Annotated in this window: 46 protein-coding genes and 1 riboswitch; of the genes, 27 read left to right on the plus strand and 19 right to left on the minus strand. The window is 61.8% G+C overall.

The annotated features are described in order from the left end of the window. Nucleotides 1-272 precede the first annotated feature (272 nt). Both panC and panB read right to left on the minus strand, forming a co-directional pair. Nucleotides 273-1,097 (minus strand): pantoate--beta-alanine ligase, encoded by an 825-nt coding sequence (panC, locus tag AC097N_RS19310; RefSeq protein WP_479583697.1) that lies wholly within the window; start codon nt 1,095-1,097, stop codon nt 273-275. A 10-nt stretch (nt 1,098-1,107) separates the two neighbouring features. After that, the gene (panB, locus tag AC097N_RS19315) at nt 1,108-1,989 is read right to left on the minus strand and encodes a 3-methyl-2-oxobutanoate hydroxymethyltransferase (protein ID WP_479583698.1); all 882 of its coding nucleotides are present in this window, start codon (nt 1,987-1,989) and stop codon (nt 1,108-1,110) included. Nucleotides 1,990-2,156: 167 nt separating this feature from the next. Between panB and pabB the strand changes: the two genes are divergently transcribed. Continuing rightward, nucleotides 2,157-3,887 carry an aminodeoxychorismate synthase component I gene (gene pabB, locus AC097N_RS19320; RefSeq protein WP_479583699.1) on the plus strand — a complete coding sequence of 577 codons (1,731 nt, stop codon included), beginning with the start codon at nt 2,157-2,159 and terminating at the stop codon, nt 3,885-3,887. A 25-nt stretch (nt 3,888-3,912) separates the two neighbouring features. Here pabB and AC097N_RS19325 read toward each other — a convergent pair whose 3' ends face one another. The 9 genes from AC097N_RS19325 to AC097N_RS19365 all read right to left on the minus strand — a co-directional run bounded on the left by AC097N_RS19325 (nt 3,913) and on the right by AC097N_RS19365 (nt 13,744). Beyond that, nucleotides 3,913-4,281, minus strand: coding sequence for a 6-carboxytetrahydropterin synthase (locus AC097N_RS19325; RefSeq protein WP_479583700.1), 369 nt, complete (start codon nt 4,279-4,281; stop codon nt 3,913-3,915). A gap of 23 nt (nt 4,282-4,304) precedes the next feature. Next, nucleotides 4,305-4,943 carry a 7-carboxy-7-deazaguanine synthase gene (gene queE, locus AC097N_RS19330; protein WP_479583701.1) on the minus strand — a complete coding sequence of 213 codons (639 nt, stop codon included), beginning with the start codon at nt 4,941-4,943 and terminating at the stop codon, nt 4,305-4,307. A gap of 19 nt (nt 4,944-4,962) precedes the next feature. After that, nucleotides 4,963-6,564, minus strand: a complete 1,602-nt coding sequence (gene nadB, locus AC097N_RS19335; protein WP_479583702.1) for an L-aspartate oxidase — start codon at nt 6,562-6,564, stop codon at nt 4,963-4,965. Nucleotides 6,565-6,597: 33 nt separating this feature from the next. Beyond that, nucleotides 6,598-7,395 (minus strand): segregation and condensation protein A, encoded by a 798-nt coding sequence (locus AC097N_RS19340; RefSeq protein ID WP_479583740.1) that lies wholly within the window; start codon nt 7,393-7,395, stop codon nt 6,598-6,600. A 133-nt stretch (nt 7,396-7,528) separates the two neighbouring features. Continuing rightward, complete coding sequence (locus AC097N_RS19345) at nt 7,529-7,735, minus strand: DUF3460 family protein (protein ID WP_479583703.1); 207 nt, start codon at nt 7,733-7,735, stop codon at nt 7,529-7,531. Further along, nucleotides 7,732-9,474 (minus strand): SulP family inorganic anion transporter, encoded by a 1,743-nt coding sequence (locus AC097N_RS19350; protein WP_479583704.1) that lies wholly within the window; start codon nt 9,472-9,474, stop codon nt 7,732-7,734. The genes AC097N_RS19345 and AC097N_RS19350 overlap by 4 nt, the downstream gene beginning before the upstream one ends. 50 nt (nt 9,475-9,524) lie before the next feature. Continuing rightward, nucleotides 9,525-10,268, minus strand: coding sequence for a YoaK family protein (locus AC097N_RS19355; RefSeq protein WP_479583705.1), 744 nt, complete (start codon nt 10,266-10,268; stop codon nt 9,525-9,527). Between the two features lie 29 nt (nt 10,269-10,297). Further along, nucleotides 10,298-12,376 carry a methionine--tRNA ligase gene (gene metG, locus AC097N_RS19360; protein ID WP_479583706.1) on the minus strand — a complete coding sequence of 693 codons (2,079 nt, stop codon included), beginning with the start codon at nt 12,374-12,376 and terminating at the stop codon, nt 10,298-10,300. Between the two features lie 84 nt (nt 12,377-12,460). After that, nucleotides 12,461-13,744 (minus strand): patatin-like phospholipase family protein, encoded by a 1,284-nt coding sequence (locus AC097N_RS19365; RefSeq protein ID WP_479583707.1) that lies wholly within the window; start codon nt 13,742-13,744, stop codon nt 12,461-12,463. 141 nt (nt 13,745-13,885) lie between these two features. On the opposite strand from AC097N_RS19365, the gene apbC reads away from it, so the two are divergent. Next, the gene (apbC, locus tag AC097N_RS19370; RefSeq protein WP_479583708.1) at nt 13,886-14,977 is read left to right on the plus strand and encodes an iron-sulfur cluster carrier protein ApbC; all 1,092 of its coding nucleotides are present in this window, start codon (nt 13,886-13,888) and stop codon (nt 14,975-14,977) included. Between the two features lie 148 nt (nt 14,978-15,125). On the opposite strand, the gene AC097N_RS19375 is transcribed toward apbC, so the two are convergent. Beyond that, nucleotides 15,126-15,611, minus strand: a complete 486-nt coding sequence (locus AC097N_RS19375) for a hypothetical protein (protein WP_479583709.1) — start codon at nt 15,609-15,611, stop codon at nt 15,126-15,128. Between the two features lie 176 nt (nt 15,612-15,787). On the opposite strand from AC097N_RS19375, the gene AC097N_RS19380 reads away from it, so the two are divergent. The 9 genes from AC097N_RS19380 to AC097N_RS19420 all read left to right on the plus strand — a co-directional run bounded on the left by AC097N_RS19380 (nt 15,788) and on the right by AC097N_RS19420 (nt 27,508). After that, nucleotides 15,788-16,045, plus strand: a complete 258-nt coding sequence (locus tag AC097N_RS19380) for a hypothetical protein (RefSeq protein ID WP_479583710.1) — start codon at nt 15,788-15,790, stop codon at nt 16,043-16,045. A 109-nt stretch (nt 16,046-16,154) separates the two neighbouring features. After that, on the plus strand, nt 16,155-16,577 hold the full coding sequence (locus AC097N_RS19385) for a DUF302 domain-containing protein (RefSeq protein WP_479583711.1): 423 nt from the start codon (nt 16,155-16,157) through the stop codon (nt 16,575-16,577). Between the two features lie 31 nt (nt 16,578-16,608). Beyond that, nucleotides 16,609-18,735 (plus strand): copper-transporting P-type ATPase, encoded by a 2,127-nt coding sequence (locus AC097N_RS19390; RefSeq protein WP_479583741.1) that lies wholly within the window; start codon nt 16,609-16,611, stop codon nt 18,733-18,735. Between the two features lie 240 nt (nt 18,736-18,975). Further along, entirely contained in the window at nt 18,976-20,772 is a 1,797-nt protein-coding gene (locus AC097N_RS19395) for an NADH-ubiquinone oxidoreductase-F iron-sulfur binding region domain-containing protein (protein WP_479583712.1), read from the plus strand. Further along, complete coding sequence (gene fdhF / locus AC097N_RS19400; protein WP_479583713.1) at nt 20,773-23,637, plus strand: formate dehydrogenase subunit alpha; 2,865 nt, start codon at nt 20,773-20,775, stop codon at nt 23,635-23,637. 57 nt (nt 23,638-23,694) lie between these two features. Further along, entirely contained in the window at nt 23,695-24,252 is a 558-nt protein-coding gene (locus AC097N_RS19405; protein WP_479583714.1) for a DUF3305 domain-containing protein, read from the plus strand. After that, on the plus strand, nt 24,197-24,859 hold the full coding sequence (locus tag AC097N_RS19410) for a DUF3306 domain-containing protein (protein WP_479583715.1): 663 nt from the start codon (nt 24,197-24,199) through the stop codon (nt 24,857-24,859). The genes AC097N_RS19405 and AC097N_RS19410 overlap by 56 nt, the downstream gene beginning before the upstream one ends. Further along, entirely contained in the window at nt 24,786-26,882 is a 2,097-nt protein-coding gene (locus tag AC097N_RS19415; protein WP_479583716.1) for a 4Fe-4S binding protein, read from the plus strand. Before AC097N_RS19410 ends, AC097N_RS19415 begins: the two co-directional genes overlap by 74 nt. 2 nt (nt 26,883-26,884) lie before the next feature. Further along, the gene (locus tag AC097N_RS19420; RefSeq protein ID WP_479583717.1) at nt 26,885-27,508 is read left to right on the plus strand and encodes a TorD/DmsD family molecular chaperone; all 624 of its coding nucleotides are present in this window, start codon (nt 26,885-26,887) and stop codon (nt 27,506-27,508) included. A gap of 24 nt (nt 27,509-27,532) precedes the next feature. Here the strand turns inward: AC097N_RS19420 and AC097N_RS19425 are convergent, their stop codons facing one another. Both AC097N_RS19425 and AC097N_RS19430 read right to left on the minus strand, forming a co-directional pair. Further along, on the minus strand, nt 27,533-29,623 hold the full coding sequence (locus tag AC097N_RS19425) for a sensor histidine kinase (RefSeq protein WP_479583718.1): 2,091 nt from the start codon (nt 29,621-29,623) through the stop codon (nt 27,533-27,535). Further along, entirely contained in the window at nt 29,620-31,023 is a 1,404-nt protein-coding gene (locus AC097N_RS19430) for a sigma-54-dependent transcriptional regulator (protein WP_479583719.1), read from the minus strand. Before AC097N_RS19430 ends, AC097N_RS19425 begins: the two co-directional genes overlap by 4 nt. Before the next feature lie 441 nt (nt 31,024-31,464). Here AC097N_RS19430 and AC097N_RS19435 point away from each other — a divergent pair, with 441 nt between their 5' ends. Genes AC097N_RS19435 through AC097N_RS19465 form a run of 7 tightly spaced genes read left to right on the plus strand, consistent with a single transcriptional unit; the run spans nt 31,465 to nt 37,929 of the window. Further along, nucleotides 31,465-31,674, plus strand: coding sequence for a formate dehydrogenase (locus AC097N_RS19435; protein ID WP_479583720.1), 210 nt, complete (start codon nt 31,465-31,467; stop codon nt 31,672-31,674). A 33-nt stretch (nt 31,675-31,707) separates the two neighbouring features. Then, nucleotides 31,708-34,668, plus strand: coding sequence for a formate dehydrogenase subunit alpha (locus AC097N_RS19440; RefSeq protein ID WP_479583721.1), 2,961 nt, complete (start codon nt 31,708-31,710; stop codon nt 34,666-34,668). Nucleotides 34,669-34,678: 10 nt separating this feature from the next. Beyond that, nucleotides 34,679-35,311, plus strand: a complete 633-nt coding sequence (gene fdh3B, locus AC097N_RS19445; RefSeq protein WP_479583722.1) for a formate dehydrogenase FDH3 subunit beta — start codon at nt 34,679-34,681, stop codon at nt 35,309-35,311. Then, entirely contained in the window at nt 35,308-35,529 is a 222-nt protein-coding gene (locus AC097N_RS19450; RefSeq protein WP_479583723.1) for a hypothetical protein, read from the plus strand. The genes fdh3B and AC097N_RS19450 overlap by 4 nt, the downstream gene beginning before the upstream one ends. A gap of 12 nt (nt 35,530-35,541) precedes the next feature. Continuing rightward, complete coding sequence (locus tag AC097N_RS19455; RefSeq protein WP_479583724.1) at nt 35,542-36,711, plus strand: formate dehydrogenase subunit gamma; 1,170 nt, start codon at nt 35,542-35,544, stop codon at nt 36,709-36,711. Nucleotides 36,712-36,721: 10 nt separating this feature from the next. Beyond that, nucleotides 36,722-37,063: a hypothetical protein gene (locus tag AC097N_RS19460; RefSeq protein WP_479583725.1), complete on the plus strand. Its 342-nt coding sequence runs from the start codon at nt 36,722-36,724 to the stop codon at nt 37,061-37,063. A gap of 2 nt (nt 37,064-37,065) precedes the next feature. Further along, a complete protein-coding gene (locus AC097N_RS19465; RefSeq protein WP_479583742.1) occupies nt 37,066-37,929 on the plus strand; it encodes a formate dehydrogenase accessory sulfurtransferase FdhD in 864 nt (287 codons plus the stop codon). Here the strand turns inward: AC097N_RS19465 and AC097N_RS19470 are convergent. Further along, the gene (locus tag AC097N_RS19470) at nt 37,912-38,352 is read right to left on the minus strand and encodes an RcnB family protein (RefSeq protein ID WP_479583726.1); all 441 of its coding nucleotides are present in this window, start codon (nt 38,350-38,352) and stop codon (nt 37,912-37,914) included. The genes AC097N_RS19465 and AC097N_RS19470 overlap by 18 nt on opposite strands. A 212-nt stretch (nt 38,353-38,564) precedes the next feature. On the opposite strand from AC097N_RS19470, the gene AC097N_RS19475 reads away from it, so the two are divergent. The 3 genes from AC097N_RS19475 to AC097N_RS19485 all read left to right on the plus strand — a co-directional run bounded on the left by AC097N_RS19475 (nt 38,565) and on the right by AC097N_RS19485 (nt 42,524). Beyond that, entirely contained in the window at nt 38,565-41,084 is a 2,520-nt protein-coding gene (locus AC097N_RS19475; RefSeq protein ID WP_479583727.1) for an ABC transporter permease, read from the plus strand. Nucleotides 41,085-41,169: 85 nt separating this feature from the next. Next, on the plus strand, nt 41,170-41,574 hold the full coding sequence (locus AC097N_RS19480) for a group II truncated hemoglobin (protein ID WP_479583728.1): 405 nt from the start codon (nt 41,170-41,172) through the stop codon (nt 41,572-41,574). A 77-nt stretch (nt 41,575-41,651) separates the two neighbouring features. Next, on the plus strand, nt 41,652-42,524 hold the full coding sequence (locus tag AC097N_RS19485; protein WP_479583729.1) for a dioxygenase family protein: 873 nt from the start codon (nt 41,652-41,654) through the stop codon (nt 42,522-42,524). 36 nt (nt 42,525-42,560) lie between these two features. Here the strand turns inward: AC097N_RS19485 and AC097N_RS19490 are convergent, their stop codons facing one another. Further along, a complete protein-coding gene (locus AC097N_RS19490) occupies nt 42,561-43,226 on the minus strand; it encodes a Smr/MutS family protein (RefSeq protein WP_479583730.1) in 666 nt (221 codons plus the stop codon). Next, nucleotides 43,223-43,924 (minus strand): RadC family protein, encoded by a 702-nt coding sequence (gene radC, locus AC097N_RS19495; protein ID WP_479583731.1) that lies wholly within the window; start codon nt 43,922-43,924, stop codon nt 43,223-43,225. The genes AC097N_RS19490 and radC overlap by 4 nt, the downstream gene beginning before the upstream one ends. 88 nt (nt 43,925-44,012) lie before the next feature. Here radC and AC097N_RS19500 point away from each other — a divergent pair, with 88 nt between their 5' ends. The 6 genes from AC097N_RS19500 to AC097N_RS19525 all read left to right on the plus strand — a co-directional run bounded on the left by AC097N_RS19500 (nt 44,013) and on the right by AC097N_RS19525 (nt 50,445). Next, complete coding sequence (locus AC097N_RS19500; protein ID WP_479583732.1) at nt 44,013-44,477, plus strand: FKBP-type peptidyl-prolyl cis-trans isomerase; 465 nt, start codon at nt 44,013-44,015, stop codon at nt 44,475-44,477. Beyond that, on the plus strand, nt 44,474-45,481 hold the full coding sequence (gene ispH / locus AC097N_RS19505) for a 4-hydroxy-3-methylbut-2-enyl diphosphate reductase (RefSeq protein ID WP_479583733.1): 1,008 nt from the start codon (nt 44,474-44,476) through the stop codon (nt 45,479-45,481). Before AC097N_RS19500 ends, ispH begins: the two co-directional genes overlap by 4 nt. A 138-nt stretch (nt 45,482-45,619) precedes the next feature. Then, a complete protein-coding gene (serS, locus tag AC097N_RS19510) occupies nt 45,620-46,948 on the plus strand; it encodes a serine--tRNA ligase (protein ID WP_479583734.1) in 1,329 nt (442 codons plus the stop codon). A 20-nt stretch (nt 46,949-46,968) separates the two neighbouring features. Further along, a riboswitch (TPP riboswitch) is annotated at nt 46,969-47,066 on the plus strand. A 65-nt stretch (nt 47,067-47,131) separates the two neighbouring features. After that, the gene (locus tag AC097N_RS19515) at nt 47,132-48,169 is read left to right on the plus strand and encodes a thiamine ABC transporter substrate-binding protein (RefSeq protein WP_479583735.1); all 1,038 of its coding nucleotides are present in this window, start codon (nt 47,132-47,134) and stop codon (nt 48,167-48,169) included. Between the two features lie 4 nt (nt 48,170-48,173). After that, the gene (locus AC097N_RS19520; RefSeq protein ID WP_479583736.1) at nt 48,174-49,808 is read left to right on the plus strand and encodes an ABC transporter permease; all 1,635 of its coding nucleotides are present in this window, start codon (nt 48,174-48,176) and stop codon (nt 49,806-49,808) included. Further along, nucleotides 49,801-50,445, plus strand: a complete 645-nt coding sequence (locus tag AC097N_RS19525) for an ABC transporter ATP-binding protein (protein ID WP_479583737.1) — start codon at nt 49,801-49,803, stop codon at nt 50,443-50,445. The genes AC097N_RS19520 and AC097N_RS19525 overlap by 8 nt, the downstream gene beginning before the upstream one ends. Here AC097N_RS19525 and AC097N_RS19530 read toward each other — a convergent pair whose 3' ends face one another. Further along, entirely contained in the window at nt 50,446-51,222 is a 777-nt protein-coding gene (locus AC097N_RS19530) for an ABC transporter ATP-binding protein (RefSeq protein WP_479583738.1), read from the minus strand. A 38-nt stretch (nt 51,223-51,260) separates the two neighbouring features. Continuing rightward, the gene (locus AC097N_RS19535; RefSeq protein ID WP_479583739.1) at nt 51,261-52,391 is read right to left on the minus strand and encodes a succinylglutamate desuccinylase/aspartoacylase family protein; all 1,131 of its coding nucleotides are present in this window, start codon (nt 52,389-52,391) and stop codon (nt 51,261-51,263) included. Nucleotides 52,392-52,485: the final 94 nt, after the last annotated feature.

A 52,485-nucleotide genomic window follows, 5' to 3' on the forward strand; every position in this document is an offset into this window, starting at 1 on the left:
TGCTCCTGTTGTGAACGAGGCCAATTGCCTCAATTCACAACATAGGCACGCACATCCCCCTGTGCAAAACACACACGCCGGCTCGGAGACTACCGCGACAGCGGTTTCGTCCCCCGCCGCATTGCAGACGTTCAACTCATGAGAGTTGATAACCAAGACTGGGTTGTTTCTGGACCATCACCAGCTCCATTTCTTCGGCAAGGGCATTTCAGGGACTTTATTGGGCTGCACCTGGCGCCTGAAATTCTGGGTAAAACCGGGGGTAAATTAGCTCAAATTTCGAAGTTGTCGATCAAACGCGTATTGCCAATTTTGGCGGCGCCCAGCACCACCAAGGCATCCCCCGCGGTCGGGGCCTGCAAATCGCTGCGGCGCCGTGCCACCAGGTAGTCCGGGTTCCAGCCGCGTGCCGTCAGGGTCGCCATGGCCTGGGCTTCCAGGGCGGCGATGTCGCTTGCGCCAGTTTGCAGGCCGGCGGCGATGCCCTTGAGCGCGAGCGACAGTTGCACCGCCTCGGCGCGTTCGCCTTCACTCAGGTAACCATTGCGTGATGACAGGGCCAGACCGTCTGGTGCACGCTCGGTCTCGCCGCCGATGATCTCGATGGGCAGGGCAAACTGTTGCACCATGCGCCGGATGATCATGAGTTGCTGGTAATCTTTTTGGCCAAACACGGCCACGCGCGGTTGCACGCAGGCAAATAGCTTCATCACCACGGTACAGACGCCGATGAAAAACCCGGGGCGAAAGAAGCCTTCCAGGATGTCAGCCAGCTCGGCTGGTGGATGCACCTTGAAAGTCTGGGGCTCGGGATACAGCTCTTTCTCGCTGGGGGCAAAGACCACATCGCAGCCTGCGGTTTCAAGTCGGGTGCAATCCGACTCCCAGGTTCTCGGGTACGTGTCAAAGTCCTCGTGCGGCAAAAACTGCAGGCGGTTGACAAAGATACTGACCACGGTGACATCACCCAAGGGCTTGGCCTGCCGCACCAGGGCCAGATGACCGTCGTGCAGGTTGCCCATGGTGGGAACAAAAGCGGGGTGTTTGAACGGTGCCAGGTGCGCGCGCAGTTCAGCAATGGTGTGGACGATTTTCATGGGGGAGCGCTTACCAGGCGTGTTTGGCGTTGTCGGGGAAGGTGCCGCCTTTGACGGCACTCACGTAAGCTTGCATGGCTTCCTTGATGCCGGGGGCATCGGCCATGAAGTTGTGGACGAATTTGGCCATCTTGCCCAGGTTCATGCCCAGCATGTCGTGCAGGACCAGTACCTGGCCCGCCGTGTCTTTGCCGGCGCCAATACCGATGGTCGGGCAATGCAGCAATTCGGCCGTCAATTCTGCTGCGAGTGCGGCAGGCACCATCTCCAGTACCAACAAGGTGGCGCCGGCGTCCTGCAGGGCGTGCGCTTGCTGTTTCAGCAAGGCTGCAGATTCGAGCGTCTTGCCTTGTACCCGGTAGCCGCCCAGGGCGTGCACGGTTTGCGGCGTCAGGCCCAGATGCGCGCACACGGGAATGCCGCGTTCGACCAGAAAACGCACGGTGTCCGTCGTCCAGCCGCCACCTTCTAGCTTGACCATGTGGGCCCCGGCCTGCATCAGCACGGCCGCGCTGTGCAGTGCCTGTTCTTTTGACTCATGGTAGGTGCCAAACGGCAGGTCCCCGACCAGCCAGGCCGTGGCCTGCGAGCGGCGCAAACCGCGCGCCACGCTTTCCACGTGGTAGCGCATGGTTTCCAACGAAACACCCACGGTGCTGCTCAGGCCCTGGCACACCATGCCCAAGGAGTCACCCACCAGAATGCACTCCACGCCCGCCGCGTCGGCGACAGCCGAAAACGTGGCGTCATAGGCGGTCAGCATGGTGATTTTTTCGCCCCTCGCATGCATCTCCAGCAAACGGGGCAAGCTGATGGGTTTGCGCAAGGCTGGCGCAGCGCTGGGGGGCAGGGTGCCGTAGGGGGACGCCGGGGCTGTGGTGGAGGCTGTCATGGTCGATTTTGGGCCAATTCAAACAAGGTGGGGCGAGTCTAGTCGATCCGGCTATGCTTCACGTCCATGAAAAATTTCACCACGACAGTGCCCAAAACCACGCGCCTATCTGACGTAAAGCCACAGGGCCGCCGCCTGCTGCGCTGTGCGCAAGGAGCACGCTCCTGATGCAAACGCTGATTGACTTTGCATCGCCTCACGCGGACGGAACGACGACAGCCCTGCATTGCGCCTTTGGTGTCCCGCGCCAGACTTTGATCGCCCGCACCGCGGCAGAGGTTGTGCCCTTGCTGGCGTCTGTTCAGACCCTGAGTCGGCAAGGCTTTTGGTGTGTCGGATACCTGCGCTACGAAGCCGCCCGGGCCTTTGACCCCGCGCTGGCGGTGCATGAGGCGCAGGGTCCGCTGGCCTGGTTTGGTGTTTTTGATGCCGCTTTGCCCTGGCCCGAGGCCGCGCCGGGTGTTGCCACCGTGGCGCAGTGGGAAGAGGGGCTGACCCGCCAAGCTTTTGATCAGGGTATGGCCGACATTCACCAAGGTATTGCGGCCGGCGAGTTTTACCAGCTCAACTACACCGCGCCCCTGACGGGCGAGCTGCAGGGCAGCCCGCGTGACCTCTTCATGGCCATGCGCCGGGCCCAACCGGGAGGCTATGGGGCCTTCATTGACACGGGCAGCGAACAGGTGCTGTCGGTTTCACCCGAACTGTTTTTTGACTGGGATGGCGAGCGCATTCTGATGCGCCCGATGAAGGGCACCGCGCCCCGCGGCGCCACGCCAGAAGACGATGCCGAACGGGCAGCCCAACTCCGGGCTTCAGCCAAGGAGTGTGCTGAAAACGTGATGATCGTGGATTTGATCCGCAACGACGTCTCCCGTATCGCCCAACCGTTTTCGGTGAAGGTGCCGCAGCTGTTCCAGCTGGAGGCCTTGCCCAGCGTGTGGCAAATGACCTCGGATGTGCAGGCCCTGACGAAACCCGGCACCACGCTGGCGGACGTGTTCACGGCCCTGTTTCCGTGTGGCTCCATCACCGGGGCGCCCAAGGTGCAGGCCATGCAGACGATTCGCCGTCTGGAGAGCGAGCCACGCGGCGTTTACTGCGGTGCCATTGGCGTGGTGCGCCCTGGCGGCGCGGCCACCTTCAATGTGGCCATTCGCACCGTGACCGTGCAGGGCCGTGCCGCCCGCTGCGGCATTGGCAGCGGCATCACGGCCGATGCCACGGCCGAGGGCGAGTGGCAGGAATGGCGCCACAAGCGCGCTTTTCTGACGCGCGCCAGCCAGTCCTTTGAACTGCTGGAGACGCTGGCGCTGGAGAACGGCGTCTTTCGCCACCTGACACGTCACCTGGCCCGGATGGCCGGTGCCGCCACCCATTTCGGCTACGTCTGGAACCCGGCGCAGGTCGAGGGCTGCCTGCAAGACCTGGCCGGCATGCATCCAGGGGGGCTGTGGCGGGTGCGCTTGTTGCTGGGGGTGGCGGGGCAGCCTGTGGCCCAGGCACATGCCATGGCGCCGTCGCCACCTCGCGTGCGCCTGGCGCTGGCCACCAGCCCACTGGCGGAGACCGACAGTGAGTTTGTGCGCTTCAAAACCACCCGGCGGGCTCACTACGACGCTTTTGCACCCACCTTGCCGGACGTGTTTGACACCTTGCTGTGGAACCCGCGCGGCGAGTTGACTGAATGCACGCGGGGCAATATAGCGGTGCAACTGGATGGGAGCTGGGTCACCCCCCCCTTGACCTCCGGGCTGCTGGCCGGTGTGGGCCGCGCGCGTTACCTTGACGAGGGCCTGCTGGTCGAATCCGTGGTGCGGGTGGACGATTTATCACGCGCCAGCGGCCTGGCTTTTATCAACAGCCTGCGCGGCTGGATGGCTGCCGACCTGATCTGAGCCGCCTGCGGGCGCGGGTGCCGCTTCAGGCTTTGAAGTTGAGCACGCAGCCGTCACCCAATGCTTCGCGCCAGACACGTACCTGCGCCAGGTTGTCGCGCAGGTCGGGCAGGGCATTGGCGATGAAGAGGCAGAGGTTTTCCAGTGTTGGTGCACCCAGGTGGGGCACCTCGTCGAGCAGGTGGTGGTCCAGCAGTTCGCGCACATCGCCCAGCCGGCGGCGCAGATGACCCAGGTCCAGCACCATGCCGCTGACGGGGTCCCGCTCACCGCCCAGGCTGACTTCTGCGTGGTAGGTGTGACCGTGGATGCGGCGGCTGCCTTCGGTTTCGATCTCCCGGTTCAAGGTGTGGGCGGCATCGAAAAAGAAGCGTTGGCTGATGGTGAATTGCATGGTGGTGAGTTTGGCCGTGGGACTCAGCGTATGCCGCTGATCTTGTGGGTTTGCAGGCTCAGGCGCCAGAGGGGCTGGGCCAGGCAGGCGCTGATGCAGGTGGCGGTGTTGGCCGCCTGGTCGGGTCCGTCCATGGGTTGCAGGTAGCGGTGTTGGAAGTTGCCCGTGCTGGCCATGGTTTGCAAGTCCAGTTCGGGTTGCGGCCAGACCAGTTTGAGTTCCTGTCCCTGCTGCTGCACCCACGGCGCGCCAGCCTTGGGGCTTACGCACAGCCAGTCAATGCCTTCAGGCGCGGGCAAGGAGCCATTGGTTTCCACCGCAATGCGAAAACTGCGTGCGTGCAAGGCATCAATCAGGTCGGTGTCGATCTGCAGCAGCGGCTCACCGCCGGTCAACACGACCAAGCGGTGGGCGGTATCGCCCGCGGGCCATTGCGCTTCAATCACCGCAGCGAGTTCGTCGGCCTGCACGAATTTTCCGCCCAGTGTGCCGTCGGTGCCGACAAAATCGGTGTCGCAAAAGCGGCAAATGGCGCTGGCGCGATCACTCTCGCGGCCGGTCCACAGGTTGCAGCCGGCAAAGCGGCAAAATACCGCCGGTGAACCCGCTTGTGCCCCTTCACCCTGCAGGGTGTAGAAAATTTCTTTGACGCTGTAATTCATGGGGTGAGCAAGAGCCCGTTCACGGCGTCAGGATGGTGGGCAGCGCCACCGGGGCGAGTTCCGGGTAGTCCCGGCTGAAGTGCAGGCCCCGGCTCTCGTGGCGGGCCTGGGCACTGCGCACGATCAGGTCCGCGACCTGGACCAGGTTGCGCAGCTCCAGCAGGTCCCGCGTCACATGGAAGCGGGCGTAAAACTCCTGAATTTCACCCTGCAGCAAGGCCACGCGGTGAGATGCACGCTCCAGCCGCTTGTTGGTGCGCACGATGCCCACGTAGTCCCACATGAAGCGGCGCAGTTCGTCCCAGTTGTGGGAGATCACCACGGTTTCATCGGCATCGGTCACACGGCTTTCGTCCCAGTCCGGCAGCACCGGCTCGGCGGCGACCGGGGCATGGTCAATCGCTTTGGCGGTGGCCTGGGCAAACACCATGCATTCCACCAGCGAGTTGCTCGCCAGGCGGTTGGCGCCGTGCAGGCCGGTGCAGGCGGTCTCGCCAATGGCATACAGACCGGCCACGTCGGTGCGTCCGGCCAGATCGGTCAATACCCCGCCACAGGTGTAATGGGCCGCAGGCACCACGGGAATGGGCTGCTTGGAGATGTCAATGCCCAGCTCCAGGCAGCGCGCATAGATGTTGGGAAAATGCTCTTGCAGGAAGCTCAGCGGTTGGTGCGAGATGTCGAGGTAGACGCAGTCAAAGCCGCCTTTTTTCATCTCGAAGTCGATGGCGCGTGCCACCACATCACGGGGTGCCAGCTCGGCGCGTTCGTCGTGCTGCGGCATAAAGCGGGTGCCGTCGGGCAGCAGCAGGCGGCCGCCTTCACCGCGAACCGCTTCGCTGATCAAAAAAGACTTGGCGTGGGGGTGGTAGAGGCAGGTGGGGTGGAACTGGATGAACTCCATGTTCTGCACTTTGCATCCCGCGCGCCATGCGGCGGCAATGCCATCGCCGGTGGCGGTGTCGGGGTTGGTGGTGTAGAGGTAGACCTTGCCTGCCCCGCCCGTGGCCAGGATCGTGTGCGGTGCCTGAAAGGTGAGCACTTCGTCGGTCACTTCGTCCAGCGCATACAAGCCCAGGCAATGGACGGGTTCGTCGCCCGGCTTGGCGTCGCTGCCCTGGAGCGACGCGAGTTTGGCGTCGGTGATCAGGTCCACCAGTGTGTGGTTCTCGAACAGGCTGATGTTGGGGGTCTGGCGCACGCGCTCGATCAGCGTGCGCTGCACGGCTGCGCCCGTGGCATCGGTCACATGCACAATGCGCCGCGCGCTGTGGCCGCCTTCGCGGGTCAGGTGCAGCTGGCCAGCTTCTTCAGAGAAGGGCACGCCCATGCTTTGCAGCCAGGCAATGGCTTGCGGGGCTTGTTCGACCACAAAGCGGGTGGCGTCCAGGTCGCACAGGCCTGCGCCGGCAATCAGGGTGTCGTCGACGTGGGCTTCAAAGCTGTCGTCTTTGCTCCAGACGGCGGCAATACCGCCCTGGGCCCAGCCGCTGGAGCCTTCGTGAACCGCGCGCTTGGTGATGACGGCAACGCGCCGGGTGGTGCTCAGCAGCAGGGCGGCGCTCAGTCCGGCCAGGCCGCTGCCGACAATCAGCACGTCAAAATGGTGGGTAGTAGACATGTCAGGGGTGACGGAGTGTCACGGTTCGTGCATTCAAGCAGGTGAGTAGGCCAGGCGGACGTAAATGGGGGCAAATACTTCGGCCTGGGTGATTTCAATCAGGGTTTCTTTGGCCAGTTCCAGCATCGCGATGAAGGTCACGACCAGCACGGGCGTGCCTTGGGTCGCGTCAAACAGTTCCTCAAATTCGACAAAACGGCGGCCCTGGAGTTTCTTGAGCATCATGCTCATGTGCTCCCGCACCGACAGTTCTTCGCGGGTGATCTTGTGATGCTGCACCAGTTTGGCACGCTTCAGAATGTCGCGCCAGGCTTCCTGCAGATCAACCACGCTCACGTCGGGGAAACGCGGTTGCATGGACTGCTCGATAAAGACCTGTGCCTTGAGAAAGTCGCGACCAAATTGCGGCACGGCGTTCAGCTTGGCCCCGGCCAGCTTCATCTGTTCGTATTCCAGCAGGCGGCGCACCAGCTCGGCGCGCGGGTCTTCGACCTCTTCGCCCTCGGCCACCTTTTTGGGCGGCAGCAGCATGCGTGACTTGATCTCGATCAGCATGGCGGCCATCAGCAGGTATTCGGCAGCCAGTTCCAGGTTGCGGCCACGAATCTCGTCCACGTAGACCAGGTATTGGCGCGTCACGCCCGCCATGGGGATGTCCAGAATATTGAAATTCTGCTTGCGGATCAGATAGAGCAGCAGGTCCAGCGGACCTTCAAAGGCTTCAAGAAAGACCTCCAGCGCGTCCGGCGGGATGTACAAATCCTGCGGCATGGCGAACAGCGGCTCGCCATACAGGCGTGCAACGGCCACATGGTCAACCACATCCGGCATGGCGGCCAGTACAGGCGCATGGGCGGCGGCCAGCGCGCTGCGGTCAACTTTGACGCTCATTGATTAGCTATTAAATATGTAGCTGCTTGCGCAATGAATACGAGGGCTAGAGGCTGATTTGACTAAAAATAGCTTACTTGGCGTCGGTTTGGTAGACGTAGGGCTTTTGCTCTACCTCGGCTTCACGGTATTCGCTCCAGGCGCTGCGGTCTACTTCCTTGTCCCACAGCAGGTCACGGCCCTGGCGCTGCTTGGCTTCCAGCGCCGGGTCTTTGGCTTTGAGCTGGTCAATGAACTGCGTGGCTTCGGATTGGTATTTGGGGCGGTAGAAAATATTCATGCGAGGTCCTCTTTGCTGCATTTTACCGGGGCACTGGCGGCGGGCTGGGCAGGCGCCAGTACCGCTGCCATGCCGGCGGAAAGGTGGGGGTAAAAGTGTTGGATGCCCAGGCCGGACACAAAGCCGCAGCGCTGGGCGATGTCCAGCGGCTGATGGCTCAGCCCGCAGACCACCAGGCGAACCCCCGCCTTGGCACAGGCGCGGGCCAGGTCGTTCAGCGTGTCGGCGCCTGACGAATCTATATAGATGACATTTTTCAGATCCAGCACCAGCGCCTCGCGCGGCAAATGGTCCTGCAGGTCTTCGATCAGTTTTACCGCACCAAAAAACAGGGCGCCGTAAAGCCGGTAGCCCGCCACTTGTCCCGGGAGGGCCGCCAGGGCGGGGAAGTCTGCCTCCTGGACGGACTCGCAGCGGGACAGGCTGGAGATGCGGTAGATGAAGGTGACGCAGGCAGCGACCAGCCCCACTTCGACCGCGACGGTCAGATCAAATACCACGGTCAGCAAAAAGACCGAGAGCAGCGTGATGCGGTAGGGCAGGCGGAACTGGCGCAAATGCACAAACTCGCGCCATTCACCCATGTTCCAGGCGACAAACATGAGGATGGCTGCCATGGCAGCCAGCGGAATGTCCTGCGCCAGTGGGGCTGCCAGCACCATCACCAGCAGCAAGGTGAGGGCGTGGACGATGCCGGCCACCGGGCTGGTGGCACCGCTTTTGACGTTGGTCACCGTGCGTGCGATGGTGCCGGTGGCGGGCATGCCACCAAAGAAGGGCGTGACGAAGTTGGCAATGCCTTGGGCCATCAACTCCTGGTTGGGGTTGTGGCGGTCGTCAATCATGCCGTCGGCCACCCGCGCGCACAGCAAGGACTCGATGGCGCCGAGCAAGGCCAGGGTAACGGCCGGAATGAACAGGAAGCGCGCGGACTCCCAGGAGAAGTCCGGCCACTGCAGCCCCGGCAGCCCCGAGGGAATGCCGCCAAACCGGCTGCCAATGGTCTCTACCGGCAATTTCAGCAGCGAGACGCACAGCGTCGCCAGGACCAGCGCCACCACCGAGCCAGGCAGCAGGGCCAGGCGTGCCGCCCAGAGGCGTGTCCGGCCCAGTTGCGGCATGCCAAATTGCCAAAAAAGAATAATGCCCAGGCACGCGATGGCCACGGCCGTGGCGCTGGGGTTGTAGGTCGGCAGCGCGTCTTTCAGCGTCGACAGCATGCCAAAAAAGTTGGCGGGCATGGCAGTCACACGCAGGCCCAGAAATTCCTTGACCTGTGACAGCGCAATCAGTACCGCAATGCCGTTGGTGAAGCCGATGACCACGGCTACTGGAATGAACCGGATCAGCGTGCCGAGCTTGAAAAACCCCATCGCAAACAGCATCACGCCTGACATGGCGGTGGCAATGATCAGGTTGGCCAGGCCGTAGCGGTCCACGATGCCATACACAATGACAATGAACGCCCCGGCCGGTCCGCCAATTTGCACCCGGCTGCCCCCCAGGATCGAGATCAGCAGGCCCGCAATGATGGCGGTGAACAGACCCGCCTCGGGCTTGAGGCCGCTGGCAATGGCAAAGGCCATGGCCAGTGGCAGGGCCACGACGCCCACCGTCAGCCCTGCACCAAGGTCCTTGACGAATCGTTGCTGGTTGTAGCCCTGCAGCGCATCCACCAAACGGGGCCTGAAAAAAGACAGGGCTGAGAGCAGGGGGCGTTGACCGGGTGGATGGGACATTGACAAAGTAGGGAGTCAGTGATCAGGAAAGGGCTGGTTTTTTTGCGAGCTTAGCGGGGGGCCAGACGCTGCTGGGCGTCCGTCCACAGCGGGCGCAGCACCACCAACAGCAACAAAATAGCCAGCGGTACGGTGCTGATGAAGCCGGCGTATTTGAACCCGGCGGCGCCCATGAGGCCGCCCCCCAGAAAACCGGCAATCAGCTTGCCCTGCAAACGCAGCTTGTCACGGTTGGCGAGCACCCGGGTCGTGCCCTCGCCAGCGTTGATGTAGACCAGCTTGCCCAGCTCAATGCCCATGTCGGTGACCAACCCGGTCACGTGGGTGGTGCGGATTTCCGCCCGGGAAATTTTGGTAATGACCGCGTTTTGCAGTCCCATGATGAAGCACAGCAACACCACGGTCAACGGCGCAAACAGCTGGGCCGCCACATTCATGGCGCTGCCAAACAGCCCGAAGATCAGCAGCAAAAAGGCTTCCAGCAACAGCGGCAGGCCATAGGCGCTGTGCAATTCGCGTCGCAGTCCCCAGTTGACCAGAATGGCGGTGCACATGGCACCCCCCACAAACGCCAGCAGCATCACCACGCCAACCAGCGCCACGGTGATGTTGCCCAGCACGACGGAGTCTGCAATCGATGACACCACGCCCGTCATGTGGGAGGTGTATTGCCCCACGGCCAAAAAACCTCCGGCGTTGGCGGCCCCGGCCACAAAGGCCAGGGTGACGCCCAGACGCGTATTGGTCTGGACGGTGCGCTGGGCGTCCGTCCAGCCGCGTATCAGGGGAATCATGGGTGCGCCAACATCGGGCTTGCAGGGACTTAGCGCACGCGCATGCCGGGCGTGGCACCTGGCCAGGGGGTCAGGATGTGGATGCCGGGGTGGGCTTTTTCATTGGCATGGCTGGCGGCCAGCACCATGCCTTCGCTGATGCCGAATTTCATCTTGCGCGGCGCCAGGTTGGCGACCATCAGGGTGAACTGGCCCACCAGATCGGCCGGTTGGTAGACGCTGGCGATGCCGCTGAACACATTGCGGGTGTTGGCTTCGCCCACGTCCAGCGTCAGGCGCAGGAGCTTGGTGGAGCCCTCCACCGTCTCGCAGTTCACGATCCTGGCGATGCGCAGGTCAATCTTGCTGAAGTCGTCAATGCCGATGACGGGGGCAATGTCCTCACCACCAGGTGCTACTGTTTCAATAGCTTCCTCCGCAGGTTCCACGGGGGCTGCAGCCTCAAACAATGCTTCAAGCTGCTTGATGTCAACGCGTTGCATCAGGTGTTGGTACGGCGCAATGGCCACCACGTCGGTGGCGACGTCCCAGTCGTCCATGGGGCAATTCACAAAACCTTGCACCGCATGCGCCAGCGAGGGCAGCACGGGCACCAGGTAACGGGTGAGCACGGCAAAGGTGTTGATCAGCACCGAGCACACCTGGTGCAGGGCCTCGTTGTTGGCGGCGTCCTTGGCCAGGTCCCAGGGCTTGTTCTGGTCCACATAGGCGTTGACCTTGTCGGCCAGCAGCATGATCTCGCGGGTGGCCTTGCCAAATTCACGCGTCTCGTAGAACTGGGCAATCGTGTCGCTGGCGCCCCGCACCTCGGCCAGCAGGGCGCTGCCGGTGGTGCCAAACTGCTGGGTGAGTTGGCCGTCAAAACGCTTGGTCAAAAATCCCGCAGCGCGCGAGGCGATGTTGACAAACTTGCCAATCAGGTCGCTGTTGACCCGGGCCATGAAGTCGTCGGCATTAAAGTCGATGTCTTCGTTGCGGGCGGACAGTTTGGCCGCCAGGTAGTAACGCAGCCACTCGGGGTTCATGCCCAGGCCCAGGTACTTGAGCGGGTCCAGCCCCGTGCCGCGGCTCTTGCTCATTTTTTCGCCGTTGTGCACGGTCAAAAAGCCGTGCACAAAGATATTGTCAGGCGTCTTGCGGCCGCTGAAATGCAGCATGGCTGGCCAGAACAGGGTGTGGAAGGTGACGATGTCCTTGCCAATGAAGTGGTACTGCTCCAGCGCCGGATCGGCCATGTAGGCCGCATAGTCCTGCCCGCGCTTGTCCAGCAGGTTCTTCAATGAGGCCAGGTAGCCCACCGGCGCGTCCAGCCACACATAAAAATACTTGCCCGGTGCATCGGGAATTTCAATGCCAAAGTAAGGCGCGTCGCGGGAAATATCCCAGTCGCCCAGGCCTTCGCTGGTGCTGCCGTCCGGGTTGGTGCGCACCGTGAACCACTCCTTGACCTTGTTGGCCACCTCCGGCTGCAGCTTGCCGTCTTGCGTCCATTGCTCCAGAAAGGCAACGCAGCGCTCGTCAGACAGCTTGAAGAAGAAGTGCTCCGAGCTTTTGAGTACGGGCGTGGCGCCTGACAGGGCGGAGTAGGGTTTGATCAGGTCGGTGGGGGCGTAGACCGCGCCACACACCTCGCAGTTGTCGCCGTACTGGTCCTTGGCGTGGCATTTGGGACACTCGCCCTTGATGAAGCGGTCCGGCAGAAACATGTTCTTGTCGGCATCAAAGAACTGCTCGATGGTTTTGGTCTCGATCAGCGAGCCCTGCGGGTTGTCACGCAGGTCGCGGTAGATCTGGCGGGCCAGTTCGTGGTTCTCGGGCGCGTCGGTGCTGTGCCAGTTGTCAAAGCTGATGTGAAAGCCGTCCAGGTAAGGTTTGCGCCCGGCGGCAATGTCGGCCACAAACTGCTGCGGCGTCTTGCCCGCTTTTTCGGCTGCAATCATGATGGGGGCGCCATGTGCGTCGTCGGCACCCACAAAATTGACCGCATGCCCCTGCATGCGTTGGAAGCGCACCCAGATATCAGCCTGGATGTATTCCATGATGTGGCCGATGTGGAAGTTTCCGTTGGCGTAGGGCAGGGCGGTGGTGACAAAGAGTTTGCGTGACATCGGGGAATAACTTTCTAGAGACTGGCCCGATTTTAGTCGGCGGGTTTGACGCCGCTGGGCCCCCGCCCCTGCAAAACCGCCACCTTAGCGCAAACGCAGGGGGTCGCGCCGCCGTTCGATCAGGGGTTTGTTGCCAGGCAGCAGGCCAGCGGGTTCCGGGTTGGGGTTTGTCCAGCCAAAAAACGCACACACCTCGCTTTGCTGGCGTTGTGTGTCGGCATAGCCCAGCGCCATCAGCTCCTGTGTGTACGCACTCTCAAACAACAGGTAGCTGGCCAGTGCGGCACCTTTGACATCGGATTTGTCGCCAGAAACCCCGACGCCACCCAGCATGGTGCGCACGGCGGCTGGCAAATCACCCACATGGCGGGCCGCGATGGCATCCACCCGCTGGGAAGGCGCGATGACCAGCAACTCCACCGGCCGCAGGGCGCTCGCACCGCGGGCCTCGGGCGGCACCAGGGAAAGGGTCTGGTTGATACGGCGCACCCGCTCCACGTCCACCGCCAGCGAGTCCAGAAAGATGCTGGACAGGGCATGCCCGGCAATGTGCGCCAAAGAAGGGTAGGTGTTGTTGGTTTTGACGTCAGTTTCCGCCTTGGGCTCGTGCATGCGTCCGGCACCCACCACCAGCACCTTGGTTGCGCCCAAATGGATGGCGGCCGCCACGGGGGCCGACTGGCGCATGGAGCCGTCGCCAAAGTATTCGGTCTGCCCCTCAATGTCCAGGGCAGTGGCTGGAAAAACAAACGGAATGGCTGATGAAGCCAGCAGGTGGGCATGCGTAATGCGGCTGCGCACGGCACGGCGCTGTGATCGCAACCAGCTCATCAGCCGTTTGTCGCCCTCAAAAAAGGTGATGTGGTCACCCGAACTGTAGCTGGAGGCTGTGACGGCCAGTGCCTGTACATGGCCCTGGCGGATGAGTTCGGGCAGGCGATCCAGTGGTACCAGGCTGTTCAGCAGTTCTTCCAGCGGGCTGTTGTCCAGCAGCGAGCGTGGTTTCATCCGCCGCCACTTGGCCACCAGCCAGCCCAGCGACAGGAGCGTCATCCACGTGGCACCCGAGCGCAGCATGCTCAAGGAGTCGGCCCGGTAGACCTGATGCGCCTTGAAGTTCTTCCATACGTCAACAATGCGGCGAACTGCGTTGTCGAAATCGTCTGCCCCGCAGGCCAGCGCGGCGGCATTGATGGCACCGGCCGATGTCCCTGTGATCACGGGAAACAGGTTGGACTGCGTTGGCGCCCCGGTGGCCTTGCGGAGATCGGCAATGGCTTCCAGCACGCCCACCTGGTAGGCAGCGCGCGCGCCGCCGCCGGTCAGCAGCAGGCCGGTAACGGGAGGTGTGGGCGCATCGGTGGACATGATTTTGATTATGGGCCGCTGGTCAGCGCGAAAGCCCGAAAAACAGCGGTTTTAACCCGACATTTGGGGTAAACCCCGATTTGCCTGCCTTCCTGAAGGCCAAACAGTCTTCGCTAGACTACATGCCTTCAGGAGTAATCAATGGCCGTGACAGAACAGATACTGATGGACGCACTCAAGAGTGTGGTCGATCCCAATACCGGACGAGACTTCGTGTCGTCCAAATCCATCAAGAATTTCACGATCACCGAGGGTGATGTGGCTTTTGACGTTGAACTGGGCTATCCCGCCAAGAGTCAGATCCCCGGCTTTCGCAAGGCGCTGATTGCCGCAGCCAAGAGCGTGGCGGGCGTGGACAACGTCTCGGTCAATGTCAACATGAAGATCGTGCCGCACTCGGTGCAGCGTGGCGTGCAGTTGTTGCCCAAGGTGAAGAACATTGTGGCGGTGGCCTCGGGCAAAGGCGGCGTCGGCAAGAGCACCACCGCCGTCAACCTGGCCCTGGCCCTGGCCGCTGAAGGCGCCAGCGTGGGTCTGCTCGATGCCGATATTTACGGCCCCAGCGTGCCCATGATGATGGGCATCACCGGCAAGCCCGAGAGCGAAGACGGGCAGACCATGGAGCCGCTGGAGAACTACGGCGTGCAGGTCATGTCGATCGGTTTTCTGGTCGCGCAGGACGAAGCCATGATCTGGCGCGGCCCCATGGCCACCCAGGCGCTGGAGCAGTTGCTGCGCCAGACCAACTGGCGTGATCTGGACTACCTCATTGTGGACATGCCCCCCGGCACCGGTGACATTCAGCTCACCCTCTCGCAGCGCGTGCCCATGACGGGCGCTGTGGTGGTCACCACCCCGCAGGACATTGCGCTGCTGGATGCCAAAAAAGGCATCAAGATGTTTGAAAAAGTCGGCGTACCGATTCTGGGCATCGTGGAAAACATGGCGGTGCACGTGTGCACGAACTGCGGCCACGTAGAGCATATTTTTGGCGCGGACGGCGGCAGACGAATGGCCGCCGACTACGGCATGGACTACCTGGGTGCACTGCCTTTGAACATGCAGATTCGCCTGCAGGCCGACAACGGCAAGCCGACTGTGGTGTCGGATCCTGACAGCGATGTGGCCGTGATCTACAAAGCCGTGGCACGCAAGGTGGCGGTGTCGATCGCGGCCAAGAACAAGGACTTCTCGTCCAAGTTCCCATCCATCAAAATCTCGAAAGACACCTGATCGGCGCTGCACGAGCACCGGCATTTTGGCCGCGCTGGCGTTGGCAAAAGACGCCGCCCGGCTGAGCCATGCTGCTGCGCACAGCGGTCTGCTGGTGGGGTAGTGCATCCCTCTGGGGTATTCGAAATCAGCACACTGGCTGTTCGTCTCATTCAGGGTGGGCAGTCACGCCCTCTGAACCCCGGCACAGTAGCCAGAACGACAAGACTGGAACAACGACCCATTGCGCCACCGGTGACAGGCCAATGCCCCACAGCTGGGGCATGGCCGATGCGTAAGCCCAACTGCGGGTCACAACCGTGTTGTTCCATTCGCTGAATACGGTGTACCCAATGCCCAGAAAAATCGTGACGATGGCCACGGCCCGAAAATTCCGCGCAGGCCACGCCTGATTCCCGGCCAAGACCACAGCGGCCAGCAGGCTGAAAAACGCAATCAACACATCGCCTGCGGTGCAATGCACGACGGCGAACACGATGTCACGCGTGCTGCCTTGCGCCCAAATTGTGTAGAGGGGCAGTTGCCCGATTTCCCAAAAAAGATGCCACAGACCCGTCCACATGAGATAGCGCTTCATGGCATGGCCCTGCGTCCGCCAGATGCTTTGGGTTGTTCGTGGTGTGAAGCGATTCATGGTGGGCTGGCGTGAAAATTTCAATGTACCCCAAACAAGATTTGATCGGTTTCTTGCAGGACTGTTGCCTGGCGCACTGACGGCCTGGCGGTAGACCTGTATCTTTCTCTGGACTCCCCGATGGGAGCTTTCTGGTGCATTTGGTATTTCCCCTTGTTTTTTGTGTGGAGTTCACGATGTCCTCTCTGTATAGAAATCTCCTGGGTTGCGCCCTTGTTATCGCCGGCATCGGCGCCTGGCCCCATGCTCTGGCGCAGAGTGCGCAGCCCTCTGTCCTGGGTGATGGAACCTACGCTGCCACTGTCACCGTTGATGTGCCCACTTTTCAGCGTGAATTGAAAGACAAGGATCTTTGGTCCAAGCTGGTGAGCGCCACGTTTCATTTCAAACTGCTGGATGGAAAACTGACAGAGGTCTCCACGGTGGGTCAATAAAGTAAAGGTCTGCCGCTGTGACGTGCCGAAAACGCTGCCTTCGCCTCTTTGACGCTGGCGCTTGCGCCGTCAGCACTTCAATTTTTTAACTCTCTTTCAAGGAGTCACCATGAGCTCAACGAACATAACCCCCAAACCTGCCGCCTACGGCTTTCACGCTGACCTGGGCAAGGCCGACTTCGCCGCTTGTGTCGAGCAAGTAAGCGCAGCGCTCAAGGATGAAGGCTTTGGCATCTTGACCGAGATTGACGTGCAGGCCACGATGAAAAACAAACTGGGCATCGATCTGCCTGCACACCGCATTCTGGGTGCTTGCAACCCCACACTGGCTCACCGTGCGCTGATGGCGGAGCCCGACATTGGCTTGCTTCTTCCTTGTAATGTGGTGGTGCGCCAGGCACTTGATGGCAAGGTGACCGTCGGCATCATCGACCCGATTGCCATGCTGCAGATGACCAACAACCCGGACGTGTCAACAGTGGCGCAGGAGGCCCGCGAGCGCCTGCAGCGTGTTTGCGCTGCATTGGTGTGAGGGGCGTCAGACCATGAAAACCGAACATGTCATGCCATCCGGCGAGAGGCAAGCGTCCGCTGGCAAGGTGTACACCTGCCCCATGCACCCTGAGGTGCGTCAGGATCATCCGGGTAGCTGCCCGAAGTGCGGGATGACACTTGAGCCTGTATTGCCGCAGCTGGACGACGACAACTCCGAATTGCGGGACTTTCAGCGTCGATTTTGGTGGACGTTGCCGCTGACTGCCATTGTTTTTGTATTGGCCATGCTGGGCCATCGCCTGGGTTGGATGGACATGTCCATGCAGAGCTGGCTCGAATTGGGATTGAGTACGCCTATTGTTATGTGGGGAGGCTGGCCTTTTTTTGTTCGAGGTGTGAAGTCCATCGTCAACGCCAGCCCCAACATGTGGACCCTGATTGGGCTGGGAACGGGGGCCGCCTATCTCTATAGCGTGGTGGCGACGGTGGTGCCCGGTGTATTTCCGACTTCTTTCATGTCGATGGGGCGTGTGGCCGTGTATTTCGAGGCGGCTGCGGTCATCATTTCACTCACCCTTCTGGGCCAGATGCTGGAACTGAAAGCACGTTCGCAGACCTCGGCCGCGATCAAATCCCTTCTTGGCCTGGCACCGAAGACGGCGCGACGACTGAAGCCGGATGGATCCGAAGAGGACATTGAACTCACCCACGTCCACCTCGGAGATCTATTGCGGGTTCGGCCAGGGGAGAAAGTACCGGTTGATGGCGTGGTGACCGAGGGCCATAGCGCCGTTGACGAGTCCATGCTGACCGGCGAGCCTCTGCCCGTGACCAAGCGGGTGGGTGACAAGGTCATTGGGGCAACGCTCAACACCAGTGGTGCCTTGGTGGTCAAGTCTGAAAAAGTGGGTTCTGACACCGTTCTTTCTCAAATCGTGCAAATGGTGGCCCAGGCCCAGCGATCAAGAGCGCCGATGCAGCGCATGGCCGATGTGGTGGCGGGCTATTTTGTGGTGGCGGTGGTCAGTATTTCCGTGCTCACATTTTTGGGGTGGGGCTTGTTCGGACCGGCGCCAAGCTGGGTGTATGGCCTGATCAACGCGGTCGCCGTGCTGATCATTGCTTGCCCCTGTGCGCTGGGCCTGGCAACACCGATGTCGATCATGGTGGCGACGGGCAAGGGCGCAACACAAGGGGTGTTGTTTCGCGACGCAGCTGCCATCGAGAATCTGCGCAAGGTCGACACCCTGCTCATCGACAAGACCGGCACCCTGACCGAAGGACGTCCGACGTTTGAGCGAACGGTGCCTGGTGATGGGTTTGATGCCGATGAGGTGTTGCGCCTGGCAGCCAGCCTGGACCAGGGCAGCGAGCACCCTTTGGCGACGGCCATTGTGGCTGCGGCGCGTGAACGCAAGTTGCTATTGGACAAACCGGAGGACTTTGAGTCAGGCTCTGGCATTGGCGTGCAGGGTCAAGTGGCAGGTCGTCATATCGCGCTGGGCAACACCACCCTGATGCAGCAGATGGGCGTTTCCGTCATTGCATTACAGACCCAGGCCGAAGCACTGCGCACCGGGGGCGCCAGTGTGATGCACCTGGCCGTCGATGGACAACTGGCCGGGCTGCTGGCCGTGTCTGACCCGATCAAGGCCAGCACGATGGAGGTCTTGACCACGCTCAAGGCAGCCGGGTTGCGCATGGTGATGGCCACCGGTGACGGTATCACCACCGCTAAAGCGGTCGGCGCAAAACTCGGAATCGAAGAGGTCCACGGCGAGGTCAAACCCCAGGACAAGCTGGCGCTGGTCGAGCAGTTGCAAAGAGAAGGGCGCGTGGTGGCCATGGCTGGCGACGGTATCAATGATGCCCCCGCATTGGCAAGAGCCAATGTTGGCATTGCCATGGGAACGGGCACCGACGTGGCCATGAACAGCGCGCAGGTGACCTTGGTGAAGGGCGATTTGCGTGGCATATCGATTGCCTTGGCCCTGTCAGAGGCGACCGTGGGAAACATGAAGCAAAACCTGTTGTTTGCCTTTCTCTACAACGCCCTGGGCATTCCAATTGCCGCAGGTGTTCTCTACCCGTTGACCGGCTGGTTGTTGTCGCCCATGGTGGCGGCTTTGGCCATGAGTTTCAGCTCTGCATCGGTGATTGGTAACGCGCTGCGTTTACGCGGCAAGGCGCTTTAGTTTTCTGTTTTCAAGAAAAAATTCACATGAACCTGCGTCTTTCAGGCTGATGGGGCATTCGGTGGGTTGGCGGTGGGTTGGTTTGGCAAAAATGCTGCTTTGCAGCATTTATTTTTTGAATCGCACGATGCCTTGATGCAATTGGACGCTTGCTGAGGTAGCGCAGACAATCCAGAAATACCAGACCAACAGTGGCAAAAGTCCGGGCATGTTGTGTTGCCTGACTGCCTGTGAGACACCATGAATCGACCCTCCCCCCCGAGTTCCATCCTTGCCACCGTCTCGGTGGACGACCTGCGTGAGCGCATCCGTCGCAAAAGCAAGTTGAAGGGGCGCCAGGCCGATGATGTGTCGCTCAAGGAGGTGCGCGCACTGGTGGGCTCGGCGCCGCACCGGCGCGACTTGCTGATCGAATTGCTGCACAAGCTCAACGACGCCTGCCGCGGCTTGCATGAGCGGCATCTGGTGGCGCTGGCCAGGGAGATGAACATTCCGATGGCCGAGGTTTATGAGGTGGCCACGTTCTATCACCACTTTGAGGTGCTCCGAGGTGATGAAAAAGCCCCCGGCCTGACCGTGCGGGTGTGTGATGGCTTGAGCTGCGAGCTGGCTGGCGCCAAAGACCTGCTGGCGCGCCTGCCAGCCTTGCTGGGGAACGCCGATGTGCGCGTCATTCCCGCGCCCTGCGTGGGGCGCTGCGAGCAGGCCCCGGTGGCGGTGGTTCACCAACACCCTGTGCCGTTGGCTACCGCTGAGGCAGTTGTTTCAGTGGTTAATTCGGCTGTAGCCCAGCATCCACGTGCACAAGCAGCTATCAAATTTATAGTATCCGACCATGTGGAAAAAAGCGTGTCACCCGTGCCGCACGCCATCACCGTCTCGCCGGGATATACCGGGTTGGAGACGTACCGTGCCCACGGCGGTTACGCACTGGCCGCCGCGCTGGTCAACGGGGAAGAAGATGCTGAGCGTGTGCTCAATAGCATGGAGGGCTCGGGCCTGCGTGGTCTGGGTGGCGCGGGTTTTCCGGCGGGGCGCAAGTGGCGCATCGTGCGTGAGCAACCGTCCCCACGTCTCATGGCAGTGAACATTGACGAGGGCGAGCCCGGCACCTTCAAGGACCGCACTTACCTGGAGCGCGACCCGCACCGTTTTCTGGAAGGGCTGGTAATTGCGGCGCAAGTTGTCGGTATTGAGACCTGCTATATCTACCTGCGCGATGAATACCATGGCTGCCGCGCCATTCTGGAAGTCGAGCTGGCCAAGCTGCGCGCCAACCCGCCTTGCGAGCTGCCCACCATCGAACTGCGTCGTGGCGCGGGCGCCTACATCTGCGGTGAGGAGTCCGCCATGATCGAGAGCATTGAAGGCAAACGCGGTGAGCCGCGCATGCGCCCGCCTTATATCGCGCAGGTGGGCCTGTTCGGCCGCCCCACGCTGGAGCACAACTTCGAGACCCTGTATTGGGTGCGCGACATTGTGGAGAAGGGCCCCGACTGGTTCAGCGGTTTTGGCCGCAACGGCCGCAAAGGCTTGCGCAGCTACAGCGTCAGCGGACGGGTCAAGCTGCCGGGTGTCAAGCTGGCACCCGCGGGCATCACTTTGCTGGAGCTGGTTGACGAGTACTGCGGCGGCATGCTGGAGGGACACACCCTGTATGCGTACCTGCCGGGTGGCGCGTCGGGCGGCATCTTTCCGGCCAGCCATGCCAACGTGCCGCTGGACTTTGACACGCTGCAACCCCATGGCGGCTTCATTGGTTCTGCCGCCGTCATCGTGCTGGGCCATCACGACAAGGCACGCGACGCGGCCTTGAACATGATGCGGTTTTTTGCGCATGAGAGCTGCGGCCAATGCACCCCTTGCCGCGTTGGCACCGCCAAGGCGGCCACGCTGATGGAGGTGCCCGTCTGGGACAACACCACGCTGGAAGACCTCAATATCGTGATGACCGATGCCTCTATCTGCGGTCTGGGCCAGGCCGCGCCCAACCCGGTGCGCTGTGTCCAGAAATACTTTCCCCAGGAGATCGTTTAAATGAACGCACCTGCCCAACTTGCGGAAATTACATTGCAAACCGTGGAGTTCAAACTCGACAACCAAACCCTTCACGCGTATGAGGGCGAGTCCATCCTCAACGCGGCCGAGCGTCATGGTGTTTGTATTCCCCGCCTTTGCTACAAGGACGGCCTGCGCGCCGACGGCAACTGCCGCGTCTGTGTTGTCGAGATCAAGGGCGAGCGCACGCTGGCGCCCAGCTGCTGCCGCAGCGTGACGGCGGGCATGGAGGTGCAGGCCACGAGCGAGCGCGCCGTGAAGAGCCAGAAGATGGTGCTGGAGATGCTGCTCTCCGACATGCCCGACACCGGCTACAAGTGGAATGAAAAAGACGAGACGCAACAGCATGGCGAACTCAGCGACTGGGCCGCGCGCATGGATGTGAAAGTGCGTCCGGAACTGAAAGCCCTGCGCCGCGAGCAGCCCAAAGCGGACGTGTCGCACCCCGCCATGGCCGTCAACCTGGATGCCTGCATCCAGTGCAACCGCTGTGTGCGGGCCTGTCGCGAAGAGCAGGTCAATGACGTCATCGGTTACGCCCTGCGCGGCGCGCACAGCGAGATTGTGTTTGACCTGAACGACCCCATGGGCGACAGCACCTGTGTGGCCTGTGGTGAATGTGTGCAGGCGTGCCCCACCGGCGCACTGATGCCCAAGACGCACATCGGCTCGCAGGTGGTGGACAAAAAGGTGGACTCGGTTTGTCCGTTTTGCGGCGTGGGTTGCCTGCTGACCTACAACGTCAAAGACAACCAAATTGTGAGCGTGGACGGGCGCGATGGCCCGGCCAACCACAACCGGCTGTGTGTCAAAGGCCGTTTTGGTTTTGACTATGCGGCCAGCCCGCAGCGCCTGACGGTGCCGCTGATTCGCAAGGCAGGCGTGCCCAAAGACCCCGCAGCACTGCAAAGCCTCAACCGCAATTCGGCGGATTGGTCTGAAGTGTTCCGTGAAACCACCTGGGAAGAGGCACTTGACCACAGTGCAGGCACGCTCAAAAGTTTGCGCGATACACACGGCAAGAAATCACTGGCGGGCTTTGGCTCGGCCAAGGGTAGCAACGAAGAGGCTTATCTGTTCCAGAAACTGGTGCGCACCGGCTTTGGCTCTAACAACGTCGACCATTGCACCCGCCTGTGTCATGCCTCCAGCGTGGCAGCGCTGCTGGAGGGCGTGGGCTCGGCGGCGGTGAGCAACCAGGTCAACGACGTGGCACACGCCGGACTGATTTTTGTGATCGGCTCCAACCCCACCAGCAACCACCCGGTCGCCGCCACGTGGATGAAGAATGCGGTCAAAAAGGGCGCCAAAATTGTGGTGGCCGACCCGCGTGGCACTGACATCAGCAAGCACGCGTGGCGAAGCCTGCAGTTCAAACCCGACACCGATGTGGCCATGCTCAACGCGCTGATCCACACCGTCATTGAAGAAGGGCTGACGGATGAGGCGTTCATCCGCAACCGGGTCAACAACTTTGAGGCCCTGCGCGAGAACGTCAAGGGCTACAGCCCGGAGGCGATGGCACCTATCTGCGGCATTCCTGCGCAGACGCTACGTGAAGTGGCGCGCGAGTTTGCCAAGGCCAAAAGCGCCATGGTGCTGTGGGGCATGGGTGTGAGCCAGCATGTGCACGGCACCGACAACGCCCGCTGCCTGATTGCCCTGGTATCGGTCACCGGCCAGATTGGCAAACCCGGCTCCGGCCTGCACCCACTGCGCGGGCAAAACAACGTGCAGGGCGCCAGCGACGCGGGCCTGATCCCCATGATGTACCCCAACTACCAGCGTGTCACCAACAAAGCGGCGCACGACTGGTTCGAGAATTTCTGGGGCACGCCCCTGGACGACCAGCCCGGCTACACCGTGGTGGAAATCATGCACAAGGCCCTCGCGCCCGACACGGACCCGCACAAGGTGCGCGGCATGTACATCATGGGCGAAAACCCGGCCATGAGCGACCCCGACCTGAACCACGCCCGCCATGCGCTGGCGAGTCTGGAGCACCTGGTGGTGCAGGATATTTTCATGACCGAGACCGCGTGGCTGGCCGATGTGGTGCTGCCCGCCACTGCGTGGCCCGAGAAGACCGGTACCGTGAGCAACACCGACCGCATGGTGCAACTCGGCAAACAGGCTATTGACCCGCCGGGTCAGGCCAAGCCCGACCTGTGGATCATCCAGCAGATCGCCACGCGCATGGGTCTGGCGTGGAACTACGAAGGTGAGCACGAGGGCGTGGCCGCGGTTTATGACGAAATGCGCCAGGCCATGCACACCGCTATTTCGGGCATCACCTGGGAGCGGTTGCAGCGCGAGTCGAGCGTGACTTACCCGTGCCTGAGTGAGGACGATCCCGGGGAACCCACCGTGTTCATCGACCACTTTGCCACCGACGATGGCCGCGTGCATCTGGTGCCCGCCGACATCATCCCCGCCAATGAACGGCCCGACGCTGATTACCCGTTTGTGCTCATCACCGGGCGACAACTGGAGCACTGGCACACCGGCAGCATGACGCGCCGCGCCACCGTGCTGGATGCGCTGGAGCCGATGGCCACGGCCTCCTTGTGCGGTGACGACTTGCAGGCGCTGGGGCTGGCGCCGGGTGAGGTGATCACCGTGCAGTCGCGTCGGGGACAGGTCGCCATCCATGTGCGCCGGGACGACGGCACACCACGAGGTGCCGTGTTCATGCCCTTCGCCTATTACGAGGCGGCGGCCAACCTGATGACCAATGCTGCGCTGGACCCGGTCGGAAAAATTCCCGAGTTCAAATACTGTGCAGTGGCCGTTCGCGCCGGGGGTGCGTTGAGTGCGGTGGTCGGTTACGGGCGGGCGGCCTGATCTGAAAAAACTGGGGGCGTGCGGGGCTGTTGGCAATCCGTTACATTGCGGGTTCCCATGAATACCTCACGCCCTGAATTACAAGTTGCCGTCGTCATGCGCCGCGAGCGTATCGACGGTCCCATGAGCCGCTGGCAGACCTGGCGCTGGGTGCTGGCTGACGTGGTACCGCATGAAGATGGCTTTGGCAGCGTGCCACGGCTCCTCTATCAAAATGATATCGAGGAGCGCTGGCTGCATCCGGGCTACAGCGTCAAATTGTTCAAAGATGATGCCGAGGGCTACTACCTCAACGCCACCACGCAGGCCCCTTGCTGGTTTGTCATGTGGCGCATGGAAGAGGATGCCGGCATCGCCGCCGAACCCCTGGCCCAACCCCTGATGGTGAGCCTGAGTTATTACGATGCAGGCCGCTGGCTGGACGCGCAGGAGACCGTGGAACAGGTGAGTGCGCCCGAGGGCGTGGTGGCGTGGCTCAGGGCGTTTGTGGACGAGTACCACGTGGAGGAGCCCAAGCGCCGCAAGCGGCCCGAGAGCTTCCGGACTTTGACGGACCGCTTTGGCAACCCTGCCAGCATCAGCACCGAGAAAAAATCCGGTGGTGGCCGTGGCTGACGGGTTTTTGGGCCGCTGGTCGCAGCGCAAACAGGCCGTGCGGGAAGGCAAGGCGCTTGAAGAGCCCGTTGTCAAACCCGCGGCCCCGGTGGCACCCGTACCGATAGCGCCCGCTGCGGTTGCCGTTGCGCCCGTTGAAGACGCGCCGCCACCGCCCACCCTGGATGATGTGAAGCGGCTCACCGCCGAGTCTGATTTCAAGCCCTTTGTCGCGCGGGACGTGGCGCCTGACGTGCGCAACGCGGCCATGAAAAAACTCTTCACCGACCCTCACTACAACGTGATGGATGGGCTGGATATTTACATCGACGACTACTCCAAGCCCGACCCGTTACCCGAATCCATGCTGCGCCAGATGGCCAGCGCCAAATTTCTCAAGCTGTTTGACGATGAGCCGGACGCCACCAGCGCCGCGCCTGTACGGGATGATGCCAATACCCTCACCGCGCATTCCGTGGCACAGTCTGCGCCACTCACCCACACCGGCACTGAACCCCTGACCGACAACAAGTCCCACGCACTGGGCACCGACCATGACCACACTGATTTGCGACTGCAACCAAACCATGCCGCTGGACCCCGGGACCCTGGGCGCCGCACTGAATGAAAAACTGACCCTTCACTCCACCCTGTGCCGCCGCGAGGCGGGTGCCTTTCTGGCCGCCCTCAAGTCGGGCGATGACGTGGTGGTGGCCTGTACGCAAGAGAAGCGCCTGTTCGGTGAACTGGCCGACCAGGCGGGCGGCTCGGTCGCACCGATCCGCTTTGTCAATATTCGTGAAACCGGCGGCTGGAGCGCAGACGCGGCCCAGGCCAGCCCCAAGATGGCGGCGCTGTTGGCCGTGGCCCACTTGCCCGAACCCGAGCCGGTGGCGACCGTCACCTACAAAAGTGCAGGGCGCCTGCTGATCATCGGCGAGTTGGGCGCGGCCGAGCGCGCTGCCGAACTGCTGGGCGATGATCTGGACATCACCTTCTTCACGCAAGGCGCAGGCGACTTGGGCGCCATGCAGGAGCGCCGCTACCCGGTGCTGGGCGGGCAGATTCAGTCGCTGGTCGGCTGGTTGGGCGCTTTTGAACTCACCTGGTCACGCAACAACCCGATTGACCTGGACCTGTGCACCCGCTGCAATGCCTGCCTGGTGGCCTGCCCTGAAGATGCCATCGGGCTGGACTACCAGATTGACCTGAACCTGTGCCAGTCGCACCGAGCCTGCGTCAGCGTGTGCAAGGTGGCGGGCGCGATTGATTTCAAGCGGGCCCCCGAGACCCTGAGCGACACGTTTGACCTGGTGCTGGACCTGCGGGCCACACCGGCGTTTATCCAGCATGCGCTGCCCCAGGGCTATCTGCGCTGGGATGGCCGGGACCTGAAGCCGCTCAACCGCCTGCGCTCGCTGGTGGGGGAGTTTGAAAAACCCAAGTTTTTTGTCTACAAGCAAAAGCTGTGTGCCCACAGCCGCAATGAAAAAACCGGTTGCAATGCTTGTATTGACGTGTGTTCGGCGTCCGCCATCAGCAGTGATCGCAGCCGCCAGCAAATCAAGGTCAACCCCAACCTGTGTGTGGGTTGTGGTACGTGCAGCACGGTCTGCCCCACGGGTGCCATGACCTTTGCCTATCCACGCGCCAGTGAGCAGGGGGTCAAACTCAAAACCCTGCTGGGCACCTATGCCCGCAGCGGCGGCAAAAACGCGGCGTTGCTGTTTCACAGCCAGGAGGCGGGTACGCGCCTGCTGGGCGACCTGGGCCGTGCGGCCCAGCTGGAACGCACCACCAAGGGAGGCGTGCAGGGCGTGCCAGCCCGCGTGGTGCCTGTGTCTTTGTGGCACACCTCGTCGCTGGGGCTGGAGGTCTGGCTCACAGCCATCGCCTACGGTGCCTCACAGGTCTGGGTGCTGATGACGGATGAAGAAGCGCCGCAATACCATGAGGCCATTCGCAGCCAGATGGCGGTGGCCCAGGCCATCCTCACCGGGCTGGGCTACCAGGGTGAACATTTCCGTGTGCTGCACGCCCGCGATGCCCGCGATCTGGCCGCACTGGACAGCGACCTCAGAGCGGCGCCTGCCCAAGGCGTCAGCCGCACGGCCGGTTTCGCGGTGCAGGCAGACAAACGGGCCACGCTGGAACTGGCGCTGGACCATCTGGCCGAGCACGCCCCGGCCAAGCCCGAGCGCATTGCCTTGCCTGCTTCGGGTTCGCCCCTGGGCGCACTGGCCATCAACAAAGACGCCTGTACCCTGTGCCTGAGCTGTATCAATGCCTGCCCGGCCAGCGCCTTGCAGGACAGCCAGGAATCGCCGCAGCTCAAGTTCATTGAGAAAAACTGTGTGCAATGCGGCCTGTGCGTGACAACCTGCCCTGAGAAAGCCCTCTCGCTCGTGCCGCAACTCAATCTGTTGCCCCAGCGCAAAGAGGCGGTGGTGCTCAATGAAATGAAGCCCTATGCCTGCGTGCGTTGCAGCAAACCGTTTGGCACGCTCAAGGCGATTGAGGCCATGCTGGGCAAACTGGCCGGTCACAGCATGTTCCAGGGGGCCGCCCTGGAACGCCTGAAGATGTGTGGTGACTGCCGCGTGATCGATATTTACTCCGCCCAAAACGAATCCAAGATTACGGACCTTTGACCATGACGCCCCTGCCCGATGCAGCGCCCAGCAGCGCCCTTGACGAAGAAACCGCCCGTTCAGAGCTCTATGGGCTGCTAGCCCTTCTTTACTATGCGGTTCCAGCTACTGATTTGATAGCGCAACTGCGTGTGGCCGCCACCGAGGCGCCAGCCGCTGGCGCTTTTCTGGAAGCCCCCTGGTGCGCCCTGGTGGGCGTCGCCCGCAGCATGACGGACGACGCCATTCAGGGCGAATACAACGCCTTGTTTGGCGGCGTCGGCAAGCCGGAGGTGTACCTCTATGGCTCGCATTTTTTGAGCGGCTTTTTGAACGAGAAGCCCCTGGCCAAACTGCGCACGGACCTGGATCAACTCGGCCTCGCGCGCGACGACAGCATGTCCGAGACCGAAGACCACGTTGCCTATTTGTGCGAGGTCATGCGTTACCTCATTGCGGGTGACGATGTGGCGGTGGCCAACCTCGCACGCCAGCGCGACTTCTTTGCAACGCATCTGCAGCCCTGGGTGCTGATGATGTGCGACGACATCCAAAAGCACCCCAAAGCCCGGTTTTACGCGGCCCTGGCGGAACTCACCCAGGCCTTCATGGGGGTCGAGGCGCAGGGCTTTGACATGCTGGACTGATCCGCAGCCTTGTCCTGGATGTCCTCAGTGCTGGGGCTCTGCCAGCAGCCAGATGCTGAACAGGGCGCCCGGCAAGTCTGCTTCCTGATCGCGTCGGTTACCGGCGTGGATGCTGCCGCCGTAGCGCTCAACCAGCCCCAGACTGATCCACAGGCCCAGTCCGTTGCCTTCATTTTTGGTGGTGAAGAAGGGGCGAAACAGTTGGTCGCGGACCTCGGCACTGAGGCCGGCACCGGAGTCCGCGATGTCAATCACCACCCCCGGCTTGCCCTGCGGATCCGCTTGGTCTCGGGTACACAAGAGCAGTGTCCCGCCCTCGGGCATGGCCTGGATGGCATTGATCAGCAGGTTGATGACCACCCGCTGCAATTCCTGCCGGTTCACGCCCACCGGCGTCGTGGCCTGGAATGAACGCACGACCTGGATGTGGGTGCGCGCCAGCAAATGCGCCACGAGCACCAGCGAGTTGTCGAGCGCGAGGTTGACGTCTACTGACTCCACGTAGCCTGCGTAGTCGGTGGGCCTTGCATACTGCAGCAATTGGGTAACGATCAGCCGCATGCGCTCCACCTGCTGGTCGAGCAAGGTCAGCTCGGTGTTGACTGGCGCTGCCTGTGCGCCCAGCAGCTCGCGCATCAAATCCAGATTGCCCTGCATGACGGCAATCGGGTTGTTGATCTCGTGGGCCACGCTGGCGGTGAGCTGGCCGATGGCTGCCAGCTTCTCTGACTTCACCAGCTGTTGGTGGGCTTGTTGCAGCCGGGCATTGCTGTGGGCCAGTTCCTGCGTTCGGGCGACCACTTTGGCATCCAGTTCCCGGGCCCAGCGCTGTAGGGCCTGGGTCTTGTCGTCCACGACATCGAGTAACTCATCCAGGTGGACGGCCAGTGCTCCAATTTCGTCACGTGCCTCGACCGTGCCCACCCGTGCGCTCGAATCACCCGTCTGGACCCGCAGCATGGTGTGGTTCATCTGCTCCACCGGACGGAAGATACTGCGCGCCCAGCGCACTGAAAACAGGGCCGCCAGGGCCATCACCGTCAGGAAAATGGCAACGATCAAGGCCAGCATGCTGTACTTCACCATTTTGAAGGGCGCCTCCAGGTAGCCCACATACAGCATGCCGATCCGTGTGCCCGTGGCATCCAGCAAGGGCTCGTAGGCCGACACATACCAGTCATTCACCACAAAGGCGCGGTCCAGCCAGGTTTGGCCACGCAGCAGCACGGCATCACGCACGGCCTGTGAGACGCGGGTGCCAATGGCGCGCTGATCTTGAAACAGGCGCACGTTGGTGGTGATCCGCACGTCGTCCATGAAAAGGGTGGCGGTGCCGTGGCTGCCCAGCGGCAGTGACCCGTCGGGGTAGACGATGCCGTTGATGTGGTCGATCAGGCTCAGGTTCTGGTTCAGCAACACGCCCGCACGCATCAGGGCCAGCGTCTCGCCCGCCGGTCCGAGTATCGGCACGGTTGACAGCATGACCAGCGCACGGTTGTCGCCCGCACGGTCGGTGGGCGCGGCGCTCTGCGTTTCAATCAACGGAATGTGAATGCGTGGGGCCAGATGAGGGGCCAGGGCCACCAGTTCGGTCTCGTCGAGCAGTGTCAGACTGGCCAGACCCGATGTCGATGCACCTTGCCTGCTGTTGATTCTGGTGTCTGCAATCGATGTGGCCTGGGCGGGTGAGGGCGGGTTGGCCGTCGCCCAGTCGGCAGTCAGCAGCTGGCCTTGCGGGCTGTACAGGTTGATGAAATCGAAGCGCAGCCGGAGCCTGGCCGCCGTCAGCTGGTCTTGCAGGCCTTTCAGATCCTGGTGCTCCAGGGCCTGGTGCAGCAGGTGCGAATCGGCGAGGGCCTGGGTACCGGATCCGACTTGGCCCAGCACCTGGGCGAAATAGCCATGCGCCACGGCCAGGTCGCTGCGTACTTTGGTGATCAGGAGTCGGTCGTACGCCGCATTGCCCCAGATCACCAGCGCGCCCACCAGCAGGGGCAACACCACCAGGAGCGGCAGCAGCGCCATGGCCAGCAGCTTGTTGCGCACCGACTGTGCCACCCAGTTAGGTGTCAGGCGGGCAAGCCAGTTGGCGGGTGACGGGGTGGTGGCATTCACTGGATGGCCCATTCGGCGCAGCGCCGTTCCAGCGTGCGCCGGGAAATGCCCAGCAACTCTGCTGCTTGTGACTTGTCGCCCTGCACCGATTCAAGCACCGACAGAATGTGTTGCTTCTCCAGGGTTTGCAGGTCGGTGGTGCGGCGTCCCTGACCGGATGCGGACAACGGTGCGCCTGGTGAACTGGTCTTGCCCAGCGAAAACAGCGCCGATACATTCAGCGTGCCCAAAATCAGAGAGCGCTCGATCAGGTTGCGCAACTCGCGGGCGTTGCCGGGCCAGTCGTACTGCACCAGGTACTCCATTTCTGCCGGGGAGATGACCAGGGGCGCGACCCCCAGCACCGGCACCAGCTGGGACATGAAATGATGCACGAGGTCTTCAATATCTTCCTTGTGCTCGCGCAGGGGCACCAGCGTGATTTCCACCACTTGCAGCCGGTAGTAAAGGTCTTTGCGAAAGCGCCCGGCTGCCACCTCGTCCGTCAGGGAACGATTCGTCGCGGCGACGATGCGCACATCGACCGGCAGCAGTTGCTCGCTGCCCACCGGCCTGATTTTCAGGTCTTCCAGCGCCCGCAGCAACGTGGCTTGCAGGGGCAGGGGCAGGTCGGCGACTTCGTCCAGAAAAAGCGTGCCGCCCTGGGCGTAATAAAACAGGCCATCACGCGCCTTGGTCGCCCCGGTGAAGGCACCCTTGGCGTGCCCAAAGAGTTCGCTTTCAATCAGGTCGGGCGACATGGATGCGCAATTCACGGGCACAAACGGGCCTTGCGCGCGCGGGCTCATCTGGTGCAGCGCGCGGGCTACCAGCTCTTTGCCGGTGCCTGATTCACCCTGGAGCAGCACGGTGCTGTTCACGGCGGCAATCCGTGTCAATGATTGCGACAATGCGCGCATGATGCTGGAATGGCCGATCAAACCACTGCCCAGTTCCTGTTTTGCAGACAGGGCGCGGCGCAGCACATAGTTCTCGCGGGTCAGGCGGGAGTTGTCAAAACAGTGTTTGACCGCATTGAGAATCTGGGGCACCCGAAAGGGTTTGAGGATGAAATCAGAGGCGCCGGCCCGCAAGGCTTCAATGGCGGTGTCGAGATCGGCAAAGGCCGTGATCAAAATGACGCGCCCCGAGTAGCCCTGTTCGCGCAACGCCTTGAGCCAACTCACGCCACTGCGCCCGGGCAGCGAAATGTCCAGGATGATCAGGTCGATGTGGTGGCTGCGCAGCAGGTCGGCACCTTCTTCGGCACTGCCCGCCTGCATCACGGTCTGGCATCGCGGAACCAGGGTCTTGACCAGGAAGTTGCGCATGCCGGGCTCGTCGTCGACGATCAGAATCGACCAGTAAGGCCAGCCCTCCATGGTTTTTTCGTGTAGCGGGCTGAGGGGTGTTGGATTCACTGCGTGGAGCTCACTCGTGTGGTCAATTTGAGATGGAGATCCGACTAATTTACTCGGGTAATCCGCTTTTTCTGTCAGGTGCGTTGATGTAAGCCAACTCACGCTGGTCGAACTCAGTGGGTCAAGCTGCCGATTTTTGCGACAACTTGTCGCGAAATTCCTGACAAGTTGTCAAAATTGTTCGGCTCTTGATGCGTAAAAAAAGTCAAGTCGTTGATTTGTAAGGCGGAAGAGCTGGCTCTTTTGTCTGGCACGTTTTCTGCTGATATTTGCTTCAATGATGCGCTCATTAACACGCCATTTTTCGCAAATGGTACGGTGTCGCGGGCGCCATGGTGGAAAGGGTTTTTCCTTGTTGCTGAATCGTTGAGTGGTGGTAGATTAGGCGCACTTTAGATAGGCAATTTTGTTCCTAGGTGGAATATTTGAGGAGACAAGAGCATGAATCAATCCACGACCAAACTGTCGCGGCGCACCTTGTTCGCGGGTGCCGGCACGGCGGGTGCGATCGCCGCTGTGGCCAGTTTGCTGCCCTCGGTGCAGGAGTCTCCGACCAGTGCCGAATTGCAGCCCAAACCAGCGCCCGAAAAAGGCGGCGGTTACTCGCTGAGTGCCCACGTCAAGCAGTATTACAAGACCACGCAAGTCTAATTTCGGCGGACCACCTCGCCTTTGGAGAGTCACATGTTGTTAACCAAGAAGTCGGGTTCGTCCGATTCATCTGCCCGTTCGCCGTTTGTACACAGCTTGCGTCGCGGCTTGTCCCAGGCACTGCCCACGATGGACCGTCGCGCGTTTTTGCGCCGCTCCGGCCTGGGCGTGGGCGCAGGCCTTGCTGCCTCGCAACTGGTGCTGGTGAAGAAAGCCAAGGCTGCCACGGGCGCCGGGCTAGTGGGTGATGGCAAGATAGAAATCAAACGCACGATTTGCACGCACTGCTCGGTGGGCTGTGCAGTCGACGCCGTGGTTGAAAACGGGGTCTGGGTGCGCCAGAACCCGGTATTTGACTCGCCCATCAATCTGGGGGCACATTGCGCCAAGGGGGCCGCGTTGCGTGAGCACGGTCACGGCGAGTACCGCCTGCGCTACCCCATGAAACTGGTCAACGGCAAGTACGAGCGCATCAGCTGGGACACGGCGTTGAGCGAAATCAGCGCCAAGCTGGTGGACTTGCGCAAGGCCAGTGGGCCAGACTCCATTTACTGGGTCGGTTCTTCCAAACACAACAATGAGCAGGCCTACCTGTTGCGCAAGTTTGTCAGCTTCTGGGGCAGCAACAACTGCGACCACCAGGCGCGTATCTGCCACTCCACCACGGTGGCGGGGGTTGCCAATACCTGGGGTTATGGCGCCATGACCAACTCGTACAACGACATGCAAAACAGCAAGGTCGCCATGTACATCGGGTCGAACGCGGCTGAAGCCCATCCGGTGAGCATGTTGCACATGCTGCACGCCAAGGAGTCGGGTTGCAAGATGATTGTGGTGGACCCGCGCTTCACCCGCACGGCCGCCAAGGCCGACGAGTACGTGCGCATCCGTTCGGGCTCCGATATTCCGTTTTTGTTTGGTCTGCTGTTTCACATTTTCAAGAACGGCTGGGAAGACAAGCAGTACATCAACGACCGTGTCTTCGGCATGGACAAGGTCAAGGAAGAGGTGTTGGCCAAATGGACGCCCGACAAGGTGGAGGAGGCCTGTGGTGTCAACGAGGCCCAGGTACTCAAGGTGGCGACCATGCTCAACGAGAGCCGGCCTGGCACGGTGGTCTGGTGCATGGGGCAAACCCAGCACACCACGGGCAATGCCATCGTGCGGGCTTCCTGCATTCTGCAATTGGCTTTGGGTAATGTGGGCAAGTCCGGTGGCGGCACCAACATTTTCCGCGGTCATGACAATGTTCAGGGCGCCACGGATGTGGGCCCGAACCCTGATTCGCTGCCCGGCTATTACGGCCTGGCCGAGGGCTCATGGAAACACTTTGCCAAGGTCTGGGGTGTGGATTACGAGTGGATCAAAGGACGCTTTTCATCGCCCGCCATGATGACCAAGCCGGGCATCACCGTGTCGCGCTGGATTGACGGTGTGCTGGAGAAAAACGAGCTGATCGACCAGGACTCTAACTTGCGCGGTGTGTTCTATTGGGGCCATTCTCCCAACTCGCAGACCCGTGGTCTGGAGATGAAGCGCGCCATGGACAAGCTCGATCTGCTGGTGGTGGTGGACCCCTATCCGTCCGCCACGGCGGCGATGGCGGCCATGCCGGGCAAGACCGAGGATCTGAATCCCAACCGCGCGGTGTACCTGCTGCCAGCGGCCACCCAGTTTGAAACCAGCGGCTCGTGTACGGCGTCCAACCGTTCCCTGCAATGGCGCGAGAAGGTCATCGAGCCTTTGTGGGAAAGCCGCAGTGACCACATGATCATGCAGCAGTTTGCTGACAAGCTGGGCTTTGGCAAGGAACTTTCCAAGAACTACAAGATGCAGAAGGTCAAAGGGCTGGACGAGCCCATGCCTGAGGACATCCTGCGCGAAATCAATGGGTCTTGCTGGACCATTGGCTACACCGGTCAGAGCCCCGAGCGCCTGAAGGCGCACATGCGCAACATGAACGTTTTTGACGTTAAAACGCTCAGGGCCAAAGGCGGCAAGGACAAGGAGACCGGCTACGACTTCACGGGCGATTACTTTGGTCTGCCCTGGCCTTGTTACGGCACGGCCGCAATCAAGCATCCCGGCTCGCCCAATTTGTACGACACGTCCAAACACGTGATGGAAGGTGGCGGCAATTTTCGCGCAAACTTTGGTGTGGAGCGGGAAGGCAAGAACCTGCTGGCCGAAGATGGCTCGCATTCCAAGGGCGCAGACATCACCACGGGCTACCCCGAGTTTGACCATGTGTTGCTCAAGAAGTTGGGCTGGTGGGATGACCTGACGGATACGGAAAAAACCGCAGCCGAAGGCAAGAACTGGAAAACCGATCTTTCCGGCGGCATCCAGCGCGTGGTCATGCAGGTGCATGGCTGCCATCCGTTTGGCAACGCCAAGGCGCGCGCCGTGGTGTGGAACTTTCCCGACGCGATTCCTCAGCACCGTGAGCCTTTGTACGGCATCCGGCCTGACCTCGTGGCGAAGTACCCCACACACGACGACAAGAAGGCGTTCTGGCGTTTGCCCACGCTGTTCAAGACCGTGCAGCAAAAGAACATTGCCGACAAGGTGCACGAGAAGTTCCCGTTCATCATGACCTCGGGGCGCCTGGTCGAGTACGAGGGCGGTGGCGAAGAGACCCGCTCCAACCCCTGGCTGGCCGAGTTGCAGCAGGAGATGTTCATCGAGATCAATCCCAAGGTGGCGGCTGACAAAGGCATTCGCAATGGGGAGCGGGCGTGGGTTTCAACCCCCACGGGCGCACGCCTGAATGTGCAGGCGCTGGTGACTGAGCGGGTGGGCGCGGACACGGTGTTCATGCCTTTCCATTTTTCGGGTCGCTGGCAAGGCGCCGACATGCTGGCCTATTACCCGTCGGGGGCCGCGCCCATCGTGCGTGGCGAGGCCATCAATACCGGTACCACCTATGGTTATGACAGCGTGACCATGATGCAAGAGACCAAGACAACGGTCTGCAACGTCGAAAAAGCATAAGGAGAAACACATGGCACGTATGAAATTTGTTTGTGACGCAGAGCGTTGCATTGAGTGCAACGGTTGCGTGACCGCCTGCAAGAACGAGCATGAAGTTCCCTGGGGTGTGAACCGCCGCCGTGTGGTGACCTTGAACGACGGTGTGCCCGGTGAGAAATCCATCTCGGTGGCGTGCATGCACTGCAGCGATGCTCCTTGCATGGCCGTGTGCCCTGTCAACTGTTTTTATCGCACCGATGAAGGTGTGGTGTTGCACGACAAGGATGTGTGTATTGGTTGTGGCTATTGCTCTTACGCCTGTCCGTTCGGCGCCCCCCAGTTTCCGTCGCAGGGCACGTTTGGTGTGCGCGGCAAGATGGACAAGTGCACGTTCTGTGCGGGGGGGCCGGAGGCCAATGGCAGCGAAGCCGAGTTTGAAAAATACGGTCGCAACCGCCTGGCTGAAGGCAAGCTGCCGATCTGTGCCGAGATGTGTTCGACAAAAGCGTTGATCGCCGGTGATGGCGATGTGGTGGCCGACATCTTCCGCAACCGCGTGCTCAAGCGCGGCAAGGGCGCTGAAGTGTGGGGTTGGGGCACCGCCTATGGATCCAAGCAAGCCGGGCAGCCTGTGGTGGCTGCACCTGAAGGAGCCAAGTCATGAAGCCTGTTTTGATGATCGTGGCGCTGGCCGCCTTGTTGTCCGCTTGCGGTGAAAAACCGCAAACGCTGGGGACGAACAAACATGATGCGTCGCCCTCCACCGGCACCGGCAAGGCGTTTGCCGAAGGCGGCTGGAAACAGGGCGACCAGGCCAGCTGGGAATCCCAGTTGAAGGCCCGCAACCAATATGGCCAGAACGACTACAGCCGAATGAACTGACAGGAGGCCCTGATGAAACAAGCCTTTTTTGCCGCCTTGTTGCTGGCCCTGGTATGGGGTGGCGCAGCGGCGCAAGACAAACCGGTCAGCCCGGATGCCCCGGCGGCCATCGTCGCGGCGCCTGACGTGGGTGGTATCAAGAGCCAAAATATTCTGGATGTGAAACCTGACGCGAGTAACGAGCCGGGGTATGCCACGCAAACCAATGGCGAGCGTGCCAAAGTGCAGCCTGGCAACAACGCGCCCATGTGGCGCCAGGTCGGCTCGGGGGTGAGGGGCTACAGCAGCCTGCCGGTGTCCGAGGCGCCTGAGGCCGGTACCCTGATTCAGCCGTTTGTGCAGTACCCGGGTTCCCGCCTGACCAACGCCGGTGAGGCGTGGCGCCAGGTCCGCAATAACTGGATCATCCCCTACGGTGGGTCCCTGATTTTGATTGTCTTGGGTGCCATTGCGCTGTTTTACTGGCGCAAGGGCAGCATGGCGCTGCACGGTGCCGAGACCGGCCGCAAGATAGAGCGCTTCACACCGTTCGAGCGTTCGGCGCACTGGAGCAATGCGATTGCCTTCAGCATCCTGGCCATCTCTGGCCTGGTGATGGCCTTTGGCAAATTTTTCCTCTACCCCATCTTGGGCGGAACGCTGTTTGGCTGGTTAACCTATGTGTTGAAAAATGCCCACAACTTTGCCGGACCACTGTTTGCGGTGTCCCTGGTGGTGGTGTTTGTTACCTTCCTCAAAGACAACCTTCCCCGCAAGGAAGATCTGACCTGGCTGGCCAAAGGCGGCGGTCTGCTGTCAGGTGAAGAGGTGGCTTCGCACCGGTTCAATGCGGGCGAGAAACTGGTGTTTTGGGGCGGTGTGATGTTTTTGGGCCTGATTGTGGTGGGCTCGGGCCTGGTCATGGACAAATTGGTGCCGGGGCTGGTGTACGAGCGCAGCACCATGCAGATCGCCCACATGGTGCATGCCGTGGCGACTGTGCTGATGATGGTGATGTTCATCGGGCACATCTACATGGGCACCATCGGCATGGACGGCGCCTACAAAGCCATGAAAACCGGTTACGTGGACGAGACCTGGGCCAGGGAACACCACGAGCTGTGGCTCAATGACATCAAGAGTGGCAAGATTGCGGCGCAGCGCACGCCGGTGTCAGCGCCTGGTCAACACGTTCAAGTTTGAGAAAGTATTTATGAAAAAACCTTTGTATCAAATAGCCGTGGCGGCCTTGACGTTGGTCACGGCGTCGGCCGTGTTCGCCAAATTGCCCGCCTTGTCGGACGAGGCCAAGGCCAAGGCTGCCGAAGCGGCTGCCAAGACGGCCTGGAGCGGCAAGGTGGACGGTTTTCAGCTGTGCAAGGCGCAGGACAATGCGGCGGGTTACTATTTCAAGGCGTCCAAGGCCGCGGGCAAAGAAGTCAACCCTGCCGCTGCAACACCGCCCTGTGCTGACCCCGGGCCTTTTGTTTACACGCCAGCTGTTGCCGCACCCGCTGCTGCAGCCCCTGCGGCTGAACCGGCCAAAAAATCCTGAAACTGCTGCCCCGCCTGACGCAAGCCCGCGCGCCTTTGACGCGTGAGGTGCGTGTGATCAATGAGTTTGGAGAAGCCGATACGGTGTCGATTCCCGCTGAGCGGGCATTGACCGTGTACGTGGACAAGCGCGAGTTGGTGACCCTGATGACGCTGGGCGCCCACCCGGAATTGCTGGTGCTGGGGTTTTTGCGCAACCAGCGGCTGGTTCAATCGGTGCAGGAGGTGGAGTCCATCACTGTGGATTGGGAGGTGGGCGTGGCGGCCGTCAAGACGCGCCAAGGCATCTCCGACATCGAGGCGCGCACGTCCAGGCGGGTGGTCACTACCGGCTGTGGACAAGGCAGCGTCTTTGGCGACCTGATGGCGGAAGTGGACACCCTGGTGCTGCCGCAGGCCACGCTGCTGCAATCGCAACTCTACGGCATCGTCAACGCCATTCGCCTTCAAGAAAGCACGTACAAGTCAGCGGGCTCGGTGCACGGTTGCGCCCTGTTTCGTGGCGACACCATGCTGGTTTTTGTTGAAGATGTGGGGCGTCACAACGCCATTGACACCATCGCAGGCTGGATGTGGATGCAGGACGCCCAAGCGATGTCCGGGCACGACAAAGTGTTCTACACCACCGGGCGACTCACCAGCGAGATGGTGATCAAGTCGGCGCAAATGGGCGTGCCCATTGTGGTCTCACGCAGCGGCATCACGCAGATGGGCCATGAGGTGGCCCAGCGTATCGGCCTGTGCACGATTGGCCGTGCCACCAACAAACGCTTTCTTTGCTACAGCGGCATCGAGCGTCTGCAGTTGCAGCCCGAGTTGGCGGGCTCGCGGCTGCAGGTTGCCGCAGCCTCAGTTGCTCAACAATAGTTGCAGGATGACGCCGGTTGCAATGGCGACCAAAAGATAGTCACTGCCTGATTGAACCCAGTGGTAACCGCGGGGCGGGGCGCTGAGATGGTGACCACGCCAGTCGTCCACTACATATTGCTTGCTGCGGTATTGGATCGGAAGTCGCCCGCCTCTGTGAAATGCATGGTCTGGGCCTGCACCACGTTCGTCCTGACGCTGATTGAAGTCTGGGCGCCCTTGGTTTTGTGAGGGCGGCGAACGGCGTGCGTTGTTGTCACGACGGTCTTGTCCCGGGTTGCAATGTTTCTGGCCACCCCGACAATTGTCATCGCGATGTCCATTTCCGCTTCCATTTCCACGCCCGTTTCCTTGCGCAAACGCGCTTCCTCCTGTCAGCAGGAACAGGGCCATGATGGTGGCTAAGACAGCTTTCATTTTCATTTTGAACTCCATTTATGGGGACGTCATTGCATTCACATCACGTTGGCTATCAAACACGGGCCAAAGTTACGCTGATGTGGCGGACAAGTCAGTACGCCAGCACACGCAATACCTCCGGCAGGCAGGCCGCTGCCGTCCGATATCAAGTCCATGTCGCAAGCCTATACCGCGTGCGGGCAGCAACGCCGCCCTGAGTGCGATAAGGTAGCGGCATGAATATTTCTTTTTGGCGTCTGGGCTGGCGCTCTTTGTGGCGCGATCTGCGCTCCGGCGAACTGCGTTTACTCATGGTGGCGGTGACCCTGGCGGTGGCCGCGCTGACCGCCGTGGGCTTCTTTGCCGACCGGCTCAAGGGCGGGCTGCAGCGGGACGCGCGCCAGCTGCTGGGCGGCGATGCCGTGATTTCCAGCGACAACCCGACACCGGCCATGTTCACCGAAAAAGCCCGCTCTCTGGGGCTGGACGTGGTGCAAACGTTGGGCTTTCCGACCATGGCGCGCGCGCCGGATGGCAAGGGCGGTGGCAGCAAGCTGGTGGCCTTGAAGGTCGTTGAGCCAGGCTACCCCTTGCGGGGCAGTCTGAAAGTCAGTACGGGATCGGACGGGCCGGGTACCATGACTCGTGACATCCCGGCCCAAGGCGAGGCCTGGATCGAGGCGCCTTTGCTGGAGGCCGTGGGTGTGGCCATGGGGGACACACTGCTGCTGGGTGACGCCAGCCTGCGCATTTCAAAAATCATTGTCAACGAGCCCGACCGAGGCGCCGGTTTCATGAGCTTTGCGCCGCGCGTGATGATCAACCGTGCCGATCTGGAGGCGACGAAATTGATTCAGCCCGCCAGTCGGCTCACTTATCGCCTGGCCGTGGCTGGCGCTGACAGCCGCGTTAAAAGCTTTGTGACCTGGGCGCAGGAAGAAGTCAAAAAACCCGAGGTTCGCGGCCTGCGCGTGGAGTCGTTGCAAGGCGGGCGCCCCGAGGTGGGGCAAACACTGGAGCGGGCCGAGAAATTTCTGAACCTCATTGCCTTGCTCTCGGCGCTGCTGAGTGCCGTGGCGGTGGCGCTGGCGGCGCGCGGTTTTGCCGCCAACCACCTGGACGACTGCGCCATGCTGCGCGTGCTGGGCCTGAGCCAGCGCACCATTGCGTCGAGTTATGCCTTTGAGTTCACGGTCATTGGCCTGCTGGCCAGCGGCCTGGGCGTGGCGTTTGGCTACGCCGTGCATTACGTGTTTGTGCTGCTGTTGGCGGGCCTGGTGGACGCGGCTTTGCCGCCACCTGGCATCTGGCCGGTGCTGTTTGGCATGGGCATGGGGCTCACCTTGCTGCTGGCCTTTGGCCTGCCGCCCGTGCTGCAACTGGCCCAAGTGCCGCCGCTGCGCGTGATTCGCCGCGACGTGGGCAACCTCAAACCCGCCTCCATCGGCGTATTGGCCTTGGGGGTGGCTGGCTTTGCCACCTTGCTACTGGCCGCCAGCAGCGATGTCAAACTGGGTTTGATTGCGGTTGGCGGTTTTGCGGGGGCGGCCCTGGTGTTTGCTGGCCTGAGCTGGCTGGCCGTCAAGTTGTTGCGCAAGAGCGTGAATGAGACCACGGCACCCCGCTGGCTGGTGCTCGCGACCCGGCAAATCTCGGCACGCCCCGCCTACGCGGTGGTGCAGATCAGCGCACTGGCCGTGGGCTTGCTGGCGCTGGTGCTGCTCGTGCTCTTGCGCACCGACCTGATCAGCAGCTGGCGCAAAGCCACGCCGCCTGACGCCCCCAACCGGTTTGTCATCAACGTCATGCCCGAGCAGGGCGAGGCGTTCACCAAGGCCTTGCGCGACGGCGGCGTGAGCAAGTTCGACTGGTACCCCATGATTCGCGGGCGGCTGGTGGCCATCAACGGCAAAACGATCACGCCCGATGACTACGTGGACGACCGCGCCAAACGGCTGGTGGACCGCGAGTTCAACCTGTCGCACAGCGCCGTCAAGCCGTCGCAAAACGTGGTGGTGGCCGGCAAGTGGACCGAGGATGAGCAGGGCGCCATCAGCGTGGAGGAGGGCATTGCCAAAACCCTGAACCTGAAGCTTGGCGATACCTTGAGTTTTGACGTGGGCGGAGCGCAGACCGAGTCCAGAATCACCTCGTTGCGCAAGGTGGACTGGGGCTCCATGCGCGCCAACTTCTTTGCCATGTACCCGGTGGCCAGCCTGCCCAATGTGCCCAGCACCTACATGAGCGCCTTCAAGGCCCCGGCCACGCCCGGGTTTGACAACGCCCTGGTGCGCAGTTTCCCCAACATCACCGCGGTGGACATGACCAGCACCATCACGCAGATTCAGCGGGTGCTGGACCAGGTCATCAGCGCGGTGGAGTTTTTGTTCGGCTTCACGCTGGCCGCCGGGCTGGTGGTGCTGTTTGCCGCGGTAACTGCCACGCGGGAGGAGCGCGCCCGTGAGTTCGCCATCATGCGGGCCGTGGGCGCGCAAAGCAGCCTGCTGCGCCAGGTGCAGCGGGCCGAACTGATGGGCGTGGGCTTGCTGGCGGGGTTTTTGGCCTCGGTGGTGGCCACCATCGTGGGCTGGGCGCTGGCCAAATACGTGTTCGAGTTCGAGTGGACCGTCTCGCTGTGGGTGCCCGTGTTTGGCTCCCTCAGCGGGGCGCTGCTGGCACTGGCGGCGGGTTGGTGGGGCCTGCGCGAAGTGCTGCGCCGCCCCGTAGTGGAGACGCTGCGCCGCGCTGCGCAATAATTCAGGCCTGCGCGATGAGTGTATTTTGCTACTTAATTTATAGCTACTAGCGCATGTACCACCTGGGCTAGAGCCCGATTTGATCATGAAAATACAAGAAAAACCCCAATTCGCCACGCCCTTCGAGTGGATCGGCGGCGAAGCCCGTGTGCAGGCGCTGGCCGAGCGCTTTTATGACTTGATGGACCTGGAGCCCGGCTACAGCGCCCTGCGCGCTGCACATGGTCCTGAGCTGGACAATGCGCGCCAGCGCTTGTTCTGGTTTTTGTGCGGCTGGCTGGGTGGGCCGCAGCATTACATCGAACGGTTTGGCCACCCGCGTCTGCGCGCACGCCACTTGCCGTTCAAGGTGGGCGTTCCGGAGCGTGACCAGTGGGTTGCGTGCATGGACCAGGCCATGGGCGAGACCGGCGTGCCCGAGGATTTGCGCAGCCGGTTGCGCGAGTCGTTCTTCCAGACGGCCGATTTCATGCGCAACATGCCGGAGTAACGGGGGCTTGTTGCTGGGTACATGTATCTTTACATGGCCTAGATATTGTTGGTACAGAGGGTGGCCACAATGCACGAATGAGCATTTCTGACCTGCAAAACCTCCTTCATGCGCATGACCACGGACTCGCGCACGACCTTGAAACCCTGATCCAGACAGCACCCGACCGGCGCCGTGTTTTGCGCTGGTTGTCGGCCGGTTCTGTCATGGGACTCCCTTTGATCGGCTGCGGTGGTGGCGGTGGGGACGGCGGCATCAGCTCAGCGGCAACCGCCGCCGCCACGACAACAACAACCGGCTCCTGCTCCGTCATTCCGACCGAGACGGCGGGGCCCTATCCCGGTGATGGCTCCAACAGCAATGGCAGCGGCATTGCCAACGCGCTCACGCTGTCGGGCATTGTGCGGTCCGATATTCGCGCCAGCATTGTGGGCTCCAGCACCGTCGCACAGGGCGTGCCGCTCACGGTCACGCTCAAGCTGGTCAGCGCCAGTGCCAGTTGTGCCTCGTTGGCGGGCTATGCCATATACCTGTGGCATTGCAGCCGCGAAGGTTTGTATTCCATGTATTCCAGCGGCGTCACAGCCGAAAACTACCTGCGCGGTGTGCAGGTGACCGACAGCAACGGCGAGGTGACTTTCACCACCATCTTTCCGGCGTGTTATTCGGGGCGCTGGCCGCACATCCACTTTGAGGTCTATGCCAGCCTGAACGCTGTCATCACCACGCCAGTCAGCGACCAGGTCAAAACCTCCCAGCTCGCCTTGTCCAAGGCGGTGTGCGACACGGTGTTTGCCACCACCGGCTACGGCGCCAGCGTGTCCAATCTCGCGGCGATTTCACTGGGTACGGATAATGTTTTTGGTAACGACGGCGCCGCCACGCAGATGGCGACTGTCACGGGCAGCGTCAGCGCGGGCTATGTGGCCACGCTGACCGTGGGCATCTGACCTTCAGCCTCCCTCAGGGGACAAAAGCGTCGCGCCTCAGAGCCGGGTGACCCGGCGCGACTGGAGCAACACCACCAGCGCACCGGCGCCGCCGTCGGCCGGTTTGGCTTGCACAAAGGCCAGCACCTCGATCTTTTGCACCAGCCAGCTGTGCACCTTGTTCTTGAGCACCGGCGCCTTGCCGGGTGAGCCCAGGCCCTTGCCGTGCACCACGCGCACACAGCGGATGCCCTGCTTGTGCGACTCGCGAATGAACAGGCTCAGGCGTTCCCGTGCTTCGTCGCTGCGCAGGCCGTGCAGGTCGAGCTGGCGCTGGATGGACCAGTCGCCCCGGCGCAGTTTGTGGGTGACGTCGGTGCCAATGCCGGGGCGGCGAAAACTCAGGTGGTCATCGGTTTCCAGCAGGGTGCTGACATCAAATTCGTCGCTGATGGCTTCAATCAGCACCGCCTGTTCATCGCGCTGGTATTGCATGGGCAGGGGTGCCGCTTGCTCTTTTTTAAGGAGCGCCCGCCGCTTGTCCGGCAAGGGTTTGACCACACCTGCAGCCCGAATGAAAAGATCTCTTTCCGTGACGGTTTGCTGTTGGGAACGGGCCTGCTCGGCGGCCCGCTGGGCCTGACGCAAGGCCTGCGCTTCAATCTCGCGCTTGACGGTTTTCAGGTCCGCCAGGCTGCTCACCTTGACCCCTTTGCCGCTCATAACAAACCCCGCTCCGCCATGGAGAGCGCTTCCCCCGGTGCCACGATGATGTGGTCCAGCACGCGCACATCAATCAGAGCCAGCGTGGTTTTGAGGGTTTGCGTCAGCGCCTCGTCCGCGCGCGACGGCTGCACCGAGCCACTGGGGTGGTTGTGCGCCAGCACCACGGCGGAGGCCTGGTGGTGCAGGGCGCGCAGCACGACTTCTCTGGGATACACCGAAGTTTGCGTCAACGTGCCGCGAAACAGCTCCTCCATCGCCAGCAGGCGGTTTTGCACGTCCAGAAACAACACGGCAAACACCTCATGCGGTTTGGCCGCCAGGTGCAACTGCAGGTAGTGCTTGACAGCGTCCGGCGTGGCAAACACGGTGCGTTCCTTCAGTTGCTGGGCCAGCGCCCGGCGCGACAACTCCAGCACCGCCACAATTTCAGCCCGCTTGGCCGGGCCCAGGCCCTTGATGCGCTTGAGGTCGTCGGCCGTTGCGTGCAGCAGCCCGGCAATGCCGTCAAACCCGTCGCTGTCATTGGCACTGGTCTTGAGCTGCAACAGTTCCTGCGCCATTTGCAGCACGCCCTTGCCCTGGATTCCGGTGCGCAGCAGGATGGCCAGCAGCTCAACGTCACTCAGGGCGCCGGGGCCGCGCGCCAGCAGCTTTTCGCGCGGACGGGCATCAGGGGGAAGGTCTTTCAGGGGCATGGGTCGGCCTTTTACAATGAAGGCAGTTTATTCGCCAAATGCCGTGGCGCGTCGGCACCGATTTTTCAGCCTTTATTCCGGGATTCACATGACCTCCACCCCCATCCGTGTCCAACCGGGCTCCTTTCTCACGCTGCACTACCGCATGGCCGGGCCCGCGGGTGACGTGATCAATACCTTCGAGGGCAAGCCCGCGACGCTGACTTTGGGCACCGGCGAGTTGTCGCCCGCCGTCGAGGCCCGGTTGCTCGGCCTGGCCGAGGGCAGCCGCACCACGCTGGAGCTGCCGGCCGGAGCCGCCTTTGGCGAGCGCAACCCCGACATGCTGCAGTGGATGGCGCACAAGGTGCTCATCGAGATGGGCGACGCCAACGCCCAGTACGCCGTGGGCGATGTGGTGCAATTCCCCACGCCGGACGGCAAGGGCCAGTTTGCCGGGTCGGTTCAACAATTCCGCAGTGACGAAAAGGGAGACGCCGTGCTGTTTGATTTCAACCACCCGCTGGCGGGCCAACCCGTGACCTTCGAAGTTCACGTGATTGGGGTCCTATGAACGCCGGTTCTGTCACCCACGCCCCGCAGGAAATCCTGCTGGCCGAACCCCGCGGCTTTTGCGCCGGGGTGGACCGGGCCATCGAAATTGTGGAGCGCGCGCTGCAGAAGTTTGGCGCCCCCATTTATGTACGCCACGAAATTGTGCACAACACCTATGTGGTCAATGACCTCAAGGCCAAAGGCGCCATCTTCATTGAAGAGCTGGACGACGTGCCGCCCGGATCGACCCTTATTTTTTCGGCTCATGGCGTGAGCCGCGCGGTGCAGGACGAAGCCGCCGCCCGGGGTTTCTCCATTTTTGACGCCACCTGTCCACTGGTAACCAAAGTGCATGTGGAAGTGGCCAAGCTGCACAAGGAAGGTTATGAGTTCATCATGATCGGCCACAAAGGTCACCCCGAGGTGGAAGGCACCATGGGCCAACTGGAGAGCGGCATTCATCTGGTGGAAGACGTGGCCGATGTGGCGCGGGTGCAGCCCGGCCAGACCGAGCTGTTGGCCGTGGTGACGCAAACCACCCTCAGCGTGGACGACGCGGCCGAGATTGCGGCCGCCGTGAAGGCGCGCTTTCCCAACGTGCGCGAGCCCAAGCAGCAGGACATTTGCTACGCCACCCAAAACCGCCAGGACGCCGTGAAAATCATGAGCCCCCAGGTGGACGTGTTGATCGTGGTGGGCAGCCCCACCAGTTCCAACAGCAACCGCCTGAGCGAGCTGGCGCGCAAGCTGGGCACCGAGAGCTACATGGTGGACAGCGCCGACGAGTTGCAGGCGGCGTGGTTTGAAGGCCGCCAGTCGGTTGGCCTCACGGCCGGTGCGTCGGCGCCCGAGGTGCTGGTCGCGCAAGTGATCGACCGTATCAAGGCGCTGGGCGCGGTGTCGGTGCGCAAGATGGCCGGCATTCAGGAAACCGTGAAGTTCCCGCTGCCCAAGGGCCTGAAACTTGATCCGCATGGGCAGGGCGTGGACGTCAACGGGTTCACCCGGCATGAGTCGTCCTGATTTAAATCGCTCCTTTATTGATAGCTGTTTGTGCACGTTTTACGGGGGCTGCAGCCATTATTCGTATAAATTCATGTCAAGCGCCAATCTCAATCAATTTAGCCCAATGCCCTCGACTTCAAAAATTAAAATCCGACCATGCTAGACATTACCCTTCTCCGAAAAGACCTCGAATCTGCCATTGCGCGCCTTGAGACCCGCAAAAAGCCACAGGCTTTCCTCAACGTCGAGGCGTTTCGCGCATTGGAATCCGAGCGCAAGACCATTCAGATGCGCACGGAAGAGTTGCAGAGCAAGCGCAATAGCCTGAGCAAGCAAATCGGCCAGCTTAAGGCCAAAGGTCCGGCCGGTGCTGCCGAGGTCGATGCCGTGATGGCGGAGGTGGGCGGTCTCAAGACGGAGCTGGAAACGTCCGCCACGCGTCTGGAGCAGATCCAGAACGAGCTGCAGATCCTGCTGCTGGCCGTGCCCAATCTGCCGCATGAGAGTGTGCCGGTGGGGGAGGACGAGCATGGCAATGTGGTCGTGCGCACCTGGGGAGCACCCAAGGTCTTTGACTTTGAAGTCAAAGACCACGTGGACCTCGGCACGCCGCTGGGGCTGGACTTCGAGATGGGCATCAAGCTCACGGGGTCGCGCTTCACCGTCATGAAGGGCCCGATTGCCCGCCTGCACCGCGCCTTGTCCCAGTTCATGCTGGACGTGCAAACCGGCGAACATGGCTACACCGAGTGCTATACGCCTTACATCGTCAATGGTGAAAGCCTGCGCGGCACGGGCCAGTTGCCCAAGTTCGAGGGCGACCTGTTTGCTGCCAAAAAGGGCGGCCAGGAGGGCGAAGCCCAGCCGGACCACACCGCGCTGTACCTGATTCCCACCAGTGAAGTGCCTTTGACCAACTTCGTGCGTGATGAAGTGGTGGCCGAGTCGGCCTTGCCCATCAAGCTCACGGCGCACACCCCGTGCTTCCGTTCCGAGGCCGGTAGCGCCGGGCGCGACACCCGTGGCCTGATCCGCCAGCACCAGTTCGACAAGGTGGAAATGGTGCAAATCGTTCACCCCGACAGGAGCTACGAGACGCTGGAAGAGATGACCGGCCACGCCGAAGCCATCCTGCAAAAACTGGGGCTGCCGTACCGCGTGATGTCGCTGTGCACGGGGGACATGGGCTTTGGCGCCAGCAAGACCTATGACCTGGAGGTCTGGCTGCCCGCACAAAACACCTTCCGCGAGATCAGTTCGGTGTCCAACTGCGAGGCTTTTCAGGCGCGCCGTTTGCAAGCCCGCTTCAAAAACGCGCAGGGCAAGAACGAGCTGGTGCACACCTTGAACGGCTCCGGTCTGGCTGTGGGCCGCACCTTGGTGGCCGTGCTGGAGAACTACCAGAACGCCGACGGTTCCATCACGGTGCCTGCCGTATTGCAGCCGTATGTGGGCGGTCTGACCGTGCTGGGCGTACCTGCCTGAGTTTTCGGGGTCTACAATTCCGGTTTCACCGGGGGTGTCTGCCAACAGGCGGACTGAGAAATACCCCACCAACCTGATCTGGGTCATGCCAGCGTAGGGAGCGTGAGGGATGAAGGTCCGCCGTTTGTCGGTTTGTTCCTTTGCCAATGCGCCCTGAAACCGGCGCATTGAAAGGAACTTGCGATGAATCGGCGGATTTTTGTTTGGGGGGCAGTCGCCCTCGCGGCCAGCCACTTGACCAGCCCGGCCTTTGCGGCGACGGAGCTTCGTGTCATGGTGCACAGCTCGTTTTCCCTGCCCAAGCCCCTGTTGGCCAAGTTCGAGTCACAGTCGGGCGTCAAGCTGAGCATCATCAAGGGCGGCGACGCCGGTGAAATGCTCAACAAGCTGATTCTGACCCGCGCCCAACCCGTGGCCGATGTCGTCTTTGGCATCGACAACGCCCTGCTTGCCAAGGCGCAGGCGGCCCATGTGCTGGACGACTTCGGCACCACCGCACCCAGCGCCACCGCCAACAATGGTCTTGACGCGCAGCTGGGCACCCAGGCCGTGGCCGTGGACTACGGTTTTGTCACACTCAACTACGACAAGGCTGCTGTGGCCAAGAGCGGCTTGGCACTGCCCAAATCGCTGGACGAGCTGACTCAGCCTGCCTACCGCAATTGGCTGGTGGTGCAAAACCCGGCCACTTCCAGCCCGGGCTACGCCTTCCTGTTGGCCACGGTGGCGGGCATGGGCGAGGAAAACGCGTTCAGCTGGTGGGCCAAGATGCGCGCCAATGGCCTGAAGGTCGCCAAGGGCTGGAGCGAAGCCTATTACACCGAATTCAGCCGCAATGGCGGGAGCTACCCGCTGGTTGTGAGCTACGCCACCAGCCCCGCGGCCGAGGTGTTTTACAGCAAGGAAAAAATCACCGAGTCCCCCACGGGCAGCCTGTTCCTCAAGGGCGGGGTGTTCAGGCAGGTCGAAGGTGCCGCCCTCGTCAAGGGTGGTGGCCAGCGCGAAGCGGCGAGAAAGTTCATTGCATTCTTGCGTTCGGCTCCTGCACAGGACGCGTTGCAAACCAGCATGTGGATGTACCCGGTGGATGCCCGCATCGCGCGCGCCGAGGTGATGCGACACGCTCCCGAACCCACCACGTTTGACAGCCTGCCCGCGCAGACGCTGGCCGATAAAGGCAGCAAATGGGTCAGCCGCTGGACGCAGGTGGTCCTGAAGTAAGGCCATGAAGCCGCTGGCGCGCTGGTTATTGATCCTGCTGCCTCTGGCGGCGCTGGGGTTGATGCTGGCAGCACCCCTGCTGCGTCTGGCCATGGAAGGTTGGGGCGGGTCCGGCGATCTGGCGCAGACCGCGGCGTTGGGGCCTTGGGCCCTGTGGCAGGACGACTATTTGCGCTGGCGTGTCGTCTGGTCATTCGCCCAAGCGGGCGCGACTTGTGTACTGGCGCTGGTGCTCGGTCTGCCGGTGGCCTGGGCGCTGGCCCGTTTTGATTTTGTCGGCCGCACACTGGCACTGCGCTTGCTGATGCTCCCCTTTGTCGTGCCGACCCTGGTGGCCGCCCTGGGCGTGCTGGCCCTGTGGGGGCCGCACGGTGTGTTGAGTCGTTGGCTGGGTGTGAACCTGCAGGGCACGCCCTGGTTGCTGCTGTACGGCAACCTGTTTTTCAACCTGTGTCTGTTGGTGCGCGCGGGGGTCGATGCCTTGGGTCAGGTCAGTTCGCAGCGGGTGACGGCGGCTCGCTCCCTCGGCGCCACGCCTTGGCGTGCCTTCTGGCGGGTGGAGTTGCCCGCCATTGCGCCGTGGCTGGCCTCCAGCCTGTGCCTGATCTTTTTGTATTGTTTTGCCGGTTTTGGCCTGGCACTGGTGCTGGGTGGCCAGCGTTACGCCACCGTTGAAGTGGAAATTTACACACTGGTGGCGCATGAGCTTCAGCTGGCACAAGCCAGTTCGCTGGCGCTGTGGATGTTGCTGCTGACGGGGGGCGTGGCCCTCGTTTACGCCTTGCTTGAAAAGCGTCTGGCAGCACCTGGCCGGGCGGATCCCGTGCCGCTGCGTCGACCCCAAGGCACCGGGCAATGGCTGGCGCTGTGCACCGCGCTGGCCGTACTGGCGTTCTTTTGTGCTGCGCCTGTGCTGGCGATTGTCTGGCGCGCGGCGCAGGCCGGCACCCAGGCGTGGGGGACGTTGCTGGATGCAGAGACGCTGGCCGCCTTGTGGAACACCTTGCGCTTTACCGTGATGGCGCTGGTGCTGGCCACCGTGTTGGGTCTGGCCCATGCCATGACCGCGCAGGTGACCGTGTTGTGGCGGGCTGCCGCCTTTTTGCCGTTTGTGGTGTCGCCCGTGACAGTGGCGTTTGGTCTGCTACTGCTCTACCCGCAGTGGACCGCGAGCCTGGGTTTGCTGGTATTGGCCTATGCGGTGCTGGCCTATCCTTTTGTTGCCAAGTCACTTGCAGCGGGTCTGGACAGTTTGCCAAACCAATTGAGCCAGGTGGCACGCACGCTGGGAGCCAGTCCCTGGCGGATTTTTTGGCGTGTGACCCTGCCCCTGCTGGGGCCCGCCTTGCGGCGCGGCATGGCCTTTGCTGCTGCGACCGCCTTGGGCGAGTTTGCCGTGACCCTGTTTTTGTCGCGCCCGGAGTGGGTTACGCTGACAACGCTGATTTATCAACGCCTGGGCCGCCCCGGTGTTGCCAATATGGACGTTGCCATGGTGTTGGCCTGTCTGTTGATGGGGTTGGCTTTGCTGGCCTTTTTGGTGATTGATTGGCCCGTCCCGGGGTCCATCCGCCGCGTGCCCCGATCCGTCCCCTTTGCCGGACCGCGACGTGGCCAGACTGCACTGAGTCATGCTTGAATTAAAAAACATCAGTAAATGGTATGGCCAGCAACTGCTGGCCGATCGGGTCAGCCTGCGGGTGGCACCCGGCGAAATCGTCGCTTTGTTAGGCCCTTCGGGCAGCGGAAAAAGCACCTTGCTCAAGATCGTGGCAGGCCTGGAAGAGCCGGATGAGGGCCGTGTCTGGTTTGATGGCCAGGACATCACACGCGTGCCACCCGAGCGACGCGGTTTTGCACTGATGTTTCAGGACTTTGCCCTGTTTCCTCATTTGAACGTGCAGGACAACGTGGCTTTTGGGCTGGTTGAACAAAGGCTTGGCCGCAAGGAAGCCCGCTTGCGCGCTGCAGACATGCTGGCCCGCTTTGGCCTCGCTGCCCAGTTGACGGCCAGGGTGTGGACGCTGTCGGGTGGCGAGCAGCAGCGTGTGGCCCTGGCTCGCGCGTTGATCACCTCGCCGCGTGCCTTGTTGCTGGACGAGCCGTTTTCGGCGCTGGACACCGAGTTGCGTCAATCCTTGCAACAGGAATTCAGGGAGCGCATAGAAGCCGCTGGCATGGCCACACTCTTGGTCACGCACGACGAAGCTGAAGCACGGGCCATGGGGCGCCGGGGCGTGCGCCTGGTGGCCGGTGCGCTGGAGGTCGTGTGGTAGCTACTTCAAACTACCCGACAAAAACTGCGCCAACCGCTCACTCTTCGGGTTCTTCAGCACCTCAGCCGGATTACCCTCCTCCTCCACCAGCCCCTTGTGCAGAAAGATCAGGTGGTTGGCCACCTCTCGGGCAAAGCCCATCTCATGCGTCACCACCACCATCGTGCGGCCTTCCAGCGCCAGCGTCTTCATGACTTTCAGCACCTCGGAGACCAGCTCCGGGTCCAGCGCACTGGTGGGTTCGTCAAACAGCATCACCTCGGGCTCCATCGCCAGCGAGCGGGCAATCGCCACACGCTGTTGCTGACCGCCACTCAGGTGCGCGGGGTAGCTGTCTTCCTTGCCCTGCAGACCTACTTTCTCCAGGTACTTGCGGGCGGTGGCAATGGCCTGGTCCCGCGGCACGCCCAGCACATGCACCGGGGCTTCGATGATGTTTTGCAACACCGTCATGTGGGCCCACAGGTTGAAATGCTGGAACACCATGGCCAGCTTGGTGCGCAGGCGTTGCAACTGCTTGGGATCGACCGCATGAAGTTCACCGTTGGGACCAGGTGCCAGCTGCAACGCTTCACCGGCCACCTGGATCGTGCCCTGGTGCGGTTTTTCCAGCAGGTTGATACAGCGCAGAAACGTGCTCTTGCCGGAGCCCGAGCTGCCGATGATGCTGATCACATCACCGGCGTGGGCGGTGAGTGAGACGCCCTTGAGCACCTCATTGGCACCAAAGTGCTTGTGGATGTTGTCTACCTTGAGTTTGAGGGGCGTGGAAGTCATGGGGCAGATTCTCGGGTGGGCCAGGCAATGCAGTGGGCTCAGGCGCCCAGCAGCTCACCGGTTCTGAAGGGGATGGCGCCGGCAATCTTGGCCAGTTCGCCACCGGTGGTGATGTAGCGGTCGCGGATGCGTGCATAGAGGATGCCGTCAACGCCCGCCAGCACCCGGTGGGTCACGTTGGCAATGGGATCAATCACTTCGGCCACCAGGTCACCGGTGGTCATCCGTGTGCCAACCTGGGCAGCGAACACCACCACGCCCGCCGCTGGGGCATGCAGGGTTTCCGAACCGGCCGTGGGTGTGGGCTGGCATTGCAAAGGCGGTACGGCAGGTGGCTGCGAGCCTGTAATGACGCCCTGATGTTGCAGGTAGGCATAGAGGGCTGCCGCGTCGGTCTTTGCCAAGGCATGGCTGACATCGGCCTCGCCGCGTAACTCAATGGTGGTGCTGCAGCAGCCTTGTGGCAGCGCGACGACTTGGCCTGACTGTTTCAGGGCCTCGGCCAACTGCCACCACGCTCCTGACAGGCATTCGTCAAAGGGCGTACCGCCTGAATTCCTGGCGAGCAAGATGGTTTCACAGCGCAGGTAACGGGCCAAAGGCTCCAGTTCCTGCCAGCAGGCTTCTTCTGTGTAGAAGTGCATCACGCCTTCACAGTCGCAGTGCAAGTCCAGTACGCGGTCAGCGTCATGCGCCAAGGTCAGCAGTGTGCGCCGCAGACTTTGCAGTTCGCTGGTGGGCGCCCAGTCACGCAGGTAGCTGCCCATGGCTTGGCGCACCAGGTCCACATTGGCTTTCGGGTCGTCGGTGAGTTTGTCGCGCACCAAGGGTTCAACGGCTTTGGCGAGATCGGGGTAATGGCGGTTGAAGTTTTCCGAGGTGCCCAGGTCAAACCTCCCCATGGGTTTGTGGTCCACCCGCTGGGCCAGGCCCAAGGGGTTGGCAACAGGCAGCAGGATGACTTCGCCACTGATTTGACCGGCCGCTTCGGCTGCTTCCAGCATGGCGCGCAGGTGATGGGCTACCAGCATGCCGGGCAGTTCTTCGGCGTGCAGACTGGCCTGGATATAAATCTTGAGACCCTGACCCGGTGTGCCAAAGTGAAAGCTGGTCAGCGTCTTCTGGCTGCCCAGACTCGGTGACAAAAGCGAATGGTCAATACGTTGCATATTGTGAATAGCTCAGTGTTTGCGCGGGGCAAGGTAAGCCAGCAGACGCGTCTCGCTGAACTTGAAGAACCCGATCAGGCAAAACGACGCCATC

The organism is Rhodoferax sp. LS1R11, from assembly GCF_056521395.1.

Excerpts from the sequence above, each read along its gene's own strand:
- AC097N_RS19525 (WP_479583737.1), top strand. The coding sequence starts at position 49,801 with ATGCTTGAATTAAAAAACATCAGTAAATGGTATGGCCAGCAACTGCTG.
- AC097N_RS19415 (WP_479583716.1), top strand. The coding sequence starts at position 24,786 with ATGACCACACTGATTTGCGACTGCAACCAAACCATGCCGCTGGACCCC.
- AC097N_RS19435 (WP_479583720.1), top strand. The coding sequence starts at position 31,465 with ATGAATCAATCCACGACCAAACTGTCGCGGCGCACCTTGTTCGCGGGT.
- AC097N_RS19490 (WP_479583730.1), bottom strand. The coding sequence starts at position 43,226 with ATGAGCGGCAAAGGGGTCAAGGTGAGCAGCCTGGCGGACCTGAAAACC.
- AC097N_RS19470 (WP_479583726.1), bottom strand. The coding sequence starts at position 38,352 with ATGAAAATGAAAGCTGTCTTAGCCACCATCATGGCCCTGTTCCTGCTG.
- nadB (WP_479583702.1), bottom strand. The coding sequence starts at position 6,564 with ATGTCTACTACCCACCATTTTGACGTGCTGATTGTCGGCAGCGGCCTG.
- AC097N_RS19530 (WP_479583738.1), bottom strand. The coding sequence starts at position 51,222 with ATGACTTCCACGCCCCTCAAACTCAAGGTAGACAACATCCACAAGCAC.
- AC097N_RS19350 (WP_479583704.1), bottom strand. The coding sequence starts at position 9,474 with ATGTCCCATCCACCCGGTCAACGCCCCCTGCTCTCAGCCCTGTCTTTT.
- AC097N_RS19325 (WP_479583700.1), bottom strand. The coding sequence starts at position 4,281 with ATGCAATTCACCATCAGCCAACGCTTCTTTTTCGATGCCGCCCACACC.
- AC097N_RS19345 (WP_479583703.1), bottom strand. The coding sequence starts at position 7,735 with ATGAATATTTTCTACCGCCCCAAATACCAATCCGAAGCCACGCAGTTC.
- AC097N_RS19480 (WP_479583728.1), top strand. The coding sequence starts at position 41,170 with ATGAAAATACAAGAAAAACCCCAATTCGCCACGCCCTTCGAGTGGATC.
- pabB (WP_479583699.1), top strand. The coding sequence starts at position 2,157 with ATGCAAACGCTGATTGACTTTGCATCGCCTCACGCGGACGGAACGACG.
- AC097N_RS19440 (WP_479583721.1), top strand. The coding sequence starts at position 31,708 with ATGTTGTTAACCAAGAAGTCGGGTTCGTCCGATTCATCTGCCCGTTCG.
- AC097N_RS19340 (WP_479583740.1), bottom strand. The coding sequence starts at position 7,395 with ATGCCGGATGTGGTTGACCATGTGGCCGTTGCACGCCTGTATGGCGAG.
- fdh3B (WP_479583722.1), top strand. The coding sequence starts at position 34,679 with ATGGCACGTATGAAATTTGTTTGTGACGCAGAGCGTTGCATTGAGTGC.
- AC097N_RS19405 (WP_479583714.1), top strand. The coding sequence starts at position 23,695 with ATGAATACCTCACGCCCTGAATTACAAGTTGCCGTCGTCATGCGCCGC.
- AC097N_RS19475 (WP_479583727.1), top strand. The coding sequence starts at position 38,565 with ATGAATATTTCTTTTTGGCGTCTGGGCTGGCGCTCTTTGTGGCGCGAT.
- serS (WP_479583734.1), top strand. The coding sequence starts at position 45,620 with ATGCTAGACATTACCCTTCTCCGAAAAGACCTCGAATCTGCCATTGCG.
- AC097N_RS19365 (WP_479583707.1), bottom strand. The coding sequence starts at position 13,744 with ATGTCCACCGATGCGCCCACACCTCCCGTTACCGGCCTGCTGCTGACC.
- AC097N_RS19375 (WP_479583709.1), bottom strand. The coding sequence starts at position 15,611 with ATGAATCGCTTCACACCACGAACAACCCAAAGCATCTGGCGGACGCAG.
- panB (WP_479583698.1), bottom strand. The coding sequence starts at position 1,989 with ATGACAGCCTCCACCACAGCCCCGGCGTCCCCCTACGGCACCCTGCCC.
- AC097N_RS19520 (WP_479583736.1), top strand. The coding sequence starts at position 48,174 with ATGAAGCCGCTGGCGCGCTGGTTATTGATCCTGCTGCCTCTGGCGGCG.
- AC097N_RS19535 (WP_479583739.1), bottom strand. The coding sequence starts at position 52,391 with ATGCAACGTATTGACCATTCGCTTTTGTCACCGAGTCTGGGCAGCCAG.
- AC097N_RS19450 (WP_479583723.1), top strand. The coding sequence starts at position 35,308 with ATGAAGCCTGTTTTGATGATCGTGGCGCTGGCCGCCTTGTTGTCCGCT.
- fdhF (WP_479583713.1), top strand. The coding sequence starts at position 20,773 with ATGAACGCACCTGCCCAACTTGCGGAAATTACATTGCAAACCGTGGAG.
- AC097N_RS19485 (WP_479583729.1), top strand. The coding sequence starts at position 41,652 with ATGAGCATTTCTGACCTGCAAAACCTCCTTCATGCGCATGACCACGGA.
- AC097N_RS19380 (WP_479583710.1), top strand. The coding sequence starts at position 15,788 with ATGTCCTCTCTGTATAGAAATCTCCTGGGTTGCGCCCTTGTTATCGCC.
- AC097N_RS19515 (WP_479583735.1), top strand. The coding sequence starts at position 47,132 with ATGAATCGGCGGATTTTTGTTTGGGGGGCAGTCGCCCTCGCGGCCAGC.
- AC097N_RS19460 (WP_479583725.1), top strand. The coding sequence starts at position 36,722 with ATGAAAAAACCTTTGTATCAAATAGCCGTGGCGGCCTTGACGTTGGTC.
- apbC (WP_479583708.1), top strand. The coding sequence starts at position 13,886 with ATGGCCGTGACAGAACAGATACTGATGGACGCACTCAAGAGTGTGGTC.
- metG (WP_479583706.1), bottom strand. The coding sequence starts at position 12,376 with ATGTCACGCAAACTCTTTGTCACCACCGCCCTGCCCTACGCCAACGGA.
- AC097N_RS19395 (WP_479583712.1), top strand. The coding sequence starts at position 18,976 with ATGAATCGACCCTCCCCCCCGAGTTCCATCCTTGCCACCGTCTCGGTG.
- AC097N_RS19390 (WP_479583741.1), top strand. The coding sequence starts at position 16,609 with ATGCCATCCGGCGAGAGGCAAGCGTCCGCTGGCAAGGTGTACACCTGC.
- AC097N_RS19500 (WP_479583732.1), top strand. The coding sequence starts at position 44,013 with ATGACCTCCACCCCCATCCGTGTCCAACCGGGCTCCTTTCTCACGCTG.
- queE (WP_479583701.1), bottom strand. The coding sequence starts at position 4,943 with ATGAATTACAGCGTCAAAGAAATTTTCTACACCCTGCAGGGTGAAGGG.
- ispH (WP_479583733.1), top strand. The coding sequence starts at position 44,474 with ATGAACGCCGGTTCTGTCACCCACGCCCCGCAGGAAATCCTGCTGGCC.
- radC (WP_479583731.1), bottom strand. The coding sequence starts at position 43,924 with ATGCCCCTGAAAGACCTTCCCCCTGATGCCCGTCCGCGCGAAAAGCTG.
- panC (WP_479583697.1), bottom strand. The coding sequence starts at position 1,097 with ATGAAAATCGTCCACACCATTGCTGAACTGCGCGCGCACCTGGCACCG.
- AC097N_RS19355 (WP_479583705.1), bottom strand. The coding sequence starts at position 10,268 with ATGATTCCCCTGATACGCGGCTGGACGGACGCCCAGCGCACCGTCCAG.
- AC097N_RS19455 (WP_479583724.1), top strand. The coding sequence starts at position 35,542 with ATGAAACAAGCCTTTTTTGCCGCCTTGTTGCTGGCCCTGGTATGGGGT.
- AC097N_RS19385 (WP_479583711.1), top strand. The coding sequence starts at position 16,155 with ATGAGCTCAACGAACATAACCCCCAAACCTGCCGCCTACGGCTTTCAC.
- AC097N_RS19420 (WP_479583717.1), top strand. The coding sequence starts at position 26,885 with ATGACGCCCCTGCCCGATGCAGCGCCCAGCAGCGCCCTTGACGAAGAA.